This is a genomic window from Flavobacterium sp. (assembly GCF_965284515.1).
In the GTDB taxonomy this organism is placed as follows: domain Bacteria; phylum Bacteroidota; class Bacteroidia; order Flavobacteriales; family Flavobacteriaceae; genus Flavobacterium.
In genome coordinates this window covers 403,701-461,371 of the sequence record NZ_OZ260089.1, presented here as the reverse complement: position 1 = coordinate 461,371, position 57,671 = coordinate 403,701, and the positions used below count along the sequence as shown (strand labels likewise).

At 30.4% G+C, this 57,671-nt stretch carries 48 protein-coding genes and 1 tRNA gene (1 of these 49 only partly in view); 23 read left to right on the top strand and 26 right to left on the bottom strand.

The window, feature by feature from the left end:
• Positions 1-249: 249 nt before the first annotated feature.
• Together ACQ65T_RS02180 and ACQ65T_RS02175 are read left to right on the top strand one after the other, a co-directional pair.
• Positions 250-633 carry a DUF4234 domain-containing protein gene (locus ACQ65T_RS02180; RefSeq protein WP_430399469.1) on the top strand — a complete coding sequence of 128 codons (384 nt, stop codon included), beginning with the start codon at positions 250-252 and terminating at the stop codon, positions 631-633.
• A gap of 124 nt (positions 634-757) precedes the next feature.
• Positions 758-1,072: a DUF2752 domain-containing protein gene (locus ACQ65T_RS02175; protein WP_430399468.1), complete on the top strand. Its 315-nt coding sequence runs from the start codon at positions 758-760 to the stop codon at positions 1,070-1,072.
• Position 1,073: 1 nt separating this feature from the next.
• On the opposite strand, the gene ACQ65T_RS02170 is transcribed toward ACQ65T_RS02175, so the two are convergent.
• Positions 1,074-2,867: a GNAT family N-acyltransferase gene (locus ACQ65T_RS02170; protein WP_430399467.1), complete on the bottom strand. Its 1,794-nt coding sequence runs from the start codon at positions 2,865-2,867 to the stop codon at positions 1,074-1,076.
• A gap of 183 nt (positions 2,868-3,050) precedes the next feature.
• Between ACQ65T_RS02170 and ACQ65T_RS02165 the strand changes: the two genes are divergently transcribed.
• The 3 genes from ACQ65T_RS02165 to ACQ65T_RS02155 all read left to right on the top strand — a co-directional run bounded on the left by ACQ65T_RS02165 (position 3,051) and on the right by ACQ65T_RS02155 (position 5,938).
• The gene (locus ACQ65T_RS02165) at positions 3,051-3,812 is read left to right on the top strand and encodes an exodeoxyribonuclease III (RefSeq protein WP_430399466.1); all 762 of its coding nucleotides are present in this window, start codon (positions 3,051-3,053) and stop codon (positions 3,810-3,812) included.
• A gap of 22 nt (positions 3,813-3,834) precedes the next feature.
• The gene (locus ACQ65T_RS02160) at positions 3,835-4,800 is read left to right on the top strand and encodes an OmpA family protein (RefSeq protein WP_430399465.1); all 966 of its coding nucleotides are present in this window, start codon (positions 3,835-3,837) and stop codon (positions 4,798-4,800) included.
• A 103-nt stretch (positions 4,801-4,903) separates the two neighbouring features.
• Entirely contained in the window at positions 4,904-5,938 is a 1,035-nt protein-coding gene (locus ACQ65T_RS02155) for an aldo/keto reductase (protein ID WP_430399464.1), read from the top strand.
• On the opposite strand, the gene ACQ65T_RS02150 is transcribed toward ACQ65T_RS02155, so the two are convergent.
• The 8 genes from ACQ65T_RS02150 to panC form a co-directional block, all read right to left on the bottom strand.
• Positions 5,939-8,287 carry an endonuclease gene (locus tag ACQ65T_RS02150; RefSeq protein WP_430399463.1) on the bottom strand — a complete coding sequence of 783 codons (2,349 nt, stop codon included), beginning with the start codon at positions 8,285-8,287 and terminating at the stop codon, positions 5,939-5,941. It lies immediately after the preceding gene.
• A gap of 108 nt (positions 8,288-8,395) precedes the next feature.
• Positions 8,396-10,057, bottom strand: a complete 1,662-nt coding sequence (locus ACQ65T_RS02145) for a DUF4139 domain-containing protein (protein WP_430399462.1) — start codon at positions 10,055-10,057, stop codon at positions 8,396-8,398.
• A gap of 81 nt (positions 10,058-10,138) precedes the next feature.
• Entirely contained in the window at positions 10,139-10,609 is a 471-nt protein-coding gene (locus tag ACQ65T_RS02140) for a hypothetical protein (RefSeq protein ID WP_430399461.1), read from the bottom strand.
• Positions 10,610-10,682: 73 nt separating this feature from the next.
• Entirely contained in the window at positions 10,683-12,044 is a 1,362-nt protein-coding gene (gene radA, locus ACQ65T_RS02135) for a DNA repair protein RadA (protein WP_430399460.1), read from the bottom strand.
• A 6-nt stretch (positions 12,045-12,050) separates the two neighbouring features.
• Positions 12,051-13,262 carry an alpha/beta hydrolase gene (locus ACQ65T_RS02130; RefSeq protein WP_430399459.1) on the bottom strand — a complete coding sequence of 404 codons (1,212 nt, stop codon included), beginning with the start codon at positions 13,260-13,262 and terminating at the stop codon, positions 12,051-12,053.
• Between the two features lie 41 nt (positions 13,263-13,303).
• Entirely contained in the window at positions 13,304-14,266 is a 963-nt protein-coding gene (locus ACQ65T_RS02125) for a lysylphosphatidylglycerol synthase transmembrane domain-containing protein (protein WP_430399458.1), read from the bottom strand.
• A gap of 1 nt (position 14,267) precedes the next feature.
• Positions 14,268-14,618, bottom strand: a complete 351-nt coding sequence (gene panD / locus ACQ65T_RS02120) for an aspartate 1-decarboxylase (RefSeq protein ID WP_320815881.1) — start codon at positions 14,616-14,618, stop codon at positions 14,268-14,270.
• Between the two features lie 72 nt (positions 14,619-14,690).
• Complete coding sequence (gene panC / locus ACQ65T_RS02115) at positions 14,691-15,542, bottom strand: pantoate--beta-alanine ligase (protein ID WP_430401302.1); 852 nt, start codon at positions 15,540-15,542, stop codon at positions 14,691-14,693.
• Positions 15,543-15,650: 108 nt separating this feature from the next.
• On the opposite strand from panC, the gene ACQ65T_RS02110 reads away from it, so the two are divergent.
• From ACQ65T_RS02110 to ACQ65T_RS02070, 9 genes are all read left to right on the top strand, one after another.
• The gene (locus ACQ65T_RS02110) at positions 15,651-16,457 is read left to right on the top strand and encodes a glycogen/starch synthase (protein ID WP_430399457.1); all 807 of its coding nucleotides are present in this window, start codon (positions 15,651-15,653) and stop codon (positions 16,455-16,457) included.
• 14 nt (positions 16,458-16,471) lie between these two features.
• Positions 16,472-18,235, top strand: coding sequence for a DUF4270 domain-containing protein (locus tag ACQ65T_RS02105; protein ID WP_430399456.1), 1,764 nt, complete (start codon positions 16,472-16,474; stop codon positions 18,233-18,235).
• 6 nt (positions 18,236-18,241) lie between these two features.
• Complete coding sequence (gene glmS / locus ACQ65T_RS02100; protein WP_430399455.1) at positions 18,242-20,089, top strand: glutamine--fructose-6-phosphate transaminase (isomerizing); 1,848 nt, start codon at positions 18,242-18,244, stop codon at positions 20,087-20,089.
• A 151-nt stretch (positions 20,090-20,240) separates the two neighbouring features.
• Complete coding sequence (gene atpD, locus ACQ65T_RS02095; protein ID WP_430399454.1) at positions 20,241-21,752, top strand: F0F1 ATP synthase subunit beta; 1,512 nt, start codon at positions 20,241-20,243, stop codon at positions 21,750-21,752.
• Between the two features lie 47 nt (positions 21,753-21,799).
• The gene (locus ACQ65T_RS02090) at positions 21,800-22,081 is read left to right on the top strand and encodes a F0F1 ATP synthase subunit epsilon (protein ID WP_430399453.1); all 282 of its coding nucleotides are present in this window, start codon (positions 21,800-21,802) and stop codon (positions 22,079-22,081) included.
• A gap of 61 nt (positions 22,082-22,142) precedes the next feature.
• Complete coding sequence (locus ACQ65T_RS02085) at positions 22,143-23,276, top strand: aminotransferase class I/II-fold pyridoxal phosphate-dependent enzyme (protein ID WP_430399452.1); 1,134 nt, start codon at positions 22,143-22,145, stop codon at positions 23,274-23,276.
• A gap of 3 nt (positions 23,277-23,279) precedes the next feature.
• Positions 23,280-23,897, top strand: coding sequence for a dethiobiotin synthase (bioD, locus tag ACQ65T_RS02080; RefSeq protein ID WP_430399451.1), 618 nt, complete (start codon positions 23,280-23,282; stop codon positions 23,895-23,897).
• Positions 23,898-23,967: 70 nt separating this feature from the next.
• Positions 23,968-25,239, top strand: a complete 1,272-nt coding sequence (gene bioA / locus ACQ65T_RS02075; RefSeq protein ID WP_430399450.1) for an adenosylmethionine--8-amino-7-oxononanoate transaminase — start codon at positions 23,968-23,970, stop codon at positions 25,237-25,239.
• A gap of 43 nt (positions 25,240-25,282) precedes the next feature.
• Positions 25,283-26,443 (top strand): beta-ketoacyl synthase N-terminal-like domain-containing protein, encoded by a 1,161-nt coding sequence (locus ACQ65T_RS02070; protein WP_430399449.1) that lies wholly within the window; start codon positions 25,283-25,285, stop codon positions 26,441-26,443.
• Between the two features lie 46 nt (positions 26,444-26,489).
• Here the strand turns inward: ACQ65T_RS02070 and ACQ65T_RS02065 are convergent, their stop codons facing one another.
• The 7 genes from ACQ65T_RS02065 to ACQ65T_RS02035 form a co-directional block, all read right to left on the bottom strand.
• Complete coding sequence (locus ACQ65T_RS02065; protein WP_430399448.1) at positions 26,490-28,592, bottom strand: peptidylprolyl isomerase; 2,103 nt, start codon at positions 28,590-28,592, stop codon at positions 26,490-26,492.
• A 97-nt stretch (positions 28,593-28,689) separates the two neighbouring features.
• Entirely contained in the window at positions 28,690-29,958 is a 1,269-nt protein-coding gene (locus ACQ65T_RS02060) for a hemolysin family protein (RefSeq protein ID WP_430399447.1), read from the bottom strand.
• Entirely contained in the window at positions 29,958-30,146 is a 189-nt protein-coding gene (locus ACQ65T_RS02055; protein WP_430399446.1) for a hypothetical protein, read from the bottom strand. The genes ACQ65T_RS02060 and ACQ65T_RS02055 overlap by 1 nt, the downstream gene beginning before the upstream one ends.
• Positions 30,147-30,198: 52 nt before the next feature.
• Positions 30,199-30,756 (bottom strand): LPS export ABC transporter periplasmic protein LptC, encoded by a 558-nt coding sequence (gene lptC / locus ACQ65T_RS02050; RefSeq protein ID WP_430399445.1) that lies wholly within the window; start codon positions 30,754-30,756, stop codon positions 30,199-30,201.
• Positions 30,757-32,121 (bottom strand): tetratricopeptide repeat protein, encoded by a 1,365-nt coding sequence (locus ACQ65T_RS02045; RefSeq protein ID WP_430399444.1) that lies wholly within the window; start codon positions 32,119-32,121, stop codon positions 30,757-30,759. It lies immediately after the preceding gene.
• A gap of 21 nt (positions 32,122-32,142) precedes the next feature.
• A complete protein-coding gene (locus ACQ65T_RS02040; RefSeq protein ID WP_430399443.1) occupies positions 32,143-33,411 on the bottom strand; it encodes a hypothetical protein in 1,269 nt (422 codons plus the stop codon).
• Positions 33,404-34,141, bottom strand: coding sequence for a type III pantothenate kinase (locus ACQ65T_RS02035; RefSeq protein WP_430399442.1), 738 nt, complete (start codon positions 34,139-34,141; stop codon positions 33,404-33,406). The genes ACQ65T_RS02040 and ACQ65T_RS02035 overlap by 8 nt, the downstream gene beginning before the upstream one ends.
• A gap of 99 nt (positions 34,142-34,240) precedes the next feature.
• On the opposite strand from ACQ65T_RS02035, the gene ACQ65T_RS02030 reads away from it, so the two are divergent.
• The 3 genes from ACQ65T_RS02030 to ACQ65T_RS02020 all read left to right on the top strand — a co-directional run bounded on the left by ACQ65T_RS02030 (position 34,241) and on the right by ACQ65T_RS02020 (position 35,661).
• Positions 34,241-34,313, top strand: a tRNA-Phe gene (locus ACQ65T_RS02030).
• 119 nt (positions 34,314-34,432) lie between these two features.
• Entirely contained in the window at positions 34,433-34,831 is a 399-nt protein-coding gene (locus ACQ65T_RS02025; RefSeq protein ID WP_430399441.1) for a hypothetical protein, read from the top strand.
• A gap of 83 nt (positions 34,832-34,914) precedes the next feature.
• Positions 34,915-35,661: a hypothetical protein gene (locus ACQ65T_RS02020; protein WP_430399440.1), complete on the top strand. Its 747-nt coding sequence runs from the start codon at positions 34,915-34,917 to the stop codon at positions 35,659-35,661.
• A gap of 49 nt (positions 35,662-35,710) precedes the next feature.
• Here ACQ65T_RS02020 and ACQ65T_RS02015 read toward each other — a convergent pair whose 3' ends face one another.
• The 3 genes from ACQ65T_RS02015 to ACQ65T_RS02005 all read right to left on the bottom strand — a co-directional run bounded on the left by ACQ65T_RS02015 (position 35,711) and on the right by ACQ65T_RS02005 (position 42,470).
• Positions 35,711-36,625, bottom strand: a complete 915-nt coding sequence (locus tag ACQ65T_RS02015; protein ID WP_430399439.1) for a GYDIA family GHMP kinase — start codon at positions 36,623-36,625, stop codon at positions 35,711-35,713.
• Positions 36,626-36,739: 114 nt separating this feature from the next.
• Entirely contained in the window at positions 36,740-38,056 is a 1,317-nt protein-coding gene (locus ACQ65T_RS02010; RefSeq protein ID WP_430399438.1) for a hydroxymethylglutaryl-CoA reductase, degradative, read from the bottom strand.
• A 37-nt stretch (positions 38,057-38,093) separates the two neighbouring features.
• Positions 38,094-42,470 (bottom strand): PAS domain S-box protein, encoded by a 4,377-nt coding sequence (locus ACQ65T_RS02005; RefSeq protein WP_430399437.1) that lies wholly within the window; start codon positions 42,468-42,470, stop codon positions 38,094-38,096.
• Positions 42,471-42,593: 123 nt separating this feature from the next.
• Between ACQ65T_RS02005 and ACQ65T_RS02000 the strand changes: the two genes are divergently transcribed.
• From ACQ65T_RS02000 to ACQ65T_RS01985, 4 genes are read left to right on the top strand one after another with little or no spacing between them, the layout of a single operon-like run.
• Entirely contained in the window at positions 42,594-44,765 is a 2,172-nt protein-coding gene (locus ACQ65T_RS02000; RefSeq protein WP_430399436.1) for a S9 family peptidase, read from the top strand.
• 1 nt (position 44,766) lies between these two features.
• Positions 44,767-46,311 carry a peptide MFS transporter gene (locus tag ACQ65T_RS01995; protein WP_430399435.1) on the top strand — a complete coding sequence of 515 codons (1,545 nt, stop codon included), beginning with the start codon at positions 44,767-44,769 and terminating at the stop codon, positions 46,309-46,311.
• Positions 46,312-46,340: 29 nt separating this feature from the next.
• A complete protein-coding gene (locus ACQ65T_RS01990; protein ID WP_430399434.1) occupies positions 46,341-48,146 on the top strand; it encodes a peptide MFS transporter in 1,806 nt (601 codons plus the stop codon).
• A 54-nt stretch (positions 48,147-48,200) separates the two neighbouring features.
• Complete coding sequence (locus tag ACQ65T_RS01985; RefSeq protein ID WP_430399433.1) at positions 48,201-48,662, top strand: thioredoxin family protein; 462 nt, start codon at positions 48,201-48,203, stop codon at positions 48,660-48,662.
• 2 nt (positions 48,663-48,664) lie between these two features.
• Here ACQ65T_RS01985 and ACQ65T_RS01980 read toward each other — a convergent pair whose 3' ends face one another.
• From ACQ65T_RS01980 to surE, 5 genes are all read right to left on the bottom strand, one after another.
• Positions 48,665-50,680, bottom strand: coding sequence for a ComEC/Rec2 family competence protein (locus ACQ65T_RS01980; protein ID WP_430399432.1), 2,016 nt, complete (start codon positions 50,678-50,680; stop codon positions 48,665-48,667).
• Between the two features lie 17 nt (positions 50,681-50,697).
• Positions 50,698-51,342: a C40 family peptidase gene (locus ACQ65T_RS01975; RefSeq protein WP_430399431.1), complete on the bottom strand. Its 645-nt coding sequence runs from the start codon at positions 51,340-51,342 to the stop codon at positions 50,698-50,700.
• 18 nt (positions 51,343-51,360) lie between these two features.
• Positions 51,361-52,476: a lipid-A-disaccharide synthase gene (gene lpxB, locus ACQ65T_RS01970; RefSeq protein WP_430399430.1), complete on the bottom strand. Its 1,116-nt coding sequence runs from the start codon at positions 52,474-52,476 to the stop codon at positions 51,361-51,363.
• Complete coding sequence (locus ACQ65T_RS01965; RefSeq protein ID WP_430399429.1) at positions 52,476-52,751, bottom strand: hypothetical protein; 276 nt, start codon at positions 52,749-52,751, stop codon at positions 52,476-52,478. Before ACQ65T_RS01965 ends, lpxB begins: the two co-directional genes overlap by 1 nt.
• Positions 52,752-52,843: 92 nt before the next feature.
• Positions 52,844-53,611: a 5'/3'-nucleotidase SurE gene (gene surE, locus ACQ65T_RS01960; RefSeq protein WP_430399428.1), complete on the bottom strand. Its 768-nt coding sequence runs from the start codon at positions 53,609-53,611 to the stop codon at positions 52,844-52,846.
• A 148-nt stretch (positions 53,612-53,759) separates the two neighbouring features.
• Here surE and ACQ65T_RS01955 point away from each other — a divergent pair, with 148 nt between their 5' ends.
• Positions 53,760-55,928 (top strand): carboxy terminal-processing peptidase, encoded by a 2,169-nt coding sequence (locus tag ACQ65T_RS01955; RefSeq protein WP_430399427.1) that lies wholly within the window; start codon positions 53,760-53,762, stop codon positions 55,926-55,928.
• Positions 55,929-55,969: 41 nt separating this feature from the next.
• Here ACQ65T_RS01955 and ACQ65T_RS01950 read toward each other — a convergent pair whose 3' ends face one another.
• Positions 55,970-56,476, bottom strand: coding sequence for a hypothetical protein (locus tag ACQ65T_RS01950; RefSeq protein WP_430399426.1), 507 nt, complete (start codon positions 56,474-56,476; stop codon positions 55,970-55,972).
• Positions 56,477-56,526: 50 nt separating this feature from the next.
• Here ACQ65T_RS01950 and ACQ65T_RS01945 point away from each other — a divergent pair, with 50 nt between their 5' ends.
• A complete protein-coding gene (locus ACQ65T_RS01945; RefSeq protein WP_430399425.1) occupies positions 56,527-57,312 on the top strand; it encodes a DNA/RNA non-specific endonuclease in 786 nt (261 codons plus the stop codon).
• Here the strand turns inward: ACQ65T_RS01945 and rodA are convergent, their stop codons facing one another.
• Positions 57,313-57,671 carry the 3' end of a rod shape-determining protein RodA gene (gene rodA / locus ACQ65T_RS01940; RefSeq protein ID WP_430399424.1) on the bottom strand. The gene runs 898 nt beyond the window's last position, so 359 of the gene's 1,257 nt are visible here — the last part of the coding sequence; its start codon lies beyond the right edge, outside the window; it ends in the stop codon at positions 57,313-57,315.

The window sequence follows — 57,671 nt, the reverse complement described above, 5'->3', positions numbered from 1 at the left end:
ACAATGGAGTCCTTTTAGAGAAGATACAAATTACTTTGAGCCGTCAAAAAAAGAGTTCATGCAAAACTTTAGAGTTCATGATTTAGAAGGGCTTTTAAAAAAATTATCTGAAGAAAATGTAACAATCTTAGGTGAAATGGAGACTTATGAATATGGTAAGTTTGGTTGGGTTTTAGACCTGGAAGGAAATAAAATTGAACTTTGGGAGCCAATTGATAGTGCATTTAAATAATTTAAAAATAAGAACATATGGAAACTACAAAACCTAGTGAAGAATGGAATACGCCTCAAAATAACATACCTTATTTTAAGGTTGACCCTATTGTTGTATTGATTCTTGGAATAATAACTTGTGGTTTATACTTGATTTATTGGAATTTAAAAATGGCAGAAGTTTTAAATGCTGTTAATAATAAAGAAGTTATTTCGCCTACAATTGCAATTGTAACAGGTTGTTGTGGGCTTAACTTATTTTTCTATTGGTTAGTAGGTAGAGATGGACTTCCAAAAGTATACGAGTTAACAGGTCAGCCTAATAAAGACGACTCAACGTTGCTATTAGTTTTAGGTTTGTTTTTTCCAATGATTTCTGCAATGATTGTTCAGTCGGAAGTAAATAAATTGTACAATTAATACGTTTCAAAAAAATAGAATTATAGGAATAATTAGTGCAACTCTTGTACTGGTTATTCCTTTTTTAATTTATTATAATAACTCAGGTAATTTAGAAAACGAACAATCTTTTTGCCCGTTTAAAATGCTAACAGGTTTTCCGTGTCCGGGATGTGGAATAACAAAATCAATGGTTTTTTTCTACGAAGGCAATATTTATAAAAGTCTTTATTATCATTTATTTGGACCTTTTGTAGTTATAGTTTGTGTTTTTTTATTGGTGACATATTCAATCGAATTTTTCAAAAACAAAGAACTTTTTACTATTTCTTATCAAAACAAAAAAAACATGGCTTACATTATTGCAGCCATACTTATTTTGTATCATTTGTTAAGAGTGATTTATTTTATCTCTACAAATGGATATAGTGATATATTAAAAGAATCCATCTGGATGTAATTTAACCTTTTTCTTTTTTTTCTAATTCAGCCTGAAATTCTTCCATAACTGGCTTCATAGTGCTTTCAGGAATATCTGATATTTTTATATACATCAATCCGTCTACTGCATTGTTGAATAATGGATCTACATTAAAAGCAACAACTCTTGCATTTTGTTTAATGTACTTTTTAATCAAAACAGGAAGTCTAAGATTTCCTGGTTCAACTTCATCAATAATTTTGTCAAACTTATTTAAATCAGCTTCTGTTTCATTAAATACAAAATCTTTATCAGCATCTTTTAGTTGTACTTTGTATTCTTTTTTCGGGTGAACATATTGTGCTACGTATGGGTCGTAATAATGCGATTTCATAAATTCAATCATCAATGATTTTGAGAACTCTGAAAACTGATTGCTAATGCTTACACCGCCAATTAAGAATTTGTGTTCTGGAAAACGCAAAGTTGTATGAACAATACCTTTCCATAAAAGAAATAGAGGCATTGGTTTTTGTTGGTATTCACTAATAATGAAAGCTCTTCCCATTTCAATAGACTTACTCATCATGTCGAAAAGTTCAGGTTCAAATCTAAATAATTCTTGTAAATAGAAACCATTAATTCCATGTGAAGCATAAATATGAGAACCCAGTCCCATTCTATAAGCTCCGGCAATTTGTTGTGCCGTTTCATCCCATAAAAACATATGGTGATAGTATTTGTCGTACTCGTCTAAATCTAAAGATTCATTGGTTCCTTCTCCAACTTCTCTAAATGTAATTTCGCGTAAACGCCCTATTTCATGTAAAATATTAGGTATTTTATCTGCAGTAACTAAATATACTTCATAGTTTTTACTTTGTAATAAGCGACAATCTGTTTCTTTTAGTAATGCTACTTCTTCTAAGATATTATCGTGATTAGCAGATTTTGCAATTTGCTTAGGCGTTTTTGTTGTTTTTAATAATGAAAAAGTTCTAAATTTAGATTCTTCTTCATAGGCATTTGAAAGCATGTAGGTTTTCTTTCTTAGAAAATCCCCATATTCTGTAACGTTTTCAATTTCGTTTTGTTCTGCAACAGAAATAGGTTTGCCAATACGAACTTTAATTACTCTGTCTTTTTGGGTAAGTAATTCACTCGGTAATTTAGCAGTTCTTAAGGTTTCATTTAAGTTGGATAAAAAGTAAAAAAGTTTACTGTTTTTAGCGTGAAAATATATAGGTACAACAGGTACTTTTGCTTTTTTAATAATTTTTATGGCGCCTTCTTCCCAAGGTTTGTCAACAACTAATTTTCCGTCTTTATAGGTAGAAACTTCACCGGCAGGAAACATACCTAATGGTTTGCCGTCGCTTAAATGCCTCAGTGTTTCTTTAATACCTACAACGCTTGATTTAGCATCTTTATGGTTCTCAAAAGGGTTAACAGGCATTATGTAAGGTTTCATAGGCTCAATCCTATGTAATAAGAAATTGGCAATAATTTTAAATTCTGGCTCTTGTTCCAGCATTAATTTTAAAAGTAAAATACCATCAATTCCACCTAAAGGATGGTTTGAAATGGTTATGTAAGCACCATCTTTTGGAAGTCTCTTTAAATCTTCTTCAGGAATTTCAAATTTTATTTGAAATTCGTCAAGTATAGCATTTAAAAATTCAATGTCTTTTAAATGCTTATTTCTGTTGTATATTTTATTAAGAGTAGAAATTTTTAGAACTTTCATCAGTAGCCAGCCCGAAAAAGTTCCGAAAATCCCGTATTTGTCAGTATTTATAGCTTTTGCTACTTCTTTGGCATTAACTAATCCCATTTATTTTTTGTTTAATCTAAAAACAAAGATAACAATTCTCAGTTAAAATAAGTGAAGTATTACAAGAAAGCATTATCATCTTGTAATTATGAATTTTGTTCAGAAAATCCTTTAAAATCCTAATAAAGTAGTTTTGTTTTCAATTGTATTTTATTACATTTGAACGATAACGAAAATTAGATAATGAAGATAATTTCTTATAATGTAAACGGAATTAGAGCTGCAATTTCAAAAGATTTTATTACATGGTTACAACAAGCGAATCCTGATGTAATTTGCCTTCAAGAAATTAAAGCAATGGAAGAACAAGTTCCTAGACTTGAAATTGAAGCGGCAGGTTATCCGTATCAATATTATTTTTCAGCTCAAAAAAAAGGATACAGTGGTGTTGCTATTTTTTGTAAGACAGAACCTAAAAATATAGTTTTTGGGACAGGAATTGAACATATGGATTTTGAAGGTCGTAATTTACGTGTAGACTTTGATTCTGTTTCTGTGATGAGTTTGTACTTACCTTCTGGAACTAATTCAGATCGTTTAAGTTACAAGTTTCAATACATGGATGAATTTCAAGAATATATAAATGAGCTAAAGAAATCGGTTCCAAACCTTGTTATTTGTGGCGATTATAATATTTGTCATGAAGCAATAGATATTCATAATCCTGTAGGAAATAAAAATACTTCCGGTTTTTTACCAGAGGAAAGAGCTTGGTTAGATGCATTTATGAAAAGTGGATTTATAGATACATTTAGACATCTAAACAAAGAACCACACCATTACAGTTGGTGGAGCTATAGAGCAAACGCTAGAAATAATAATAAAGGATGGAGAATTGACTATTGTTTAGCGGATAAGTCATTAGAAAATAAAATTGAACGCGCTTATATTTTACCTGAAGCAAAACATTCTGATCATTGTCCAATTGTAGTAGAATTAAAATAACCAATAAATTAAATAACAAAATATGATAAAAAAAGTTGCCCTTGTTGTTGTAGTTTTAGGATTAACTACTTCTTGTGTTTCTAAAAAAATTTATAATGATTTAGAAAACAAATATGCCGATTTAAAAAAAGAACGAAATGCATTAGCTGATGAAAATGGTTCATTGTCTAAATCTAAAAATAAATTAGAATTAGAAAAAACAGCTTTACAAACTGAATTAGATAAAGCAAAAGCAGAAAGAGATAAATTATCTACAGATTACGCTGCTACTAAAAAGAGTTTGGATAACTTAAAAGCTTCTTATGCGGCTTTAGAAAAAAACAGTAATGATGCTTTAGACAGCAACATGAAGAAAAACAGAGAATTGTTAGCTGAGTTAGATGCTAAACAAAGCAAATTAACTGCAGAACAAGAACGTTTAAATAAATTAAAAGCCGATTTAGAATCGTCTACTAATCGTTTAGCTGAATTAGAAAAAATGATGGCTGAAAAAGAAGCTGGAATGAATAAGTTAAAAGAAACTTTATCGAAAGCTTTAAATGCATTTGAAGGAAAAGGATTAACTATCGAAAATAGAAACGGAAAAATTTATGTTTCTATGGAAAATAAATTGCTTTTCGAATCTGGAAGTTGGACAGTTGGTACTGAAGGGAAAAAAGCAGTAACTGCTGTTGGAAAAGTATTAGGAGATAATCCTGAAATTTCTGTTCTTATTGAAGGACATACAGATAATGATAAAATTACAGGAACTATTGGTGGTGGAGTAGAAAACAACTGGGATTTATCTACAAAACGTGCTACTGCCATTGTAAATATATTATCTGAAAATAAGAAAGTGGATAAAAAGAATTTAACTGCTGCGGGAAGAGGAGAATATGCGCCATTAATGGATAATGAAACAGCTGAAGGAAAAGCTAAAAATCGTAGGATTGAAATTATTTTAACGCCAAAATTAGACGAAATTTCTAAATTAATGAGTGAGTTGTAATATTAAGCATGAAAGATTCTAAAAAAGGTTCAAAGTTACATTTGAACCTTTTTCTTTTAAAGAATCTTACTACTTTGTATATTTGCACTTTCAAACTACAAAAATGAAATACACAACTTTACCCAATACGTCTTTAAAAATCAGTAAAATTTGTTTGGGAACCATGACATTTGGGAACCAAAATTCAGAATCAGAAGCGCATTCACAATTAGATTATGCCTTAGAAAGAGGTGTGAACTTTATTGATACTGCAGAAATGTACCCAATAGGAGGAAATGCTGAAATTTTTGGGAGTACCGAAAGACATATTGGTTCTTGGATTAAAAAATCGGGGAAGCGAGATGAAGTTGTTTTGGCAACTAAAATTGCAGGTCCAAATCGTGGAATGGAGTACATAAGAAATCCATTAGATTTTTCGAAAAAAAGTATTACTGAAGCGGTGGAATTGAGTTTGAAAAACCTACAAACCGATTATATTGATTTGTACCAAATGCATTGGCCAGAACGTGTAATGAATATGTTTCAAAAACGTGGTGTGCAAGAATTAGATCCTAATTGGCAAGATAATATTTTTGATGTTTTATCTGTTTATGACGGATTAATTAAAGAAGGGAAAATCAAACATATTGGTGTTTCTAATGAAAATCCATACGGAGTGATGAAGTTTTTGCAAGAAAGCGAAAAACATAATTTACCAAGAATTGCAACCATTCAAAATCCATATTCTTTATTGAATAGATTATTTGAAGTTGGGCTGAGCGAAATGTGTATGCGTGAAAATGTTGGTTTATTAGCTTATTCTCCTTTAGGTTTTGGTTTTTTATCAGGTAAATATTTAAATGGTTTTCCTGAAAATTCTAGAATGAAATTGTTTCCAAACTTTAAAAGATACATTAACGAAAATTGTTTTAAAGCAACTCAATTATATAAGGATTTGGCAGAAGCAAATAATCTTACGTTAACCCAAATGGCTTTAGCTTTTGTAAATCAGCAGCAATGTGTAACTTCAACCATAATTGGAGCTACAACTTTAAATCAACTAAAGGAAAATATTGACGCTTTTGACGTTGTTTTATCAAAAGAGGTTTTAGCCGAAATTGAAATTATTCAAGAATTAATTCCAAATCCGGCTCCTTAATTAAAAAATAATTTTCTTAGTGACTTCATTACCATTTTCAAGTTTTATTAGTAGTAATAAAGCTTGATTTTGTTTTATGAAAGAGTTTAACGTTATTAAAGAACTATTAAAGTCTCGTTCAGCTATTTTCTTTCCAGTAATATCGTATATAGTTACACGATCAATTTTGTTTTCAAAAGCATTAATCACTAATTGATTATTACTTGAATAGACTACAACATCATTGTTTAATGAGTAATCATTAGTATTAACCTTATATAACACTTCAAATCTACTGTTGTAAATTCCTTCTTCTGAATGAAATGAATAAGGGTTTTCTTTTATATCGGTAATGTTTCCGTTAAAATTATCTTTCAAATAAATAGTTTGAGTGTTGAAAACTCCTTCCGTATTTTCTAACGATATGCTATAGTTTCCACTTTGTAATGCTTTAAATCCTAATGCTACTTTTTGATTTTCATTAAATTCAGGCAAACCATTTATTGCATGTTCTACTTCGTCAATTACAGTATAAATCATTGATTTTGATGTGTCAAATATTTTTCCATCAATCCCAATATCAAAACCATTTGTCGCTTTAGTATCATGACCAATTAATATTTGGTTGTAACTGTTTTCAGAGTCTGTTAAATTTAATCTGTAGATGTCTTTTTCAACAATAGAATTAGAATCTCTAAAAAACTGTGAGTTTTTAACATCATAGCGAAGTGCATTGTGAAACAAAATAGTTTCATCTTCAATCGAATTGACATAAAAACCTTGTCCTGGTTTAATCGTTCCATCTGGAATTTGTCCGCCAGCTGCCGATGCAACTCCTCCTAGAGTAGTGTAAGAAGCAAAGTTGTTTTGTGGGTATAATCCGCCTGAAGCCGCAACAGTATGTGTCCAAAAATAAAGCGTTTCAATTGTTCTATTCGTAGCAATAAAATGACTTGCTTCAATTGTTGCAGGATATGGATTTCCTACCATATTGAATCCTGTTACCACAGGAATATAGTATTCTCCGTTATTTGGTGTACCGATAAATTGACCAGAATATGCTGAGGCAGTAGATGAAGACCAATTGTTTGGCGCTCTAATAATGTAAGCTTTCGTTGGTAAAAAGTCATTTACAGTTGGGTCAATACTAGCGTAAGCTGTTGTTGGTGTATTTCCCGAAGGAACATATTCGTAAAAACGATTGCTTTGCGTTAATGGTGAAAAAGCCAATAAATTTTGTCCACTTACTGGAGAAGACCATGATGTGTAATCTAATCTAATTATTGGAGCGCTTTCTTTTAATACGGTAATGTTACCTGTGTTTGCAATATTGTTTATTTGAACCAGATTGGCGTTGTTTTGCACCGTGAAATTAGCTGTAGGAGCAACATTTACATCTCTAACAACTGTAAAAGTATGATTGCTTTGTAATGTAACTTGTGCTGTTCCAGTAATTTCTAACGAACAAAATTCTAAATCGCCTGTTGAGGTATAATTGCCATTTATTGTACCTCTTGTCGTTTTATTAGGTGTTCCATTGTTCCAAGACAAACCGTTCCAAGTTGTTGTAGTTGGACATGATAATAAATTCCATGAGTCAGGAGCTTGTGGTCCACCCCAAATTTGGGTTGCTAAATAAGGGTTGTCAATAAAAGGATTTCTATTTCCTTGAATGGCGAAAATTTGATTGTTTCTGTTTATCTCAAAACCACTTACAGGGTCTTCCTCATTCCATTCAATAAATATGTCGGGCATATCCGCATTGTAAGTAGTGGGTCCGCTACCTACATTTGTTGCTAAACATTGTGTAGGATAACGTAAATACATATACATCATCATTCTTGCTACATCACCTTTCCACTCATCTCCCGGATACCAAAATGCACCAACGGTTCCAGCATCTCCTTCGCTGTCAGCATAGAGTCTATTTCCTCTTGAACCATTCCACTGCACGTCTGAAGCTCTTAAATGGTGCGCGTCTTCACCGGCATCACTTACTCCGCCATCATTTAGAGCAGGTGTTCCTAATGATTTTGCATAACAATGCTCTCTGTTCCAGTCTCCAACCGCTCCACCATTATTGTTTTTATCTCTATTTCTATCGTCTATAACCGATGCATTAAAATCATTATAACCATAGATTAAAAGTACATTGTTAGAATTATTAGGATTTAGATCGCTCACTTTTAAAGCGTTCCAAACACCCGGTGTATAACTTATTTTATTTGTATGAGTCGTTGTGATTAAACTAGATAATTGGTTTTTTAATAAATTACCCGTTTGAGTAAAATCTATAGAACTATAGTATGCTGGAATTTGTGCCTGTAAAAAACTGCATATAAGTAAAGTAAAAAGTAATTTTATTTTCATGTTTAAAATATTTGGGACTTCAATTTAATAATTTTTTTAAACTTAAAGAGTTCGAAAATTTAAAAAATTTTCGAACTCTTTAAGTTTAAACTTATTTTAACAGATGTTTTATAGGTTGTCGATCACTTTATCTTTTGGATAACGAACCTTATAACTGATTCTTATTTTTTTGGTTTCATTTGCACCAAGTTTTAAATCCCAAGTTAAAATTCCGGTTTCTTCATTTACTTTTGCTTTGTCTTTTTCTAAAAGCTCTACTGTAATTTCTTTATCGGTACTTATTGGATATTGATCTTTCAACAACAATTCAATACTTTCTTTTTTGTTGTTACGAATTGTAATATCATACGTAAACGTTTGTTCTTTATAAGCCGATAAGAATTTAGTTCCCGATTTATCTGCAATTTTTTCGCGTTTTATAGAAATCTTTTTATCTCTTCCCATGCTTAAATTCAACGTGTCTGCCGTTTGATTCGGGTTGATTACCGTTTTGCCAACATACATTCCTTCGAAAATAATATTCGCTTCTCCAGGTAATAAATTGAATTTAGAATAATCGCTAATTTCAGCCAATAAGAACGCTTCTTTTTCAATTCTTGGAGCTGCATAATATCGATACGAAGCGGGTAATTTTATTTCTTTTAAAGCAACACTATGCGCTTTTCCATTCGATAAAATATCATACGGAATGTCAATGTCAAAAGAAACATTTAATTGATTTTCATTAATGCTAGTATAATTTGAAATAGATGATTCATCCATGTTTTCACCTTTTCTTTTTATTCCCATAGCTCCGGTTACAACTACTTCATTCATTTTTGCATTTGAATTATCGTACTGTACAAATCCTCTATTGTAACCAAAACGTAAAAACCAAGCTTGTAAAATTGGAGCATTATTGTTTTGTGTTGGGTTTCCACTAGACAAAGTAAGTTTTACTTTTTTCCAATCAACACCAGTGTTTTGAGTTACTTGGCCTTTGTACATCATATTAATGGGTGTGCTGATGCTTTCTGCTCTTAAATCATAGAAAGGTTTCCAAGTTGCTCCTCCTGTTAGGTAATTGATATCCAAATTTACTATTCCAGCAGATTCATTCATCACTTGTAAAATTAGCTTTCCTTTTGAAGATTTTTCTTCATTTTTAGTATTGATTTCTAGTTTAGAATTTAGTTTTTTCAACTTCTCATTCAATTTGTTTTCTTTTTCTTGAAAAGCAGTAATTGCATTGCTAAGTTGAGTTCGTTTAGCATTATAATAATCAACTAACTTCATTAATTCGGCTACATTTAAACCGGTATTAGTTCCAGAAACTTGTTGGTTTTTGTCCAATAATTCTATGGTTTTAGCATGCGAATTTTTCTCCGTTTGCACTTTTACAATTTCTTTTTGAACCCAATTGATGCTGTCACGCACTTTTTTAATAGCAGGATTACTTTCGTCAATTTCATATTCTGAAATGTAATTTTGAGTAAACTGAACAGATAAGACAGTTAAGGAATTGGGCGCGCCAATTTGAACCGTATTTTCATTTAAATAATCGGCTACGTTTTTAATGACAATTTCACTTGTTCCTTTGGGTAAGTTTACCGAAGTGGTTTGAATAAGTTCAGCACTGTTGCTGTAAACGGTTGCTCCTTTTACAGTAGCGGTTGTAAATATTGGTTTTTGAGCAAACAAGTTTGCCGAAACCAATAACGTGAATAAGAAAAGTATTTTTTTACTCATCGTTAAATTGTTTTTTCGGTATTCGTGAATCTTTGATTTCATGTTTATGAATTTTATGTCTTTCTATTATAGAGTGATATTTTCATGAAAAGGTTGGGAAGGGAATTGTTTTAATACAAAAAATTATAGTTTATACACTTTTTTTAACTTTCGATATAATTTTTTATTGCATTTAATTCTAATTACCCCACAAATTCCTTGTGCGCCAAAGTAAATTACATTCTCAGGATTTTCAAGAATATTTATTGACAAAATATTCTTCATATTTATTGATTTTATGACTTTTAATAATTTCGGATTTTCGAGTAAATCAAAGTCAAAATATTTATTTTCATATTCAATTACAAACAGAACTTTACATATGTGTTTTTTGGGATCTCTAGGATTGTCTAATATTATTCTTTTCTTATAATTATAGTAAAGTGTGTCAGAATAAATTTTTTTCTTGATTTCACTAATTCTTACAGAATCAGATTGAATATTTCTGTATTCATTTAGCCATATTTCATTTTCAGCTTGGGTTGGATATGGTTTTTTATTTTGTTGAGCAAAAACTCCAAAAGAAATTAATAATAACAGAATATTTTTTTTCATCGATTTATACAGTGTTTCTATTATAGATAGGTGCTTTTATGAAAAGGTTGGAAATATGAGTTTTTTTTAATTCTTACCCAAACAATTCGCCTACGACATCTTCAATTTTAGAAACCAAAACCACTTTTATTTTAGCGTTTTTTAAGGAAATTTTATTGTGTTTAGAAACTAATATAGAAGTAAAACCTAATTTTTCAGCTTCTTGTATACGTTGGTCAATTCTGTTTACTGGGCGTATTTCTCCCGAAAGTCCAACTTCACCTGCAAAACAAAAACCGTCTTCAATGGCAATATCTTCATTAGAAGATAAAATAGCAGCTACAACGGCTAAATCTATAGCAGTGTCTTCCACGGAAATTCCTCCAGTAATGTTTAAAAAGACATCTTTTGTACCTAAACGAAAACCAGCTCTTTTTTCTAAAACAGCCAATATCATGTTTAATCGTTTGGCATTATAACCTGTTGTACTTCGTTGAGGTGTTCCATAAACTGCCGAGCTTACTAATGCTTGAATTTCTATCATTAACGGACGCATTCCTTCCAATGTGCAAGCAATTGCAGTTCCAGATAAGGCTTCGTCTTTGTGAGAAATTAATATTTCAGATGGGTTTTCCACTTCTCGTAAACCACTTCCTAACATTTCGTAAATTCCTAATTCGGCAGTTGAACCAAATCGGTTTTTTAACGAACGTAAAATTCTGTACACGTGATTTCTGTCGCCTTCAAATTGCAAAACAGTATCCACCATGTGTTCCAAAATTTTCGGACCCGCAATAGTTCCGTCTTTGGTAATATGACCAATTAATAGAACCGGAGTATTGGTTTCTTTTGCAAATTTTATCAACTCGGCCGTGCATTCTCTAATTTGAGAAATACTTCCGGCTGAAGATTCAATATAATCGGTATGGAGGGTTTGTATAGAGTCAATAATGACAATTTCAGGTTGCATTTCCTGAATTTGTTTAAATATATTTTGTGTTTTGGTTTCGGTAAGAATGTAGCAATTATCGCCATTTGGCGTAATTCTTTCAGCACGCATTTTTATTTGCTTCTGACTTTCTTCGCCCGAAACATATAAGGTTTTATAAGGTAATTTTAGAGAAATTTGAAGTAATAAAGTACTTTTTCCAATTCCAGGCTCTCCACCTAACAAGATTAGTGAGCCTGGAACAATTCCGCCACCAAGAACTCTGTTTAATTCATTGTCATTAGTGTTTAAACGAATTTCTTGAGACGAATCTATTTCTTTAACTAAAAGTGGTTTTGAAGCTCTTGAGGTTGATCCAGAATCACTTTTCCATGCTTTTTTTTCTTCTTTTTGAATAATTTCTTCTACAATAGTATTCCACTCTTTGCAGTTATGACATTGTCCTTGCCATTTTGAAAAAGGTGTGCCGCAATTTTGACAAAAAAACGAAGTTTTTACTTTAGCCATAGTTAATTATTCACCTTCTTTTTTCTCGCCTTCTTCAACAGGAGCTGGTTCTGCGTATTCTTCTACTTTAGATTTATCCTCTTTGTTTTTTAAATCTTCAGAACGAGAAATCATAAAGTCTTTTGTCAATTCGCGAATTTCCTCTTTTGTAAATGCTTTTTTGTACTCTTTAGTTGCTTTTTTAAATTCTCCCATTTTTTCGTAATACAACGCTTGGTGGTATATACTTAAAGTTGTTTTTGGATAATTTTTTTCAGCGTATTTAGATAATTCTTGTAACTCAGGATATGCTTTGTTTTTTAAAATTGCAGCTTCAATGGCTTTAAAGTCAGTTAATCTAGGTTTAATGTCAATTCCTAACTTTTCTTGTAGATTAGTGTATTTATCAATTAAGTATTGCGTATAGCCTTTGTCTAATTTTACAATTTTCGTTTGGAATTCAACCATAGAAATTGGTGCATAACCATCAAACATAAAATATAAAGCACTTGGAATTGCATTTGCTACTACTGAATAATGAGTTGTTCCAATGATTTCTTCAGATGCAAATTTGAATTTTGCATTAGGAATTGCCTTTGCGTTTTGTGTTAAAACTAAAGCCTTTTCTTTAAATTCATCTTTATCACCTTCGGCCATTGCTTGATAGTAAAAAATGGGTTTAGTAATTAAAGCAAGTCTTTCAGGAACTCTTTTTTCCATATCGTATGCAAATTCTGGAGACAAAGAAATGTAACCATTAAAAACAGGGTTGTCTTTGTATAAATATGAGTTCAAGAAGCCAGCTGTTGTGTCATGACCGGCAATAATTCTAAACGGCTGTGTTCTGTATTTTTTTTCAACATAAGGAAGTAATTCTATTCCTATGAATTCAAAAAAACTTGCTCCTGTTCCAGAAGGAAATCCTCCTTCATCAAATTCGCTGTCTAAATATCTTGTTTCACCATAATTTTGGGGTATAGAAACAATAATCATTTCTGGTAAATCATCCCAATAATTTCCGAATTTAAGAATTCCTTCAAAAGGGCTTAACAAATATTCTCCATCTAATACAACTAAAACTGGGTATTTTTTTTCAGGTGAACTTTCGTAATTTGAAGGTAATACAACAGTAAAATCTCTGGTTCCGTTTAATTTTTTAGAGTCAATTGATTCTGGAATACGTTGAGCAAAAGTAGCAATAGCACTTAAGAAAAGAATTAAAAACAATTTTGATTTCATAAAAAAGATATATTGATTTATTAGAAGACCAATATACTAATTTATTTCTTTTTTGTAAGTGATGGAAGAATTAAAAAGGCAATACCTCCTAAAAGAATTGTAATAATTAATTGTGAAGTCCATACAATCCAACCGAAAGCATTCCCAGCCTCAATGGGAATATTGTATAAAAATAATATTTTAGCAATTAAAACCGGAAAGAACCCAAATCCACCATTTGTAAAAGCTATTGTTAGACTCCCTATAACAAAGGCAACAAGTACAGCGCCAAAAGAGATTACTTGTGTCTCTTCTAAAGCAAATATTATAGAATAAAACATTAAAACATATGTTAGCCAAATCAATAAAGTAAGAATGATAAATGGCCATTTATTTGGCATTTTAAATACGCTTAATGCGCCATCTGTAAGTCCAGATACTTTGTTTTTTATCCATAAAACCCATTTCGTTTTAGAATAAATCATCAAGTATATTCCTATAAAAGTCGCAATAAAACCAACAGTTGTTAGTATGATTAATTTTTTTAATGGAATATATTCTAAAAGAAAGTTTTTAAGTGTGTCAAATTCTAAAACCACTGCGGTCAGGATAAAGAAAAGCAAAACTATAAAGTCTACAATTCGCTCAGAAATAATAGTTCCAAATCCTTTGTCAAAAGGTACTCCGTCATATTTTGTTAGTAAAGCAGCTCTTGAAATTTCACCAGATCTTGGTATAGTTAAGTTTAAAAAATAACCAATACTAACTGCTATTAAGTTAAGTTTAAAGTTGGATTTATAACCTACGTATTCAAGAGTATATTTCCATCTGTAAGCTCTTAAAATGTAGCCAGAAAATGCTAAAAATCCAGAAATTACTACATAAGTATAGTTTGCACCTAAAATTGAGTTTTTAAGTTTATCTATCTGTTCATTAGTAAATGAATTATAAGTATATATAACCAAAAAAACTCCCAATAGTAATGGGAGTGTTATACTTAAAATATTGTTTATTTTTTTTTTCAAACTAAGTCAATGAATTGTCTTTTTCGTTTGGAAAAACTAAGCAAGGTTTAAATTTCTTTGCTTCTTCAAAGTCTAAAGTTGCATATGATATAATAATTATAATATCTCCTCTGTGAACTTTTCTTGCGGCTGGTCCATTTAAGGTTATTTCACCTGTGTTGCGAGGTCCCTTTATTGCGTAAGTTTCCAGTCGTTCACCATTGTTGATGTTTACGATTTGAACTTTTTCTCCTTCGATAATGTTGGATGCTTCCATTAACGCTTCGTCAATTGTAATGCTTCCGATGTAATTCAAATCTGCACCAGTAACGGTTACTCTATGAATTTTTGATTTTACTACTTGAATATGCATGGTGCAAAGTTAATTATTTCAAATAAATTAATTATTTTTTTTAAACAAATTATGATTTTTTTTATAGACTACCTATTCAGAAATAGAGATGTTGTCAATTAGTCTTACTCCGTCTGCATAAACAGCAATAAATGCTCTGTATTTTTTTAATTTGTTTTTTCTTAAACAGGGCAATAGTTTTTCTTCGTCGCAGATTTCAAAATACTCTAATTCAAAATTATTAGTATTCTTAAAAGTTTTTGCAGCTATTTTAGATATTTCCTGTGCAGATTTGTTTTGAAACAAAACTTTAGTTCTTTTTAAAAATTTAAAAATAATAGCTGATTTTTCTCTTGTTTCTTTTGAAAGTCTTTCATTTCTTGAACTCATTGCTAGTCCGTTTGATTCTCTTAAGATTTCGCAACCTATAATATTTACTATCAAATTTTCTTTAGCAACCATTTTTTTTATAATTTGTAGCTGCTGAAAATCTTTTTCTCCAAAATAGGCGTTATTTGGTTTTACGATTTCGAATAATTTTTTTACAATTGTGCCAACACCATCAAAATGACCGGGTCTGTGTTTTCCTTCCATTTGATTTTCAATTCCATCAAAATCAAAAGAAACCGATTTTACGGATTTATCATAAATATCTTCCACAGAAGGAGCGAAAACAATTACTTTATCACTAATTTTTTTTATTTTTTCAATGTCTTTCTCAAGAGTTCTTGGGTATTTTTTCAAATCGTCACTGTTGTTGAATTGGGTTGGATTTACGAAAATACTTACAACTGTTATGTTGTTGTTTTTTAATGCGTTTTTAATCAAAGAAATGTGTCCAGAGTGTAAAGCTCCCATGGTGGGAACGAATCCAATTGTCTTGTGCTCCGATGTTTGAGAGGCTAAATATGTTGTTAATTTTGATTTTTGACTAAAAACGAGCATGTAGATTTGAGTTAATTTGTAGTGCAAACTTACTATTTTAGTGGATAAATCCATAAATTTTTGTAATTTTGCGTGTTTTTTGAACTTAATACTCAATTCAATATAATTATGGAAGATAAGAGGATATTGTATGTATCATCTGAGGTGGTGCCCTATTTAGCGGAAAATGAAGTGTCTCTACAGTCGTATGAGTTTCCAAAAATGATAAATAATTTGGGGGGACAAATAAGAATTTTTATGCCTAGATATGGGAATATTAATGAGAGAAGACATCAATTGCACGAAGTAATTCGCTTATCTGGTATGAATCTTGTCGTAAATGATATGGATATGCCTTTAATTATCAAAGTGGCTTCAATTCCTAAAGAGAGAATTCAAGTTTACTTTATTGATAACGATGAATATTTTAAGAGGAAAGCAACTTTTACAGATGAAGAAGGAAATTTATTTCCAGACAATGATGAGCGTGCAATATTTTTTGCAAAAGGAGTTGTTGAAACGGTAAAAAAATTAAATTGGGTGCCTGATGTAATTCATGTACATGGATGGATGGCTTCTTTATTACCATTATATCTTAAACATTTTTATAAAAATGAAGGTATTTTTGCGGAAACTAAAATTGTTACCTCGGTTTATGGTTCGGGTTTTGAAGGTGAGCTTGATGGAAATTTAATAGATAAAGTTTGTTTTGATAATGTATCTAAAGATGATGCAAAGCTTTTAGAAAAGCCCTCATACGAAAATATTATGAAGCTTACTATTGATCATTCAGATGCAGTAATTGTGGGCTCTGAAGAACTGCCTTCAGATTTAACAAAATATATAGAAAGTTCAGGTAAACCTTTTTTACCTTTCGCAAATAAAGAAGAAGTACAAGAAAAATATACAAGCTTTTTAAAAAATCAAGTACTATAATTACTAGTTACAATATGAAAAAGATTATTTTAGGTATAACTGGATTCCTGTCGGTTATTTTAATTACATCATGCGATAAAGACTTTAATACAATTGGCTCTGAAATTGTTGGAGGAGATCATTTTGATTTTGAAAGAAAGGATGATTTTACTGTAACAGCATATTCTAAAGCAACCGGATCAGTTCAAACAAATAATTTACCAATAAATGCTCTTGGTGTATATAATAATCCTGCATTTGGATTAACAAAAGCAAGTTTTGTTTCTCAGGTAGAATTATCTACGTCTAGTTTTAATATTGGTGATTCGCCAGTAATAGACTCTGTTTATCTTTATGTTCCATATTTCAGTACATTAGAGTCGACAGATACGAATGGCGACAGGGTTTTTTCATTAGATTCTGTTTATGGATATGATGAGGATGCTAAGTTTGATTTAAAAGTATTAGAAAATGGATATAGATTAAGAGATTTTGATCCTTTAAATGATTTTCAAACGGCTCAAAAATATTATTCAAATGAGAAGGTTTCTAAAATCGATCCATTTAAGGGGGTTGAGTTGTTAAATAATAGTTCAAATACTGCACAAAATACTGAGTTTGTAATTAGTGATCAGGAGATTAAAATATATAAAACTGACGGAAATGGAATTTATATTGATGCTGATAATATAGCAATTTCAGATCAAAATGACGTATCTTTAAGAATTGTGAAAGAAAGAAAAGCTCCAGGAATGTGGTTGGATTTAAAAAATAGCTTTTTTCAACAAAAGATATTAGATCAGGCCAATACGGGTGTTCTGTATAACAACAGTACTTTTAAAGATTTTTTTAGAGGTCTGTTATTTGAGGTTAGCGAAACTACTACGGGACAAGGTTCTATGGCGATGTTAGATTTTTCTAGAGCTGAATTTAAAATATTATATAAATCTAGTTTTAGTGGAGGGACTCCTGCAAGACGTGTTTATAGCTTGCAAATGGGATATAATACAAGTTCTTTTAAAACATGTAATTCTATAAGTTTAATTGATCATACAAAGCATCCAGATTATGCGGCTGGATTATCTGCTTCAAATGAAGCTACTGGTGATGATAGAATATATTTAAAAGGGAATGACGGTTCGGTTGCTTTCATTGATTTGTTTGGTGCGACTGATGTTTTAGAAATTGATGAAGACGGATTATTGGTTAGTGGTTCAAACGGTGTGCCTGATGAGCTAGATCAATTAAGAGTTGATAATTGGTTAATAAATGAGGCCAACCTTGTTTTTTATATTGATACAAATGAAACAAATGGCATGGGTAAGGATGGACAAGTTGAGCCTGAAAGGATTTATGTTTACGACGCAACAAATAACGCTCCATTAATTGATTATTTTGCAGACGGGTCTACTTCGTCAGATCCGAAAAAAAATAAAAGAGGGTTTGGTGGTATTTTAGAAAAAGATGCTATTACAGACAAGGGAATAAGATATAAAGTTAAGTTAACGGAATACATTAATAGATTGATAAATAGTGAAGTTGAAAGTTTCAGGGAAAATGTAAGAATTGGTGTTTGTGTTACTGAAAATATAAATTCTGTACAAAATGCTTATATTAATCCTGGGAATTTAATAACTATTGGAGGTGAGTCGGTTGAATTTTTACCTGTTTCTTCTGCAATGAGTCCATTGGGTACTGTCTTGCATGGTGCTTCAAGTACTTCAACTTATGTTGATTCTTCAGGAAATGTAATTCCTATGAAATTAAAACTTGAAATTTATTATACGGAACCAAATTAATAAAATATGTGTGGAATTGTTGGATATATTGGTCATAGAGATGCTTACCCAGTAATTATTAAGGGGTTAAAAAGGCTTGAGTATAGGGGTTATGATAGTGCAGGACTTGTTTTGTTTGATGGAGAGCAATTAAAAATGTCAAAAACAAAAGGTAAGGTTTCTGATCTTGAATTAATATGTGAAAAGGAGAATACCAAGACAGGTAAGGTAGGGATGGGGCATACACGTTGGGCAACACACGGGGTGCCTAATGATGTTAATTCACATCCGCATTTTTCCAATTCAGGAAAACTAGTAATTATTCATAATGGAATTATTGAAAATTACGAGCCTATAAAAAAAGAATTGATTAAAAGAGGTTATACTTTTAAATCTGACACGGATACTGAGGTTTTAATTAATCTTATAGAAGATGTAAAAAAGAATGAAAAAGTTAAACTAGGTAAAGCTGTTCAAATTGCTTTAAATCAAGTTGTCGGTGCATATGCAATTGCTGTACTGGACATTGAAAAACCGAATGAAATTATTGCAGCTAGATTAGGTAGTCCTTTGGCTATAGGTGTAGGGGAAGATGAGTTTTTTATAGCATCAGATGCTTCGCCTTTTATAGAATATACTTCAAACGCTATCTATTTAGAAGATGAAGAAATGGCTATTGTTAGGTTGCACAAGCCAATGAAAGTTCGTAAAATTAAGGATGATACATTGGTTGATCCTTATATTCAAGAATTGCAAATGAATCTTGAGCAAATTGAAAAAGGAGGTTATGATCATTTTATGATGAAAGAGATTTATGAGCAACCAAGTGTTATTAAAGATACTTATCGAGGAAGGTTGATTGCAAACAAAGGGATTATTCAAATGGCAGGTGTCGAAGATAATCTTGAAAAATTTCTAAATGCAGATAGAATTATTATTATTGCCTGCGGTACTTCTTGGCATGCAGGTTTAGTTGCTGAATATATTATAGAGGAATTTGCAAGAATACCTGTTGAAGTAGAATATGCTTCTGAATTTAGATATAGAAATCCTATTATAAACAAAAATGATGTTGTTATTGCAATTTCTCAATCTGGTGAAACTGCAGATACTCTTGCTGCTATTAAGTTAGCCAAACAAAATGGAGCTTTTGTTTTTGGTGTTTGTAATGTTGTAGGGTCTTCAATTTCTAGAGAAACTCATGCAGGGGCTTATACGCATGCCGGTCCTGAAATTGGTGTTGCCTCTACAAAAGCATTTACAACTCAAATAACAGTTTTAACTTTGATTGCTTTAAGATTAGCAAAAGCAAATGGTAAAATGTCAAATTCTGATTATCAAAGATACTTATTAGAATTAGAAATGATTCCTGAGAAAGTTAAAGAAGCATTAACATCTAATGATGTGGCTAAAGAAATTGCTGCTATATATAAAGATTCAACTAATTGCTTGTATTTGGGAAGAGGTTATAATTTTCCAGTAGCATTAGAAGGTGCTTTGAAGCTGAAAGAAATATCATATATTCATGCAGAAGGTTATCCGGCTGCTGAAATGAAGCACGGACCAATCGCTTTGATTGATGAGTCTATGCCTGTTATTGTAATAGCTCCAAATCAAGGACATTATGATAAAGTAGTGAGTAATATTCAAGAAATAAAATCAAGAAGTGGGAAAATTATAGCTGTAGTAACTAAAGGCGATACACAAGTAAGAGCACTAGCAGATCATGTAATTGAAATACCAGAAGCAACTGAGGCTTTAACACCTTTACTAACAACAATTCCTTTACAGTTGTTGTCGTATCATATAGCGGTTATGCGTGAATGTAATGTTGACCAACCTAGAAATTTGGCGAAATCAGTTACAGTAGAATAAGAATTAAAAGCGAAATTTAAACATTTCGCTTTTTTATTAGAAAAAATTCAAAGAAATAATTGCAAAATTGTTTTATAAAAAACTATCTTTGCACTCGGAAAAATACATGTTTTTTCAAACATTAAATAGCTATTAAATAAATACATAAGCAATGTCTAAAGTTACAGGAAAAGTTGCAAAAATTATTGGACCAGTTGTAGATGTGGTTTTTAACTCAGAAAACGCTGAACTTCCAAAAATTTATGACTCATTAGAAATTACTAAAGCTGACGGTTCAAAGTTAGTGCTAGAAGTGCAATCTCATATTGGTGAGGATACAGTTCGTACCATATCAATGGATTCTACAGATGGTTTATCAAGAGGTACAGAAGTTCTATCAACTGGAGCTCCTATTCAAATGCCAATTGGTGCTGAAGTATTCGGTCGTTTATTTAATGTAATCGGAGACGCAATTGACGGATTAGGTGATTTGCCAAAAGATGGTGATAATGGTTTGTCTATTCATAGACCAGCACCAAAGTTCGAAGATTTATCAACTGCAACGGAGGTTTTATTTACAGGTATTAAAGTAATCGATTTAATTGAGCCTTATGCAAAAGGAGGTAAAATTGGATTATTCGGAGGTGCTGGAGTAGGTAAAACAGTATTAATTCAGGAATTAATTAACAATATAGCAAAAGGTCACGGTGGACTTTCTGTATTCGCAGGAGTAGGTGAAAGAACACGTGAAGGTAATGACCTTTTAAGAGAGATGCTAGAGTCTGGTATTATTAAATACGGAGATGATTTCATGCACTCTATGGAAGATGGAGGATGGGATTTGTCTAAAGTAGATAAAAACATCATGAAAGATTCTAAAGCAACTTTCGTATTCGGACAAATGAATGAACCACCTGGAGCTCGTGCGCGAGTTGCATTATCTGGTTTAACAATTGCTGAGTATTTTCGTGATGGAGCTGGAGATGGACAAGGAAAAGATGTACTTTTCTTCGTTGATAACATCTTCCGTTTTACACAAGCTGGTTCTGAAGTATCTGCACTTTTAGGCCGTATGCCTTCTGCTGTAGGTTACCAACCAACATTAGCTACTGAAATGGGGGTTATGCAAGAGCGTATTACTTCTACAAAAACAGGATCTATTACATCTGTACAGGCGGTTTACGTTCCTGCGGATGATTTAACGGACCCTGCGCCAGCAACAACATTTGCTCACTTAGATGCAACAACAGTATTGTCTCGTAAAATTGCTGAGTTAGGTATTTACCCTGCTGTAGATCCATTAGATTCTACTTCAAGAATTTTAACTCCACTTATTTTAGGTAATGAGCATTATAATTGTGCACAAAGAGTAAAAGAAATATTACAACGTTATAAAGAATTACAAGATATTATCGCAATTTTAGGTATGGAAGAATTATCTGAAGATGATAAATTAGTTGTTTCTAGAGCACGTCGTGTACAACGTTTCTTATCTCAGCCATTCCACGTAGCAGAACAATTTACTGGTATTCCTGGAGTATTAGTAGACATCAAAGAAACTATTAAAGGATTTAATATGATTATGGATGGTGAATTAGATCACTTACCTGAAGCAGCATTTAACCTTAAAGGTTCTATTGAGGAAGCTATCGAAGCTGGAGAGAAAATGTTAGCAGAAGCATAAATTTTAATTGCTTAAAGCTATATGCTTAAAGCTTAAAGCTAAAAAATATGATTTTAGAAATAGTATCACCAGAAGCTACATTATTTAAAGGAGAAGTTACTTCAGTAGCAGTTCCAGGAGTAAATGGTGAATTCCAAATGTTAAACAATCACGCATCAATAGTATCGTTATTGGTTAAAGGGAATGTTAAAATAAGCGCTCAGAACATTAAAATTCAAAAAGAATTTGTTTCTAAATTCACGAAAGTTAACGAGCAAACATTTTGGTTACCTATAAATTCAGGTACTATTGAAATGAATGAAAATAAAGTAATTGTTTTAGCTGACTAACACAATTGCATTATATTAAAAAAAAGTCCTGCGTTTGCAGGACTTTTTTTATTTTTGAAACATGAAATTCCCAAAATCATTAACTAAGAAACTTGATACACGTAAAGAAAACAATTCTTTACGTACTCTAACTGTCTCTCAAAATTTAATAGATTTTGCATCAAATGATTATTTAGGTTTTTCAAAAAATGAATGTATCTTTGATAAAGTACACCAGTTTTTGCTTGAAAATAAAATTAAGCAAAACGGAGCTACTGGTTCTCGATTGCTTACAGGTAATCATCTGTTATTTCATGAAACAGAAAGTTTTATTTCAAAATTTCATGAGTCTGAATCTGCTTTACTATTTAATTCAGGTTATGACGCTAATGTTGGATTTTTCAACGCTGTTCCACAAAGAAATGATATTATTTTATATGACGAACTTTGTCATGCTTCTATTCGTGACGGTATTCAATTAAGTTTAGCTAAGTCTTTTAAATTTCAGCATAACAATCTAGCTGATTTAGAAACATTGCTTCTTAAATTTAAATTTACAGACAATCAAGTTTATATAGTTACTGAAAGTGTATTTTCTATGGATGGTGATTCACCTGATTTAGTTAGCTTGTCTCAATTAGCTGAAAAATACAATGCATTATTGGTTGTAGATGAAGCCCATGCGTTAGGTGTTTTAGGTGAAAAAGGAGAAGGGTTAGTTCAAAAACTAAAACTTCAAGACAAAGTATTTGCTAGAATTATGACTTTCGGAAAAGGCTTAGGGTGTCATGGTTCGGTTATTTTAGCAAGCAGTCAATTAAGAGAATATTTAATTAATTTTTGTAGAAGTTTTATTTATACTACTGCACTTTCACCTCATTCAGTGGCCACAATTTTAGTTTCTTATCAAGAATTGAAATTGTCTTATGATACAATTCAAAAATTAAAAGAGAATTCGAATTATTTTGATGAATATTGTTCTGATATAATTGATTATCAATCAAATGATTCAAGTATAAAGTCAATTGTTATTTCAGGAAATAACAGTGTTAAAGCCGCAGCTCATACTCTTCAAAATCATGGTTTTGATGTTAAGCCTATATTGTCACCAACGGTTCAAGAAGGACATGAAAGATTGCGTTTTTGTTTGCATTCATATAATTCAAAAAAAGAAATTAAAGAGGTTTTGGAACTCTTGAAAAATTTTAATAAATAAATAATGAAATATTTTATAACAGGAATTGGAACAGATGTTGGTAAAACCATTGCTTCAGCCATTGTTACAGAAGCTTTAGAGGCAGATTATTGGAAACCTATTCAAGCTGGTGATCTTGATAATTCAGATAGTCATAAGGTTAAAAGATATATTTCAAATACTAAGTCTGTTTTTCATGAAAATAGCTACGCTTTAAATACACCAGCCAGTCCACATTTTGCAGCTAATATTGATAATGTTGTAATTGATTTAAATAAAATAATTGTTCCTAAAACAAAAAATAAACTTGTTATTGAGGGAGCTGGAGGATTATTTGTTCCTTTAAATAATGAAGATACTATCGCTGATTTAATTAAATCCGATTATAAAGTTATTGTTGTTTCTCGTCATTATTTAGGGAGTATTAATCATACTTTATTAACCATTAATGCTCTTAGAAGTTTAAATATTAAAATTGCAGGTGTCATTTTTAATGGAGATGAAAATAAAGCAACAGAAGAGATTATTTTATCTAAAACGAAATGTAAGTTTATAGGAAGAATTGAGAATGAGCCTTATTTTGATCGTAATGTTGTAAAGTGCTATGCTAATTTATTTAGAGAAAATTTAGAAACACTATAAGTTAATTCTTCATTAACACTTCTTTTTTTTCAATTCATGTATCTTTGTGTCTCATCAATAGTTTTTTAAAATGACCCTTTCAGAAAAAGACAAGCTTTATAATTGGCATCCATATACACAACACAAAACTGCATTTGAACATCCAGTAATTGTAAAGGGAAGTGGACCTTTGCTTTGGGATGATTCCGGGAAAGAGTATGTTGATGCAATAGCAAGTTGGTGGGTAAACCCTTTTGGGCATAGTAATGTTTTTATAGCTCAGGCTATTTATAAACAACTAACTCAATTAGAACATGTTCTTTTTGGGGGTTTTACTCATGAACCAGCAATTTTACTTTCTGAAAAATTATCACAAATATTACCAGATAATCAAAAACGTTTTTTTTATACAGATAATGGTTCTTCTGCTGTTGAAGTAGCTTTAAAAGTTGCATTACAATATTTTTACAATAAAGGAGAAAAACGTACCAAAATTATCGCTTTTGAAGACGCTTTCCATGGAGATACATTTGGAGCTATGGCAACTAGTGGTATCTCTTTTTTTACCGAAGCTTTCAAAGGTTCAATGTTAGAAGTAGTTCGTATTCCGGTTCCTACCAAAGGGAATGAAGTAAAAAGTGCAAATGCCTTAAAAAAATTAGTTGAAACTAATGAATTTGCTGCTTTTATTTTTGAACCATTAGTTCAAGGAGCTGCAGGAATGGTTATGTATTCTCCTCTTGCCTTGGATGATTTAATTAAAATTGCTAAAATTGCAAATGTTTTTACTATTGCTGATGAAGTAATGACTGGTTTTGGTAAAACAGGTAAGAACTTTGCTTGCGATTATTTAACTGAAAAACCCGACATGATGTGCCTTTCAAAAGCACTTACTGGAGGCACAATTCCTATGGCAGTTACAAGCTTTACACAAGAAATTTTTGACGGTTTTTATGATGATGATGTAAATAAAGCTTTATTTCATGGTCATACTTTTACAGCTAATCCAACAGGTTGTGCTGCTGCCTTGGCGAGTATTGAGTTACTGGAAACTGAAGAAATTAAAAATAATATTCATCAAGTTAATCAAAGACATTTAGCTTTTGAACAACATATTAAAAATCATCCTAAAGTTCAATCTACAAGAGTTTTAGGTGTTATTTTTGCTTTAGAAATTAAGGTAAAAGGAAAACAAGATTATTACGGTGAAATGAGAAATAAGCTTTATTCTTTCTTTATCGAAAAAGGAATAATCCTTAGACCGGTTGGGAATATAATTTACGTTTTACCTCCCTATATCATTTCGGATGTTCATTTAGAAAAAATATACCAAACTATAGAAGAAGCATTGGAAATAGTTTAATTTTGCAGAATTAAATAATTCACACCTGTACAAACTTTCTTTTTTGAAAACATCTATTTCCATAATTGCACAATCAAGCATTTCAGCTTTAGGCTCATTTCCAGATGAAATATGGACTTTGTATTTAGATAATTCAAGTTGCATTAATAGAGAATTGATTAATGACGATGTTGTTAATGTAGCAAAGTTACCTAAGTACATTAAAGATGAAATTGAAGTTTTAAGGGCTTCTGATTCAAAATATAAAACTTTAGACAATTCTGTTCTATATGCAATATTTGTTGCTAGAAATGCTGTTAAACAAGCTGGCTGGGGTGAAAAAGATATCTTTGGAATTAATCTTGGTTCTTCACGGGGTGCAACTGCTTTATTTGAATCATATCATGAAGAGTTTTTAAAAACAAAAAAAGTTTCATTATTAGCGTCTCCTACAACAACACTTGGGAATATTTCAAGTTGGGTTGCAAATGATTTAAAAAATCAAGGTCCAGATATTTCTCACTCAATTACATGTTCAACTGCTTTTCATGCAATTTTAAATGGGATAGCATGGATAAATGCTGGTTTTGTAGATAGGTTTTTGGTTGGAGCTAGTGAAGCTCCTATAACGCCTTTCACTATTGCTCAAATGAATGCTCTTAAAATTTATTCCCGCATAATGGATTCAAGTTATCCTTGCTTGGCTTTAGATTTAGAGAAAAGAGAGAATACAATGGTTATTGGTGAAGCAGCTAGTGTTGTTTGTTTAGAAAATGGATTCAAGGAAAATGCGATAGCTGTTATTGAAGGTATAGGTTATGCAACAGAAATTTTAGAGCATAATATTTCAATATCTACAGAAGCAGATTGTTTCCAGAAATCTATGCGAATGGCTTTGGAAGACGTTTCACTAAATGATGTTGATGTAATTGTAATGCATGCTCCAGGAACTATAAAAGGTGATTTATCTGAATATAATGCTATTCAAAAAGTTTTCGGTTCTGAAATTCCTCTTTTAACTTCTAACAAGTGGAAGGTTGGGCACACATTTGCAACATCAGGTATGTTAAGTTTAGAGTTGGCAATTCTTATGTTAAAGAAACAAGAATTTATTGGTGTTCCATATACTGAGATTAAATCTAAAACTTTAAAAATCAATAAAATTTTAGTCAATGCAGTCGGTTTTGGAGGAAATGCAGTGAGTATCCTAATTACTAAAAAATAAAAAAGCCTTACTATAAGTAAGGCTTTTTTATTAGATTAAAGTTATATTAAAACTTTGCTCTATTATCTTTTATATCTGCTTTATCTTTTAAAGCTTGGTAAGCCCTTGTTTGTGCAGACGATGTTTGTTGTGTTCTCTCTTGAGAGATGTAAGAATTATAGTTAGGCATTTCTGGAGCTTTAGTAACATTCTTAGTTCTAATCATATACACTCCGTTGTTACCATCTATTAGTTTAGAAGTGGTATTTGATTTTAAACTAAACGCTTTACCTACAACTTTTGGTTCGCTTCCAATGTTTGGTATAACTGGGCTGCTAACTGAAGTCCCTGATGCATTTAAAATAGAAGCTTTAGATGATTGAGAAACAGCTTCAAGAGTGTTTCCAGTCATTTTCTTTCTAATTAATTCAGCTTTCTTTTCATTTCTTAAAATTGGTCCAACTACTTCTTTAGCCATTTCAACAGAAATCAAACCAGTTTCATTTTTAGATTTTAATGTTGCAATAACATATCCTTGAGGAATATCAAATCTTTTGATAGAACTAATTGAATTTTCTTCACTAAATGCCCATCTAATTATTTCTCTTTGCGTACCAATACCTTGAATGTACTCATCATAAGCTCTAATGTTAGTAGAAGGAACAATTGTAGATTTATTACTATTAGCAGTAGCTTCAAATCCTTTTTCATTTGCATCTGCTTCAAATTTACTCGCTTGAGTGTAAACTTGATCAATTGTGGTTTCAGAAGGTTCAATTTTTTGAGCTATAGTTCCTAATAAAACAGCGTCATATTTTTCTGAAATTTTAATTATATGAAAACCAAAATCAGTTTCAACAAGTCCAATAGATCCTACAGAATTATTAAAAACAAAATCGTTGAATGTTGGAACCATTTGACCTGGAGTAATATTGTCATATTCACCACCGTTGTCCTTAGAACCTGGATCTTCTGAATTAGCTTTAGCTAATGCAGCAAAATTTGAAGGGTTGGCTTTCGCTTGTGCTAACAAATCGTTTGCAAATGCCTGAGCTTCTTCTTTAGTTTTAGTAGAAGTAGATTGAGGTGCACCTGAATAAGCAATTAAAATATGGCTTGCTCTTGCACTAGCATTTGATTTACGCTCAATTAATCTCGATAAACATTGACTTCCGTTAAATACATATGGTCCAAAAACCTCTCCTTTATTTAAGTTAAATAATTGTTCTTGATAATCAAGAGGTAAGTCTTTTTTTGCTAAGTAAGTAGAGTCAAATTTTATGTCTGAATTTGCATTTACAAATTCTCCAACATTTACTGTATTTTTTAAACCTGGTAAAGTATCGTTTTTTCCAGTAGTTTCATTGTATGCAATTTTTCCATAAAGTGCATTGTTTATAGAAACTTCCATAGAGCTCTCATCTTCTTTAGAAGGTTTGTTCTCAAATAATACATAATCAATATTAACAGTATTGTCTGATTTGTACTTTTTAGGATATTTCTTAATGTAAGCCATTATTTCATCATCTGAAATTTTAACTTCATCATCATTTATGTTTGTATATGGAAGAGTTACAAAATCAAAATCAACTTTATTGTTTTCAATTTCGTATTTAAATTTACCTTCAGCCTTAGTCATGTACATGCCTCCTTTTATCATGTTGTTGTACATTAGCTCTTTGGCATATTTTTCTACATTTTTTTCATAGTTTTGCCATTGGTTCCAAGTCTCAGGATTTGGATCATTTCTTTTTGACTTTACAAATTCTTTAAATTTATTTTCGTCAAACTGTCCTGCTTCATTTAAGAATTGTGGGTTTTGAGCAATATTTGGATCAGTCTTAATGATATTTATAAGTTGTTCGTTACCAATTCTAAATCCAAGTTTCTCAAACTCTTCATTAAGCAATAAACTTCTTACCTCTTGTTCCCAAACGCTATTTATAGCTTGAGTATTGCTAGTTCCTTGTCCTTGTTTTTCGGCTACAGAAACTTTTTGCATAAAACCTTGCGCTGCAATTTCTTGACCATTTACAGATCCAACATCATTTGATCCACCGCCAAATCCACCGCTTTTTATAACATCTGTTAATACAAATGAAAACAATGCTAATGCAATGATTACAATTAGAAAGAATGAACGTTGTCTAATTTTAGATAATACTGCCATTTTTTATTTAATTTATTTTATATAGAGGGCGAAAATACAATTATCTATTCAATTATAAAATAGTAATATTATATTTTAAGTTATTTTTTTAAGTTTTTTATTGATTCTCCTCTAAGATTGAAAGTCTAACTAATTCAATCTTTTTATTAGATGCTGAATGTATAGTTATTTCAAAGTTGTCAATTATGATTTTTTCCTTGTTTTGAGGGATTTCTTTAGTGTTGTTTACAATAAAACCACCTAATGTTATGTATGAATCTGATTCAGGAATATTTAAGTTGTATTTCTGATTAATGTATTCTACATCTAATCTTCCAGAAAATAAAAATACATTATCTTCAATAATTTCATCAATTAGTTCTTCTTCTAAATCATGTTCGTCTTCAATTTCTCCAAAAAGTTCTTCAATAATGTCTTCAACGGTTATGATTCCAGAAGTCCCACCGTATTCGTCTAAAATAACAGCGACACTTTTCCTTTTTTTAGTTAAAATGTCTAGTAAGTCTTTTATTAAAATAGTTTCTGGTACAAATTCAATAGGAATCATTACTGATTTAATTGTTTTAGGTTTTTTAAACAATTCAAATGAGTGAACATAACCTAAAATGTCATCAATAGAATTTTGATACACCAATATTTTAGAATAGCCTGTCTTTATGAACAATTCTCTTAATTCGTTTACTGGATCAAGAACATCTACTGCCGAAATCTCTGTTCTAGGCGTCATGATGTCTCTTGCTTTAGATTCTGAAAACTCAAGAGCATTTTGAAACATTTGTATTTCTGAGTCAATTTCTTCGTCGTCAGATACACTATTCATTTGTTCGTTTATGTAATTTCCTAGCTCTACTTTACTAAAATAATCTTGTATTTGATCTCCTTCTGTTTTAAAAAATTTTTTTAAAATAAAGTCAGATATCCATAAAACAAATTTAGTTACCCAAAAAAATAAGATATAAAACAAATATGCAGGAGCTGCAAAAAGCTTAATAAATGAGTTAGCGTAAATCTGGAAAAACACCTTTGGTAAAAATTCTGCAGTCATTAATATAATGATTGTAGAAAGTATGGTTTGAATTAATAAATTTGCAAAAGGCGAAAAAGAAAAATCAAATGATTCTATCCAGGTCATTAATAAATCACCTGAATAAATACCATAAATTACCAAAACCACATTGTTACCAATTAACATTGATGTAATGAATTGAGATGGTTTTTCGGTAAGTTTTAAAAGGATTTTTGAATTAAAGTTATTTTGCTTTTTTTCAATTGACAAATACACTTTGTTTGAAGAAACATAGGCAATTTCCATTCCTGAAAAAAATGCAGAGAGTAATAAACAAATAACGATAATAGCTATTTCCATTATTTGTTTTTCCTGTTGATTTGTTTATTGTGAAAGTGTCTTCTAAAGAAAAACATTGCAATTGCAACTATTCCTATAGCTAAAAACATATAAGGGTTTCTCTCGCTGCTGTATTCTTCGTATGCTTTATAAAGAAAAATAAGGCCAAAAGCCAAATACACGTATTGAATGATTTTAAGATATGTCATATTTATTGTTTTAGCAAAAGTAATGAAAATATAAATATAAGGAATTAGACAATTAATTTAAGTTGTTAACTTCTCCACTGCTTTTTTGCATGTTGAATACCTTAAAGTCTTTACTGAAGTCTACACCAGGTCCTTGAAGAAACCCTCCTGCTTCATCAGTGTATTTGAATGTTTTTTCTGTGAAAAACCACTCGTTTTTTTGATCAAAATAGAGTTGATTGGTTTCTAATTTTTTTCCATCATGAGAATTGATAACTACATCTCCTTGTAGGTCAATAATGTCTGTTTTTTTATAGGATATCGCGTAATTTGCTTTGATAATTGTTGTGTTTCCATTTTCATCAAACATAGTTACGGTTAATCCATTTGGAAATTCTGTAAAAGCATTTTTAATGTTACTATAATCTAACATTTTAGCGCTTTTTAAAATAGATTTTATTTTACCAGAATCAGTGTATTTTAAATTTATAGAGTCTGCTTCGCCTGATGGGACAAATGATGACTGGTTGAATTTTTGTACGTCCTTTAAACTGGTTTCGCAAGAAAATAACATAGTCACGATAAAAATCGTGACTATGAAATTAATTGTATTTTTAAATGTTCTTTTCATTTATAGATTTGGAACAGTTATACTTTCTCCAACCCAGCAGTTAAAAGCAATTCTTTGTCCTGCTTTTCCAGATTCGAATATTTCTGTTCTTGAAGGTGCTGCAGCTCTATAGCTTCCTGCCATTCTAGATGCAGCTCCTTTTAATGAAGTGTCAACATTTCCTGCTTTGTCTGCATATTGAGCAGCTAACCAGTACATAGCTCTTTTGTCAAAAGGGTTGTTTCCACAATCGTTAATACTGCTTCCGTATAATTGGGCAATTAATAAATATGCTTTTCCATACGAAGGCTTAACAGCAAGTGCTTTTCTTGCATAAGCTCTAGATTGAGATTTATTACTTTTACTATACATTGTTGCAATACGGTAATAAACAAAAGCTTTTTTAGAGTTATCAGTAAACATGTTTGCAGCTTGGTTGAAATATTCAAGAGCTTTCGTAGTGTTTTTTCTTTGTAACTCAACAACTCCAAGTTTGTATGCAGCATCTGCACTTGGGTTTAATTTGTAAAGCGCTTCAGAAATTTTTGAGAATAATGGATCTCCATCACATTCTTTAGCTTCTAATCTATCAGCTGCTCTTTTTAACCAAACCTCATTGCTTTTGTTTTCTTCAAATCCTTTTTGGTAAAAAGGAATAAGTTTGTCACAAGTCGATAATTCAACAATTTTTGAATCCATACTTCCAATAACAGTTGAGAAAGCTTCTAAGTTTATTTCATATCTGTTTTTAGCTCTTTGCTCTCTGCTGTCTAATGTTTCTCCAGCTTCTTCTTTTGCAATCAATACATCTTTAGCTTCTGACAGTTCTTTTTCTTCTTCAGCTAATTTTTCAGAAATATCATCATACTTGTCAAATACTTGTTGTAATGTAATTCCTTTGTTAGAAGCTTCATAGTCATTTACGAACAACTCAAAATAGGTATATAAAGCTTTGGCAGAATCAAAATTTGCTTTGTCATTTTTGAAAGCGCTGTCTAAAGTTTTGTAAATTTCTTCTTTAGATCCAATATTATTTTCAAATAAAGCCATTGCTTTTTTCATTTCATTTCCTGCGCCATTGTTTGGAAAATATTGATCGTGTTCAGTATATAATTTGATTAAATCACGAACATATTTTTCTTTGTCGGCAGGAGTAGTTGCTTTGTCAATTGCTTGATTAATAACAAATTCACCATAAGTATAAATACCATTATGAAATGAAGGACAATCCTTTCTTAAAGTTGTTAGGTAACCGTAAGCAGAAGGGTCTTTAGCCTTAGCTGAAGAAGCCATTAAACTTAATGTTTCCGTACAAACTTCCGGGTTTTGTGCTTGGGCAAAAAGGCCAGTTGCGATTGCAAATAATAATGTTAATTTCGTTTTCATCTTAATCTATTCAAAAAATTATTAATCTATTTTTCTTTTTCTAAACCATTTATCACTCAATGAAAGGCCTATACTTAAGTTAAAGTAATTTTCTTCTATTAATCCGTTTGAAGTTGTTCCTCTTTTACCAAATTCAACTCCTATGTTTATTTTAGAATACGTTACTGGTAATCCTATTCCAAAATTCATGCCATAATCATTTATACTTTGATCGTTTATTACTAATCCGGTTTTTTCATATCTAAAACCTGCTCGATATACTATTTTGTTTAAGTAATTTGAAAATGAATCATACTTTGGTATGTAATAACCTCCTATAGCATATTTTTGAGAGTTTTCAAATGTAGCATTTGTGTTGTCGTTGAATCTGTTGTTTTGATTACTACTGTTAAGAAATGTAATTTCTGTACCTATTAACCATTTGTTTGTTTCGCCAATTCCAGCTCCAAAAGAAAGTTTAGAAGGTAGAACTAATTTCGTGTCATCAACATCTATGTCTCTTGGGTCGTTTACAAATTCAGTACCGGTTATTGGGTTATATGTTGCGGTAGCAATATTTCTATCGTTAATAGATTTTAATTTTGATTCTGGGCTATAAGTTAAACTCGAATAAAAATTCATTTTTTCATTAAAGTTTTTTTGATATAAGAAACCAATATTTGCTGAAAGACCAGTAATGTTTGAAGTGTTTCTTTCTCTAGTACCTAACTGAACGTCATCTTGGAAAATTGCATCTGAAACAAATTCTTTTGCTTCATTTTCAACGGTTCCAAAATTATATTGAATATCAGCACCGAAGCTAAAATTTGGACTTAAGGAATATCCTGCACCAATAAATACTCTGTTAATGTTACCAATTCCTGTATATCTTTTGTTTCTTGTAAGGTCGTTTTCAGTAATTGTATTTTCTATTTTATACCCAACAGCGCTGTATGGCATAAGACCAAATGCAGCTCCAAATTTTCCAGCAGGAATACCTACTGCTAAATAATCAAGAGTTGTTCTTTTTGCTTTTTCAGATGTTTCAGAGTTACTTATGTTGTTGAAGTTTGATGTGCTTCCAATTCCGAAACTCGTTAATTTAAGACTAGCGTATGATGCAGGATTTAAAAGATTTAGACTTATACTGTCTCCTGCAAAACTTAATCCACCCATTGCTCTAGCATCTTCAGTTCCTCTAAACTTTACATCTCCAAGTCCATAAAAAGAATAAGGTGATGATGTGTTTTCTTGCGAAAAGCCTATAAACGTTGTTAATAAGCCGATAATAACGATTAATTTTTTAGTCATTTTTATTTTTACAATAGGTGTATAAATTGTTCAAACTCTCTAATAAGAAATTTGAATTCGCAAATATGGTGTTTTTTATACTTTTAGCCAAAAATTCTGCGTCTCCACCTGTTAAAATTATTGTTAAATCTTTATCTAGTTCTTTATATTGGGTTATGAAACCGTCTATTTCGTTAATTACTCCATTAATTACTCCTGAATAAATGGACTCAGATGTACTTTTTCCAATTAGATAATTAATTTCTTTATTTTCTAATAACGGTAATTTTGCTGTATAATTATTCAAGCTCTTATATCTTAGAGATAAGCCAGGTGAAATTGCACCGCCTTGGTAAACGTTTTTTGAATCTACATAGTCATATGTAATACATGTCCCGGCATCAATTACAAGACGGTTTTGATTCTTAAAAATTAAAACAGCACCAGCACTTAAAACTAATCTATCAATGCCTAATGTTTCTTTTGTTTTATAATTGTTTGAAAAAGGAAAAGAAGTTTTATTTGAAATTTCAAGTAAGTCAATATTCTCTTTTAGATAATAAAAAGTGTCTTCATTTAGGTTTGCAACCGAAGAAATAATGCCTAAAGCTATTTTTGGGTGTTTTTTTAAAATGATTTTAAAATTTATTTGGGCTTGGTCTTGTTTGAAAACAAACTTTTGTAAAAGTGTATTTTGTTCAAATACAGCACATTTAATATATGAATTTCCAATATCGATTGCTAACAGCATATTTTGGTATTTTGAAAAGCAAATATACAAATTGATTTTTTTTAAAAATTGTTTTGGATAATATAAAAATGGTTCTATATTTGCACTCGCAATAAGGAAGGTACCTTAGCTCAGATGGTAGAGCAACGGACTGAAAATCCGTGTGTCCCTGGTTCGATCCCTGGAGGTACCACTTTATAAACCCGAATAGAAATATTCGGGTTTTTTGTTTTTAAAATGTTTAATGTTTAAATAAAAACCAAACGATAGGATTAGTTTGGTAGCCATGGTGAGAAATTAAAACAGAACTTTATGATTAAAAATAGTGTAAAATATTATTTAGAAATTAATTTTTTTGCACAAAAAAGTCTTGGTTGGAAAAATACCAATGAAGGTTTAAAAAATGTAATTATTACCCATTTGTTTTTTATAAGTGAAGGCTTTGTAATGTTTCTATTTAGTTTTTTGGGTAAAATAGGATTTTACTTTGTTGTGGCATATTTGATTATTTTTATGTTCTATTTAAGATATAGGATTGAAAAAAAACTAGATAATAATATTGATTTTATTAAGATTGAAAATGAATATAATAGAATAAGTTTGAATAAAAAGATTGTTTCAAGTATTTTATCTATACTTATGCTTTGTTTAAGTATTGCGTCTATGATTTATATTTTTGTTTTATTAATTAAAATAAAAAATTATTTTTAACCCTCGCAACCACATGAAAGGATTCGTATGGTAGCGGTGCGATTTTTCAAATACAAACATATATTCATCTAAAAATGAAAATAATGAAATTAACTTATATATCTATTTTATGTGTTTTATTGTTTTCTTGTAAAAAAGAAACTAATGATGTTAAACTTGAAATATTGAACAAGGAGCTATATTTCAATAATAAATATGTGAATAATCATTCTTCTAATCAGTCCTATAAAAGCAATGACGACAAGGAGAAAGCGACAAACATTTTGACATGGAAATTAACGAATTCATCGTCTGAAAATTATTTATTTATTATTGATGAAGATGATTTTTTTGAAGATCCTTTTTTCGGTTACGATTATAAGCATATTGAAATAACAGATAAAAATAATAAAAAAAGAAATGGAGGGGTTTCTTATATTCTATGGTCGGAGGGCAATTCTAATGTTGGAAGTATGTTTGATTGTTTATATTATAATGATAGTATTAGAAAATTAAATTATAAATTGAAAGGTGGAGAGTTAAAGAATTATAGTATTCAATCAGATTATATAAAGAATTCATTTGTTTTACATCCAGGCGAATCTAAAACATTTAAATCAGTTATTCGTCTACCTATTTTAAAGGAAATTGAACCAATAACTGCTTCTGGTCAAATAAATGTTAGTTCAATTTCAGAAGGGGATAAGTTTAATATTGTTTATAAATGGAATTCAATTAAGATAGAAAAATCATTACAAGATTATCAAATTGAAGAATTGAAAAAAAATAAGGTTATAATTTATAATGGGATATTGAGGTCCAATAAAGTTAAGTTAATAGGAAGAAATTAGCTTTCAATGAAGTGATTAGTATAAATAAATTATTTTATAGTTTACTGTTTTACAACACCATTTCATCATAAGTTAAAATCGTAGTGTAGCCTTTTGCTCTAAAATAATCAGTAGGATCGTTTTTAGAAAGTACCATTACAAAATCGCCACCCCACGCGCCAAGACTTTTTACCACTCCTTTAAAATCGTGAAAAAGCATTTCTTTTACGGTTTGTGTTTCAAGAACATCGCTCATTATGGCTTGGTGTTTTTCCATTAATAGCGCAAAATCTCTTCCTTCATTTACAAGTAAAGCTTCTTCGGTTATAGCGTTTATTTTAGTAATTATTTTGTCAACTTTGTGTTGTTTGCTAATGTAATTACTAATAGCGTTGCTGCTGCTTTGTTTTTTATTAAGATAAACGAAATGTATGTTTTCTTTGAAAGTAGGATTGAATGAAACAATCTCAAAATGGGGTTTGCCGTTTTCTAAAGTATAAATTATGGGTTCGTTAGTTTGTGCGCAGGCAATATCGTAACCGCTTCCGCCAAAACTTTTTTGCAATAATTCAAAAGCATCAATGTTTAACCATTGTGCAATATTGTTTAATAGCGTAGAAGAGGTTCCTAAGCCCCAAAGACGAGGAAAGGTAAGTATGGTTTCAATTATATAACCTTTAGACTCTGAAATGAATGTAGGATTTTGAATATAAGCTTGATGTAAAATAGCAATAAGTTTTGTTTTTACATCGGAAAAATTTTCACATTCCGCTTTAGAAATAATTTCGTCAAAACGAATACTGTCTTCAAACCATACTGTATTATCGGAATCAAAGCTTTTCCATTGGATAAGATTGTCAGTTCCAGATGCTACAATAAGACTTTGGCCGAATTTTGTAGGAACTGCCAATGCTTTTGCACCATTAAGGACAACATATTCGCCAGTGAGTAATAATTTCCCGTTACTGTAATAGGTTTGTTTCAATTTTTATGTTTTTTAGCCCCGATTGTAGCGGCATCCTTTTTTTAGATTGTACTTCGACAAGCTCAGTATGACAATCTAAAAAAAGATATAGCGAAAAGCGGGAATAGCTTCTTATTATTTTCTTAAACCTGCTAAATAATCAACCACTAAGCTATGAGAAATGGTGTTATCTTTAAAATAATCTAATACTTTTATTTTTTCTTCTTTTGTAGCTTGGTGCTGATTTAAGATATTCATGATGTGCATTTTCATGTGACCTTGTTGAATTCCTGTTGTAGTTAAAGAACGAACAGCAGCGAAGTTTTGTGCTAAACCTGTAACGGCAACAATTTTCATCAACTCTTCTGCGCTTGGTTTGCCTAACATTTCTAATGAAAATTTAACTAATGGATGCAAAGTGGTTAATCCGCCTATGGTTCCTATTGCTAATGGAACGTCTATCCAAAAAGTAAAAATATCGTTTTCTATTTTAGCATGCGATAAACTTGAATAGCTTCCGTTTCTACTTGCATATGCATGAACTCCGGCTGCAACAGCTCTAAAGTCATTTCCGGTTGCCACAATAACGGCGTCGATTCCGTTCATGATTCCTTTGTTGTGCGTTACTGCTCTGTAAGGTTCTATTTCGGCAATTTTAATAGCGTTAACGAATTTTTCGGCAAACTCTTTTGAGTCAATCGCGGCATCATCGCTTAATTGATCAACTGGGCAAGAAACTTCTGCTCTTACAATACAATTAGGTACATAATTGCTCAAAATACTCATTACAACCTGAATGTTTTTTTCGTCTTCGCTAAAATCAACATACGAATTGGCTTCGTTTTCTAATGTTTTAGCAAATTGCTCTAAACAAGTATTGATGAAGTTAGCTCCCATGCTATCTTTTGTGTTAAAAGTAGCGTGAAGTTGGAAGTAATTGTCAAGTTCTGAAGTTTTATCTTTTAATTCAATATCTAAAATTCCACCGCCACGTTTTTGCATGTTTTTGGTAAAACTTTCTGTATCAGAAAAGAATTTCGGTTTTATTTGGGTAAAGAATTTTTGAAGTTTTTCAAATGATCCTTTGAATATGAAATGTACTTGACCAATTTTTTCTGTTCCAATTACAGTTGCTTTGAATCCGCCACGCTCACCCCAAAACTTAGCGGCTTTTGATGCTGCAGCTACAACCGAACTTTCTTCGATTGCCATAGGAATAGTGTAATTATTTCCATTAATGACAAAATTTGGCGCAACACCGTAAGGTAAATAGAAGTTGGTTAATGTGTTTTCAATAAATTCGTCATGAAGTTTTTGTAAGTTTTCATTTGAATTCCAATATTGTTTAACAGTTTCTGATGCTTCTACAGGATTACTGAAATAAGCATTAGAAATCCATTCAATTTTTTCTTCTTTGGAAAGCTTTGAGAAGCCTTTTATGTTTTGGGTCATGTTATTTTGAAAAATTTATACAAATATACTAAATGGATTATTTTTTAAGTGTATTAATCCATTTTAATAAAGTATTTTCAAATTGAGTTTTGTCTATTGGTTTTATGATGAAATCATTCATGCCTATATCCATGCATTTTTCTTTTTCACCTGTTATTACCCCTGCAGTTAGAGCAATTATAAATGTAGAAGGGTTGTTTTTCTTGATTTTTTTAGTTGCTTCGTATCCATTCATTACAGGCATTTGAATATCCATTAATATAATTTCTGGATTTAATTCATTTGATATTTCAACAGCTTCAAGGCCATTATTAGCTTCGTGTATTTTAATATTTGGAAAGTTTTTGCTTACCAGTGTTTTAGTTAACAGCATATTTATTTTGTTATCTTCAGCAATAAGCAAGTTGATAGTTGATTTGTTTGTGATTTGTTGTTCTATAGATTCAGTTTCTAGATTTTCGTTTGGATTATTGATTTTATTTAAGATGTTTTGTAATACATTTACTTTAACAGGCTTTATTAACGATATGATGTTTTTTGATGTGTTTACGTATTTGAAATCTGAAGTTGAATTTTGCATAATGATATATGTTGTTTTTGTATTCGACTTTGCGCTATTTACTGCCTCTATGAACTCTTCTTTAGATAAGAATTCATAGTCTATTAGTATCAAATCGAATGTTTCGTTCATTAAGTTTTTTTGATATTCTAGACTGTGTGTAGAATTTATTTTAAAACCTTCTAACATTCCCATGATAATTTTTCCAACAAGCTCATTGTTTTCAATTACTAATGCTTTTTTAAAATTATTATTATATAATTCATAATGTTTAGTACAAGGTTCGCTATTCAAAACCACATCAAAGCTAAAGGTACTTCCTTTGTTTAGTTCACTTACTACGTATAGTTTGCTTTTCATCATTTTTAGTAAACTATTCGTTATTGATAATCCTAATCCTGTTCCGCCAAAATTTCTTGTAGTAGATGTATCTTCTTGTGAGAATGCTTCTAGAATTAACTCTTGGCTTTCTTTTTTTATTCCTATACCTGTATCTCTTACACTAAAGGAATATTTAGAACTTGTGTCGGAAATTTTATCAGCGCTTACTTTTATTTCTATTTCACCATTTAAAGTAAATTTAATAGCATTACTAATTAAGTTTTGAAGAATTTGCTTCAATCTTATTTCATCTGTCCAAATGGCGCAATCTACAGCTTTATCTATGTTGACTATTAATTCTAAATTCTTTTGATGAGCTGCAAATTTCATCATGTCAATGGAATCGTTAACTATAAAATTTAGGTTCGTTTTGGCGTTTTCAAGTGTTAACTTTCCTGCCTCAATTTTCGAAATATCTAATATGTCGTTTACAACACTAAGGAGCGTCTCTGCAGATTGATTTACAGTGGCTAAATATTGTTTCTGAACATCGTCTATATTTGTGTTTAAAAGTAGTTTACTAAATCCTATAATTCCATTTAATGGAGTTCTTATTTCATGACTCATATTGGCTAGGAATTCAGTTTTTGCTCTATTTGAAGTTTCGGCCAATTCTTTTTCTAAAATTACTTTTTCAGCTTGTTTACGTTCAGTAATATCTAATAATACTCCTTCTATATATTCAATATTACCATCAATTAAAATGGCTTCGCCATGTTCTTCAACCCAAACAATGGAATTGTCTTTTTTAATGAGTCTACAAGTTATAATAAATGGTTCTTTATCTTTTACGGCATTAGAAATTTCAAGTAATGCTTTTTGTTTGTCTTCAGGATGGTACAAATCAAATAATTTGATTTTGTTTTCAAAAAAGTCTGATTTTGAATATCCTGTTAGTTTTTCTATTTCGTCATTTAAATAAACTTTTGATCTGGCTTCGTCGAATTTTACTAAATAAACAGCAGCTGGAATATTATTAGCAAGTAATTTAAATTTTTCTTCACTCTCTTCCATTGCTTTTTCATTTTTCAAACGGATTAAAGTTGTAGAAATATTGTTAGCTAAAGTTTTTAATATATTAATCTCTTCATCTCCCCAAACCCTTTGTTTTTCACAATCATCAAAACCAATAAATCCAAGAAAAAAGTCTTGATAAAATAGAGGAATAATCAATATTGACTTGATTCCTTGACCTTCAAGTATTTCTCTTAAATTAAGTTCGGAAATTTCAGCTACAATATTTTTATATACTTTTTTGTTTAACAATCTATCCATAAACTCAGGATATGCATCATGAGGTATGTCTTGTAGTTCAGGGTTGTTTAATTCTATCAAGTCTTTGTTAGATGTCCATTCAAATTTTTGACTTATTAAGTTAGTGGAAATGTTGTTTTCAAAAAAGTAAAACCTATTTGCTTTAACTGTTCTTGCGATTAAGCTTAGAGATTTGTCGAAAATTTGATTGGGGTCTTTTTTACTGATTAAATTACTTGTGATTTTTGCAATTGCAGTTAAGATTTTGTTTTTATAAATGATTTGGTCTTCTGCTTCTTTTCTTTTAATAGTTTCAATAGCAAGCGTAATAATTTCAGTTACTGTTTTGGCAAAATTAATATCTTCGTTAGTCCATTCTTTTATTGTCTCGGTTGCCTCATAACAACAAACACCTAAAAGCTTTCCTGAACTATGAATTGGAACATCTATAATGGATTTTATATTATATTTTTTAAAATAGTTTTCTTTTAGGTCGCTAAAAACATTACTATTCAGTGCATCTGTGGCAATAATGATAGGTTCTTTTTCAATATTTTTAATATAATTTGGATAATGCTCTTTATTTAGAATTAAGCCTGAATAATTCTTATCTTCATTATGAACATATCCGTTAAATAATTTAATATATTCTTTTTTGTTTTTCCATAAGCTAACTCTATTTATCTTTAAGCCAATTGCTGCTTCTTTTGTGATATGTTGAATAAGTGTCTCTAAGCTATCAAAAGTTAAAAAATTAAGTGTTGATAATCTGTTAGAAATTGAGTTTAAATAGCTGGCACGTTCTATTTTTTCATGTTCTTCATTTTCAATTTTTTTGGTTTGTGTTATGTCCCTTACAATAGAAGAGAAGCCAGTAATCTTGTTTTTTTCATCTCTTTTAATAGAAACCTTTTGTGAAACCCATATTTCTTCCCTGTTTTTTTTCAAAATTGGAAACTCTAAAATGTCAAAATCTTTAGAGTCTGGATTTATCTCTTTATAAAATTCTAATACTGTAGGAATGTAATCTTCTTTTACTAAAAAAGTAAAATGATTACCTAATATTTCTTCAAAATTATATCCTAAATGCTCAACTGTAAAGTTGTTTGCATATGTTATGTATCCTTTATTGTCAATTTCATATATAATATCGCGTGCACTTTGAACTAATGAGCTGTATTTTTTTTCTAAACTTATCAAGTGAGTTATGTCTTGTCCGTTTGAAACAAATAAATTATTAGTGTATTTAAAATCAGACCATTGAATGGTCTTGTAGTCGCCTTTTTTAGTTTTTAATACCCTAGTGTAAACAGAATTTGGCTTAAAAATTTTATTATAATCTATTTCTTTAAATTCTTTATCTTGTGTAAGTTTCCAAAATTCCATACCTAAGACTTCTTTAGGCGTGTAGCCCAGAATTTTCTCTATCGAATCATTGCAATAAAGCAGTTTTCCAGTTTTGTCAGCAGCAATAATTAATGAATTAGTATTGTTAATTATTTCATTGGTAAACAATAATTTTTCATTCGACTTAACGATGTTAATTCTTCGAGCAAAATTAATTATTAAAATTATGAAGGTTGAGTTAATTAATGCTATAATAAGCTCATTGTCCGAAGGTTTGTATAATAATAAATAGAAAAGAATTGAAAAAGTGATAAATACAAATGAAAGATAAACAGAAAAGCGTTTAAAAATATTAAAAGAAAAAAACACTAGTAAAAGAAATTCCGAAAAAACAATAAAAGTAATTTCTGAAGAAAACATATCAAATAAAGTGCAACAAAAATAAGTGCAATAACTTAAGATGAATATCGTAGATGTATAGTCTTTTATTTTTTTTAATGATGTTAGTAGGTATGCAAATAGGCAATATAAGCCTAGTAAAACGCTGTTTTTAATTTCAGATAATTCATGAGAATCTATAATTAAATAGAATATTTCAGAAACAGGAAAAATAATTCCTAAGTATAAAAAATAGTATCTATGTTCACTTTCGTTTTGATATTCAAATAAGTTTTTAAGTGTATTGACATTGAATTTAGAGGATTTCTTTTGAAACAAATAATACAATAAAAAAAGTGTTGCTATTAATCCAATACATATTAGAATATAGCTGTTTAAAAAGCTATTTTCGGTCAAGTTGTTAACTCTTTGATTTAAATGGCTTTGTAAAAAGATAAATGCTGAATTTTGACAATGTAGATTCGTTACATTCATGTAAGAGTTTAAGATATTCGAACTTTAAAGTTAATTAAAAAAAGGACTAGTTTGATATTTTAAGAATAAAAATTGTGCTTAAGTCATAAATTTTCACTAAAATTGGGGGTTAAAAACTATAAAATGAATAAACTTAGTATTGTAGCAATTGTTATTTTTTTAAATGTATTTACAATAACTGCTCAGCAAAAAATTTCATTAGAAGAAATTTGGTCAGGAAAATTTAGAACTGAAGGTATGGATGAACTTCATTCTATGAAAAATACAAACCAATATACTGTTTTAAATTATGATAGAGCATCAAGATCAATGCAAATAGATTTGTATGATTTTGCAACTTTAAATAAAGTGTCAACTTTAATAGATACAAAGAATCATTCTGAACTTAACAGTATAGATTCTTATACTTTCAATAAAAACGAAGACAAGTTGTTAATTGCTTCAAATTCGTCTCCAATTTTCAGACGTTCTTTTACAGCAACATATCATATTTATGATGTTAACGCTAAAAAACTTCGTTTAGTTAACGATAAAGCAATTCAAGAACCTTCATTTTCTGCCGACGGAACTAAAATTGCTTATGCCTTTGAAAATAATTTATATGTGTTAGATTTAATTTCAAACGTTACTGTTCAAATTACTACAGATGGTAAAAAGAATGAAATTATCAATGGTGTTACTGACTGGGTTTACGAAGAAGAATTTGCTTTTGTAAAAGCTTATGAGTGGAACGCATCTGGAGATAAAATTGCTTTTATTCGTTTCGACGAAAAAGAAGTGCCTCAGTTTTCAATGGATATGTATAACCTGGGTTTATATCCAACGCAAGAAGTGTTTAAATATCCAAAAGCAGGAGAAAAAAACGCTTTGGTTTCATTGCATATTTATGACTTAAAAACAAATAAAAAATCAGATATTAACTTAGGCAACTATACAGATTTTTATATCCCAAGAATTAAATGGACTAACGATAATAATACTTTAAGTGCTCAAATTCTTAACAGACATCAAAATTTATTAAATTTACATTTTATAAATGCTACAAATGGTGTTTCAAATATTGTTTTAAAAGAACAAGATGCAGCTTATGTTGATGTTACGGACAATCTTACTTTTTTAGCTGACAATAGTTTTATTTGGACATCTGAAATAGACGGCTTCAATCATATTTATCACTACGATAAAAACGGTAAGTTGAAAAACCAAATTACAAAAGGAAGTTGGGAAGTAACTGCTTATTATGGCTTTGATGCAAAATCAAATAAAGTTTTTTACCAATCAGTTGAAAACGGTTCGGTTAATAGAGATGTCTATTCAATTGATTTAAAAGGTAAAAATAAAAAAAGATTAACCAAACAAACGGGTACTAACAACGCTACATTTAGTCCAAATTTCAATTTCTTTATTAACTCCTTTTCAAGTGCCACTAAGGCTCCAGTTTATACGTTAAACGAATCTAATTCTGGTAATGAAGTTAAAAAAATTGTTTCAAACGAAAGTTTAGAAGACAAACTAGCAGCATATAACATTACGCCAAAAGAATTTTTCCCTATAATTACAGAAAAAGGGAACAAGTTAAATGCTTGGATCATTAAGCCAACCGGTTTTGATGCAACCAAAAAATATCCAGTTTTAATGTATCAATATTCTGGTCCAGGTTCACAATCGGTTGCAAACCAATGGAACAGCTACAATGATTATTGGTATTATATGTTGGCTCAAAAAGGATATATAGTTGTTTGTGTAGACGGAAGAGGAACTGGTTTTAAAGGTGCCGATTTTAAAAAATGCACGTATAAAGAATTAGGGAAATATGAAGTAGAAGATCAAATTGATGCTGCAAAAGTTATTGCAGGTTATGAATTTGTAGATGCTTCTAGAATTGGTATTTGGGGTTGGTCTTACGGAGGTTTCATGTCAAGTAACTGTATTTTAAAAGGTAACGATGTGTTTAAAACAGCAATTGCAGTTGCGCCAGTAACAAGCTGGAGATATTATGACAGTATTTATACCGAAAGATACATGCGTACGCCACAAGAGAATGCAAGTGGTTATGATGAAAATTCACCAATTAACCATGTAGATAAATTAAAAGGGAATTATCTTTTAATTCATGGAACTGCAGATGATAATGTGCACGTTCAAAATACAATGAAAATGGTTGAAGCTTTAGTGCAAGCAAACAAACAATTTGATTGGGCTATTTATCCGGATAAAAATCACGGTATTTACGGTGGTAAAACACGCCTTCAATTATACACAAAAATGACTAATTTCATCTTAGAAAAATTATAATATGAGCAATATGAATATTGAAGAGAAAACGTTTTTCGGACATCCAAGAGCATTATTTATATTGTTCTTTACAGAAATGTGGGAGCGATTTTCATTCTACGGAATGAAAGCTTTATTAGTATTTTATTTAGTAAAGTACCATTTGTTTTCAGATGATGCAGGTAATTTATTAGTAGGAAGTTATGCTGCTCTAGTTTATGCAGTGCCTGTTATTGGAGGTTTTATTGCCGATAAATATTTAGGTTTTAGAAAAGCAATTGTTTTTGGAGGTATTATGCTTGTTTTAGGGCATTTAGGAATGGCGTTCGAGGGAAATGCTGCAACGCAATCTATGACTGGTGAAATAACACGAGATAATTTTGCTCTACAAGTGTTTTATTTTTCTCTCGCACTTATAATTTTGGGAGTTGGATTTTTAAAAGCAAATATATCATCATTAGTAGGAGAATTATATGAAGTAGGTGACAAACGTAGAGATTCTGGGTTTACTTTATTTTATATGGGAATTAACCTTGGATCGTTCTTAGCAACAATCATTTGTGTTTGGTTGGGTGAAACGTACGGTTGGAGTTATGGATTTGGAGCAGCAGGAATAGGAATGTTCTTTGGTCTAATGACGTTTATTTCAGGAAGAAAATTACTTCAAGGTAAAGGTGAGTCAAATGCACCTGAGTATTTAGAGAAAACTTCTTTTGGAATTAAAAACGAATGGATTATTTATGGATTGAGCGTATTGTCAACTTTGATTTTTTGGCAAGTAGTTCAACGTCATGAAGTGGTTTCGTATTCACTACAATTAGCAGGTGCGGTTTCATTTATTTATATTGTTTATTATGCAATTACTCAATTAAATGGAAAAGCAAGAGAGCAATTATTTGCTTTGACTATTTTAATTGTTTTTACAATTGTTTTTTGGGCTTTATTTGAGCAAGCATATACATCGATGAACCTTTTCGCAGATAGAGCGCTTGATAGAACTGTTTTTGGAACAGAAATTCCAGCAGGAACTTTCTTAAGCTTCAATGCATTATTTATTATTTTACTAGCACCAGTTTTTGCTTGGTTATGGGTAAAAATGGGTAAATATAATCCAAATACAGCAGTTAAGTTCTCATTGGCATTAATGTTAGTTGGGCTTGGTTTTGGAGCATTAGTAATGGGAATTAATGTTTCTGGTTTAGGTAAAGTGGCTGCAATTTGGTTAATCTTAACCTATTTTTTACACACTTGTGGAGAATTGTGTTTATCACCAGTAGGGCTTTCAGCAGTAACTAAATTATCTCCAGTTAAAATTGTCGGGTTCATGATGGGAGTTTGGTTCTTAGCAACTGCAAGTTCTGAATTTATTGCTTCTGTATTGGCTAATATTGCCTCTGTAGATACTTCAAACGGTTTAGCGCCAGATTTAAACATTGCTAAACAGAGTTATTTAAAATTATTCGAATACTTATTCTATACTGGATTAGGTTTTGGAGCATTACTTTTAGTACTTTCGCCTGTCATTAAAAAATTAATGCACGGAGTAGATAAAGAATTAAATAACTAAAATTAACATAAAACTATATAAGTCAAATTATGAGTCAAAATTCAACGGATCAATTTTTTAAAAATCCAGTTTTAGGTCACCCAGCTGGTTTATTTGTACTATTTTTCACAGAAATGTGGGAGCGTTTTTCATTCTACGGAATGCGTTCATTATTGATATTATTTTTAACCTCTTCTTTTGTAGATGGTGGTTGGGAATGGACTAGAGAAAATGCATCTGCACTTTTTGGTTCATATGTTGGTTTAGTATATTTATCTACTATGTTAGGTGGATATTTTGCCGATAAAATTATTGGTTTTAGATGGGCAGTTGTTGTTGGTGCTGTTTTAATGACTTTAGGTCACGCTTCTATGGCGGTTGAAACTGAATTTTCAATTTACTTAGGACTAATTTTATTGGTTTTTGGAAACGGATTTTTCAAGCCAAATATGACTTCTATCATTTCTGAAATGTATAAAGACAGACCAGAGAAAAAAGATGGAGCTTATACATTATTCTACATGGGTGTAAATGCTGGAGCTTTCTTCGGAATTTTACTTTGTGGATATTTAGGTGAAAAAGTAGGTTGGAGTTACGGATTTGGATTAGCTGGAATTTTTATGTTCTTTGGGATGTTACAATTTTGGTTGTCTCAAAACATTTTTGGAGATATTGGTCTTAAACCAACAGCTGAAAGTAAAGCAAAATCAGAAGCAGCAGATACAGATACTAGAAATCCTTTTACAAAATTAGAACTAGGTATTATTGCTGTTTGTTCGACTTTAGGGTTGTTATGGATTATTAATGATCCAGCTTCTAAAATTTCAGGTGGTGAAGTTAATATTTTTGGTTTCCTAGGTGAAAACGGAAACAGTATTGCTATTGTTACGGCTTTACTTTTATTTATTTATTTACTAGTAACTCGTTTAATGAAGTATTCTCAAATTACAAGAGAAAAGCTAATTGCAGTAACATTTTTCGCATTTTTAACTATTTTCTTTTGGGCAATTTTCGAACAATCACCTAATTCACTAACAATATTTGCAAGTGATTATACAGATAGAGTTTTGGAAGGTAATTGGAGTACTTTTTTCTTAATTGTAAACTCATTGATTACAATTGTTCCATTAGCAATTATTACTTGGGTATTATACTTATTATTTAAACAAACATTTAAAGATTATGCTGTCGCAAATATTATATTAGCAACTAGTTTTGTAATTATTTGGGGTATTGCTATTTGGATGCTTATGAAAGATTTTTATACTGCAGGATATTTATCTTTATCTGACGGAACATTAGAAATGCTTAAAATTGAAAAAGTAACTACTGCAATTACCGAAGTTCCTGCAACATGGTTTTCTACATTAAACTCATTATTTATTATATCATTAGCGCCATTGTTTTCTAAATGGTGGGAAAGTAAATTCAATCCTTCTGCAAACATGAAATATGGTATTGGAATGGGATTATTAGCTTTAGGAATGGCTTGTGTAGCAATTGGAGCAACAGGTATTGAGCCAGGTGCAAAGACAGCGTCTGTTAGTATGATTTGGTTAATTTTAGTTTACTTATTTCATACTATGGGAGAATTATGTATTTCGCCAGTTGGACTTTCCTATGTAAGTAAATTAGTACCTGCTCGTATGATTGCATTTATGTTTGGTGTTTGGTACTTAGCAGTTGCAATTGGTATGAAAGGGGCAGGTATGTTTGGTGAAAAAATTGATGCAATTGCAAACGAATCAGGTTTAAGTTCGTTCTTCTGGATGCTAACAATTGTTTCTTTAGTAATGGCTGCATTCTCAATATTAATGACGCCAGTTATCAAAAAATTAATGCACGGTGTTAGATAACAAACAAAGTTTGGCATCTTTGTTGCTTAAATTTGTTTTATAAAAAAGTAAATTATGAAAAAAATATTAGTTACCCTTTTATTAGTAGTTAGTTCTCTAGCTGTAAATGCTCAAGAAAATCTAACTTGGCATACCGATATGGCTAAAGCTTCAGAATTGTCAATAAAAGAGAAAAAACCATTATTATTGTTCTTTACCGGTTCAGATTGGTGTGGATGGTGTATCCGATTACAAAAAGAAGTTTTAAAAACTGATGATTTTGCAAAATGGGCTAAGGATAATGTAATTTTAGTTGAATTGGATTTCCCAAGAAGAACACCTCAAGATGAGGCTGTGAAAAAGCAAAATTATGAATTACAAAACATGTTTCAGGTAAGAGGTTATCCAACAATTTGGTTGGTTAATCCTGAGAAAAAAGAAGGTAAGACAAATCTTGTGGGATTAGGAAGTACTGGTTATGTAGCTGGCGGCCCTTCTAAATGGTTGGCCGAAGCAAATAAAATATTAAAGAAATAATTTTATTTTCTAATAATATAAAGTCCCTTTTCATACGTGCTATGAAAAGGGATTTTTTGTTTAATACAGGTAGCTTTCCAACGTTCAATTTTGTATTTCGAATTGCTATTGTCTGCAATAATGACTTTTGGCTGGTTTAATTCTATAAGCCTTTCAAGGTTAACTCTTGTGCCTTGTGTAAGAATAATTACATCTGGTTTTTGCGAAATTTTATACGTTGCTAAACTATCTACGATTAATACTTTAATATTCTTAAATAACAGAACATTTTCTAGAGGAAGAATAGATACGTTTTCTGTGAATGTTCCTCTTTTGTATTGCGATATATTTTCTGAGTTTTCTTCAGGATTATTTGTAAATGCTATAATTTTATTTTTTTGTTTAATTGTAATTAAACTGTTTTTACTTCCAAACACAGTTAACTCTTCACTACTGTTTTCTTCGTATTTAGTTGAAATATAACATATTTGTAATGAAATTACTGCGAATAAAACGTATTTAAAATTTTTAGAGCTTGGATGATACGTCCAATAAATTAATGTAGAAATCAATATGTAAGATGTAAAACAAAGAAGTAACGAAAAAGAAATATTCTTAATTACAAATGAATCAAACTGAGCTATCCAATTAATGTATTGGTTCATAAGTTCAATTACTTTTGAGAGCGCTATTCCAAAAAATAAAGCTATTGTATTTGAAATAAAATTAAAAAACAAAGTAATCATTCCTAAAAACAAGATTATTGTAGTTAATGGAATTACAATAATATTTGCTGCTAAAAAAAGCACCGGAAATTGATTGAAATAATATATGCTAAGTGGTAAAACCCCAATTTGTGCAGCTAAAGAAACTAAAATAATATCAGTTGAATAATTTATGATTTTGTTTTTAGAAAAGCGAAAATATTTAAAATAAGGATTCAGTAAAACAATAGAAATCACCGCCGCATAGCTCAATTGAAAACCAACGTCAAAAACATAATTCGGATTATAGCAAAGTAATAGTAATGCAGAAACTGCAATTGTATTGATTGTTTTTGTCTGTTGGTTAAAATGTTTTCCTATGGCTAAAATTGAGAACATTAGAACCGCTCTTGTAACCGAAGGTGATAATCCAGATAAGAAAGCAAAAAACCAAAGTATTCCTATTACTAAAGTTAAATTTATAATTTTTCCGTTTTTAATGCGATTAAGCGGTTTAAATAATAAACTTATAATAAGATATATAATTCCCACATGAAGCCCAGAAATAGCTAAAATATGTATTACGCCAGCGTTTGAATAAGACTGAATGGTTTCAGGGTCTAAAAGTATACGTTGTCCAAATAATAATGCATTTATTACACCTTTTGTTTTTTGGACAAAAGAATGTTGATTAAAACTGTTTAATAACTTCTCTCTAATCTCAAATAGGTAATAATCAAAGTTTTTTTCTTGACTGCTTATCTTTAAATTTTTCTCAGAAGCATATATTTGATGGAATATGTTTTGCTTTTCAATGTACCTCGCGTAATTAAATTGATACGGATTAAAGTTGTCTTTTATTGGATATAATTCTGTAATAACTGAAAAATGTAATCCAGGTTTTAATTTAAGATTACTTTCTTTCGGAATATAAATTAGTGTTTTTCCGCTTACAGTAGAGTTGTTTATTTTAGATATTTCAACAATATATTTGTCTTTGGTTTTAGAAGGCTTGGCAATGCTTTTAATGATTCCTTTTAAGAAAACTTTTTCTTTATTTGGAACTAAGTGAGTATAATGTGTTTCTTGGTTCTTTTCGTAATGAAAATATTGAAGAATAATCCCTAATTGAAATGCTATTATATATGTAATTAGCCCAAAAAGGAAAATACTGTTAGTCTCTTTTTTTAAAAAATGTAAAAAGGTAAAAAATGAAAGTGTAATTAAAGTTGAAATAACATAAACTGAAAAATCGAACTTAAAATAAGAACCAAATACGATTCCAATCACTAAAAATAGTGTAATAGGAATTATTGGAAATTTTAACGCCTTCAAAATTAATTTTTAAAAATTTATTCGATTATCCTTTTGATTTTTGCAAATGCTTTTTGGTAATAAGATTCTAATAATGATGAAATTACAACACCGCTGCTTGTTGAAGCGTGAATAAATTTAATTTCTCCATCATTGTTTTCGGTAACTATGCCAACATGATTAATTACATTTTTCCTACTGGTTTTAAAAAATATTAAATCGCCAGGTTTAGCTTTTGCTTTTTTGACTTTTCTTCCTTCTTCAGATTGAGCAATTGAAGTTCTAGGCAATTCAATTTCTGCTTCTTTATAAGATGTGCAAGTCAATCCAGAACAATCTAATCCATTTGAACTAGTTCCTCCATATCTATAAGGAGTTCCTAAAAAACCTTTCGCACTTTCAACAACATTTATAGCTTGTTTATTTAATTCGGATTTTTTTACAACAACTTCCTTTTTCTTTTTTTCAGATTTAGCAATAATTGCATCTTGTTTCTCTTTTTCTTTTTGTTCTTTTTTTGCTTTCTTTTCTGCGGTCTTTTTAGCAATTAGAATGCTTTTGTCTTTGTTGTATTCGTAAATTCCTTTTTCAATAGCTACCTCTTTAGAAGTAACAATGTTAGATTTTGATTTACAACTTATAAAAGTGATTGTGAATAGTATGAAATAGATGATTTTTTTCAAAATGTAATTTTTAATGAATTATTTTTTTAATGAATCAACAATTAAATGAGCTGTTTTTGCACTTGCGCCAGAACCACCAAGTTTAGATTCTAATAATTGATAATTTTCAAGCATCAAATCTCTATCTTTTCCTTCAGTGATTTTTTTTAATTCTATTTTTAAATTCTTAGTGTTCAATTCGTCTTGAATTAACTCTTTAACTACTTCTTTGTCCATAATTAGATTTACTAAAGAAATGTATTTTAATGTAATAATGCGTTTTGCAATTTGATATGAAACCCAACTTCCTTTATAGCAAACTACTTCGGGAACTTTAAACAAAGCAGTTTCTAAAGTCGCCGTTCCTGATGTTACAAGTGCTGCATGCGAAACACTTAATAAGTCGTAGGTTTTGTTCGATATAAATTTAATGTTTTTTTTGTTTAAAAATGGTTTGTAAAATTCAAAATCCTGGCTTGGCGCTCCAGCAATTACAAATTGATAATCTGGAAAATCTGAAACTACAGACAACATAATAGACAGCATTTTTGCAATTTCTTGTTTTCTACTTCCTGGCAACAATGCTACAATTGGTTTTTCGCTTAAGTTATGTTCTTTTCTGAATGCTTCAATAGATATGTCTTTTCTGTCTTCAATGGCATCGATTAACGGATGACCAACAAATGTTGCAGGGAAATTGTGTTTGTTTTCATAGAATTCTTTTTCAAACGGTAGAATAACATACATGAAATCGACATCGCGTTTTATAGCTTTAATTCTATTTTCTTTCCAGGCCCAAATTTGGGGTGAAATATAATAATGTGTAGGAATTTTTCTTTCTTTTGCCCAAGTAGCAATTCGCATATTAAAACCAGGATAATCAATAAAAATAATACAATCAGGATTGAATTGTTCAATGTCTTTTTTGCAAATTTTTATATTGTTTAAAATGGTTTTTAAATTTAAAATTACTTCAAGGAACCCCATAAAAGCAAGTTCGCGATAATGTTTTACCAAAGTACCGCCAACATTTTGCATTAAATCACCGCCCCAAAAGCGTATTTCAGCATTTGGATCTTCTTTATACAAGTTTTTCATTAAGTTGGCACCATGTAAATCTCCTGATGCTTCTCCTGCTATGATGTAGTATTTCATTACATTATCAAAGTTATAAGAGTAATAATAAACATAGCCAAGACAACCCCTTTTGCCATAACATCTTTGTTTTTTTGCAATAAAATAAAAAAGATAATAAGGTTTAAAATGGCACCAAGTGTTATTACTTTGTTTAAAATTCCTCTTTTGTTCATTGCGGTTACTCCTTCGATAAATCCAAAATCTGTAAAGAATTGAAGGAAAATGAAGCAACCTACAACTGCGCCAATAATTCCTAATAAAACCCCAATTATTAAATCTTTCTTATTTTTCATATGTAGCTTTTTATTGTTTTTTATTGGTCATATGTAATTCGCATTTCTTCATTAGTGTTTGAGACCAGTTTATGGTCGTGCTCATTTCATAATTATAAATCCCAATTATTAATTGTTTGTATGGCATGATGTGCAGTTAAATCAAACTGAACAGGCACAATTGAAACATAGCCATTTTCTAATGCCCATTCATCAGTATCTTGTCCTTTATCTTTGTTTACAAATTCACCACTAAGCCAATAATATTCTTTACCTTGCGGATTGGTTCTTTTGTCAAATTTCTCTTCCCAGTTGGCTTTTGCTTGACGGCAAATTTTAACGCCATTTATTTTTCCTGTTTTTTCTTTCGGAAAATTAACATTTAAAACAACACCTTCGGGCAAACCTTTTTCAAGAACTTCAAGCGTAATTTTTTTTACCCATTTTTTAATAGGTTCTAAATTAGTTTCCCAACTGTAATCTAAATGAGAAAATCCTATTGCAGGAATCCCTTCAATTCCGGCTTCCACTGCAGCACTCATTGTCCCTGAATAAATTACATTTATTGAAGAATTAGAGCCATGATTAATTCCAGAAACACATAAGTCAGGTTTTCTTTTTAATATCTCATTTACAGCAATTTTCACACAATCAACTGGAGTGCCAGAACAACTGTATTCATGTTCTAATTCGGTATCTAATTTTATTTTATCAATATGTAATGTGTTGTTAGTTGTAATTGCGTGTCCCATGGCGCTTTGAGGACTGTCGGGAGCAACAACAACAACATCTCCAATGGTTTTCATGACTTCGATTAAAGTTCTTATTCCAGGAGAAACTATACTATCGTCATTGGTAACTAAAATAAGAGGCTTATTCATTACTAATATATTTTTGGCTAATTTAATTAATTTAAACGTAAAAAATAAGATTAAGTGTTAATCTCATTAGTAATCTTTAACAAAAAATTATCGTATATTACGTTTTTATGGCATGGTTTTTTATGTACCTTAGTTGAAAATTTTATTAATGAAACGAATTGTTGATTTTATGAAAAGAAATTATAAAATAATTTTACTTATAACTGCACTTTCTGCAGTGTTATGGAGTTTTGTTCCTACTACAAAAAATGAAGATCCTGAGAAAGATAAAGTATTACTTGAGCTTTTAACTCTTGTGCTGGAAAAAGGGCATTATAGTCCAATTGCTATGGATGACGAGTTTTCTAAAAATGTATACGCTAAATATTTAACAGCAATTGATCCGTCAAAGCGTTTTTTCTTGCAATCTGACATGGATGAGTTTTCAAAATATGAAACGTCTATTGATGATATGATTAAAAACAAAGACCTTACTTTTTTTGATTTAACAAATGCTAGATTGCTTAAGCGAGTACATGAATCAAGAGATATTTATAAAGAAATTTTAAGTAAGCCCTTGGATTTTTCAACTAATGAAATGATTAATGTTGAATATGAAAAACAAGCTAACGCTAAAACAAAATCGGGTATTAGTGAAAGATGGGAAAAACAATTAAAACTTTCTATTTTACCAAGTATTATTGATAAACAAAAAATTGAAACTACTAAAAAAGAAAAAGACTCAACATACGTAATTAAAACTTTTAAAGAAATTGAAGTAGAAGCTAGAGAAAATTCTTTAAAATCATTAAATGAATATTTTGATTTTATTGAAAAAGAACTAGACAGAAATGATTGGTTTTCAATTTTTATTAATTCTATAGTGGAGCGTTTTGATCCTCATACATTTTATTTTTCACCAGATGATAAAGATAAATTTGACATCAGTATGAGTGGTAAGTTTGAAGGAATTGGAGCACGATTACAAAAGAAAAATGATGCTGTTGAAGTTTCTGAATTAATTTCCGGAGGTCCGGCATGGAGAGGAAAAAAGCTCGAAGCTGGAGATTTAATTCTTAAAGTTGCCCAAGGAGATGAAGAACCATTAGATATTGCTGGAATGCGATTAGATGATGTTGTGAAAAAAATTAAAGGACCAAAAGGTACTGAGGTTCGTTTGACAGTTAAAAAAGTAGACGGAACTTTAGAAGTAATTTCAATTATTCGTGATGAGGTTGAAACGGAAGAAACTTTTGCTAAGTCATCAATCATTGATAAGCAAGGGGAGAAGTATGGTATTATTTATTTGCCTAAATTCTACATAAGTTTTGATAATAAAGACGAAAGAGATGCATTTAAAGATGTAGCAATTGAAATTGAAAAGTTAAAAAAACAGAACATAAAAGGTTTAATAATTGACTTAAGAGGAAATGGAGGAGGTTCTTTAGAGACTGTAGTTAATATGACGGGATTGTTTATTGAACAAGGACCAATAGTTCAGGTTAAATCTCCAAACAGAAGACCTGAAATTCTTTCAGATAAAGATTCTAGAGTGCAATGGACTGGTCCATTAGTAGTAATGGTTGATAATTTTTCAGCTTCAGCTTCTGAGATATTTGCTGCAGCTATTCAAGATTACAAAAGAGGTGTAGTTATTGGAAGTAAGCATACCTATGGAAAGGGAACTGTTCAAAATGTAATTGATTTAAATCAATTTATTAGAGGTAGTTCTTATGGGGATATGGGAGCTTTAAAAACGACTACTCAAAAGTTTTATAGAATTAATGGGGGTTCAACACAACGTGAGGGTGTTTTAAGTGATGTAGTTTTACCAGATAGATTTGCTTTTTTAGATATGGGTGAGCGTGATGAAAAAGAGGCATTACCTTGGGATAAGATTGAACAAGCAAGCTATAAGCCGGTTTTTTCTGGGTTTGAACCAATAATAGCAAAAAGTAAAGCAAGAATTGATGTAAACGAACAGTTTAAGTTAATAACTGAAAATGCAAAGTGGATTTTTGAAAGAAAAGATATTAATGATTACAGTTTAAACATAGATGTGTTTAAAAAGGAAATTGATGATTCTGATGCCCAATTAAAAAAGTTTAAAGCAATTTCAAATTTTCATAATAAATTAATATTTACATCTCTACCTGAAGAAGCTGTTGTTTTAGAAAAAGATGAGCTTTTAAAGGAGAAAAGACAGCGTTGGTATGACGATATGGAAAAAGATGTTTATATAGATGAGGGTGTTAATATTCTTTCTGATTTAAAAGTATATAATGATGTTAAGCCTATTGCTCAAAATAAGAAGAAAAAACTTGTAAGAGTTGACTAAAAACAATTTAAAAAGCCTCTAAAATATTTAGAGGCTTTTTTTTAATCTAATTTATCTAATTTTCGTTCTGATTTTTTTAAATCATTCTCTAAGTCTTTAAGTTTTTCTTGTTTCTTTTTTAATTTATCAAGCCATTTAATTTCATCATTTGGAGAAAGCTTTCCTTTTCTTTTAAGTTTTTCAAATTTTTCAGTTTCCTTTACTATATCCTTACTTTGCGATGAAATTCTTTTTTTATCTTTAGCAACGTTTGCTCTTGCTTTGTCAAGTTTTTTACGTTCTTTTTCAAGCTTTTTTACCTCCTGTTCAGCTTTTTTTCTATCCTTTTCAGCTTTCTCTCTTTCTTTTTCAGCTTTTTCAAACTCTTTTATACGCTCTTTTTCAGCTTTTTCTAAAGCCATTTGCTTCTCTAAGCTAATTCTTTCATGTTCTGCTTTCTCAATTTTCAATGTTGCTGTTTTTAAAGCAAGACTATCGGAAGTAGGTACTTGTGAAAAACAAAATTGAAGTCCAAGAATCATTATGATTAAAAAATGTTTTGTTTTCATATCTATTTAATTAAAATTATATTTACAAAGTTAACAAAAACAACACCTTAATGATTAATTATAATTCTTTTATTTCATTCTTATTAATTATCAGTTTTACATCTTGTAAACATATTGAAATAGAAAACTTAAACACTGAAGAAATTTCAGATGGAATTTCAGGTGAGTTTAATTTTTTACCAACTTCAACTTCTGGAAAAATATATTCTCATGATGCATATAGCTTTTCATATGTTGAGAAACACGAACAAGCAGAATGGGTAGCTTATGAGTTAAATGATTCTGATTTTTCAAACACTAATAATTACAACAGGCCTTATTTTAATCAAGATCCATTAGTAGGAACAAAATCTGCTGATTGGAGAAATTATAAGAAATCAGGTTATAATAAAGGACATCTTTGCCCAGCTGGAGATAGAAAAAAATCATATGAATTATATAAAGAGACTTTTTTTACTTCAAATGCTTCTCCACAATTATATAAATTTAATGCAGGAATATGGAATAGACTTGAGCAAAAAACAAGATATTGGGCCAGTAAATATGATGGGGTTTATGTTATAACTGGAGGTGTTTTAGTGCCAAATTTGAAAACAATAGGTGAAGAAAAAGTTTCTGTCCCAAATTATTTTTACAAGATACTATTAACTAAGGATAAAAAAAGAATGATTGGTTTTTTACTACCACATAGAGAATCAGAAAAATCCCTATATGAGTTTGCAGTATCGGTAGATGAAATAGAAAAAGTAACAGGGATTGATTTTTTTCCAGAACTTGAAGATTTTATCGAAGATGAACTTGAAAGAAACTCAAATTATAAGAAATGGAGTTTTTAATTACCACTCATTTACCTTATTGGCATCTAGCTTAATAAAAATAAACAGCATTATTGTAAACGCCCATAAACTTGAACCTCCATACGAGAAAAATGGTAATGGTACACCAATTGTTGGAAACAACTTAATCAACATGGCTATATTTACAAAAAAGTGAGTAAATAAATATGTAGCAACACAATAACCATAAACTCTACTGAATTTGGTTTTTTGTCTTTCTGCTAAATACAAAATACGCAAAAAGAGTGATGCAAATAACAAAATAACAAATACGCTACCTAAAAAGCCCCACTCTTCACCAACAGTTGTAAATATATAATCTGTATGCTGCTCTGGAACGAATCCGCCCTTAGTTTGAG

Coding starts and splice junctions, on each gene's coding strand:
- ACQ65T_RS02180 (WP_430399469.1), top strand. CDS start 250: ATGGAAACTACAAAACCTAGTGAAGAATGGAATACGCCTCAAAATAAC.
- ACQ65T_RS02175 (WP_430399468.1), top strand. CDS start 758: ATGCTAACAGGTTTTCCGTGTCCGGGATGTGGAATAACAAAATCAATG.
- ACQ65T_RS02170 (WP_430399467.1), bottom strand. CDS start 2,867: ATGGGATTAGTTAATGCCAAAGAAGTAGCAAAAGCTATAAATACTGAC.
- ACQ65T_RS02165 (WP_430399466.1), top strand. CDS start 3,051: ATGAAGATAATTTCTTATAATGTAAACGGAATTAGAGCTGCAATTTCA.
- ACQ65T_RS02160 (WP_430399465.1), top strand. CDS start 3,835: ATGATAAAAAAAGTTGCCCTTGTTGTTGTAGTTTTAGGATTAACTACT.
- ACQ65T_RS02155 (WP_430399464.1), top strand. CDS start 4,904: ATGAAATACACAACTTTACCCAATACGTCTTTAAAAATCAGTAAAATT.
- ACQ65T_RS02150 (WP_430399463.1), bottom strand. CDS start 8,287: ATGAAAATAAAATTACTTTTTACTTTACTTATATGCAGTTTTTTACAG.
- ACQ65T_RS02145 (WP_430399462.1), bottom strand. CDS start 10,057: ATGAAATCAAAGATTCACGAATACCGAAAAAACAATTTAACGATGAGT.
- ACQ65T_RS02140 (WP_430399461.1), bottom strand. CDS start 10,609: ATGAAAAAAAATATTCTGTTATTATTAATTTCTTTTGGAGTTTTTGCT.
- radA (WP_430399460.1), bottom strand. CDS start 12,044: ATGGCTAAAGTAAAAACTTCGTTTTTTTGTCAAAATTGCGGCACACCT.
- ACQ65T_RS02130 (WP_430399459.1), bottom strand. CDS start 13,262: ATGAAATCAAAATTGTTTTTAATTCTTTTCTTAAGTGCTATTGCTACT.
- panD (WP_320815881.1), bottom strand. CDS start 14,618: ATGCATATTCAAGTAGTAAAATCAAAAATTCATAGAGTAACCGTTACT.
- panC (WP_430401302.1), bottom strand. CDS start 15,542: ATGCTCGTTTTTAGTCAAAAATCAAAATTAACAACATATTTAGCCTCT.
- ACQ65T_RS02110 (WP_430399457.1), top strand. CDS start 15,651: ATGGAAGATAAGAGGATATTGTATGTATCATCTGAGGTGGTGCCCTAT.
- ACQ65T_RS02105 (WP_430399456.1), top strand. CDS start 16,472: ATGAAAAAGATTATTTTAGGTATAACTGGATTCCTGTCGGTTATTTTA.
- glmS (WP_430399455.1), top strand. CDS start 18,242: ATGTGTGGAATTGTTGGATATATTGGTCATAGAGATGCTTACCCAGTA.
- atpD (WP_430399454.1), top strand. CDS start 20,241: ATGTCTAAAGTTACAGGAAAAGTTGCAAAAATTATTGGACCAGTTGTA.
- ACQ65T_RS02090 (WP_430399453.1), top strand. CDS start 21,800: ATGATTTTAGAAATAGTATCACCAGAAGCTACATTATTTAAAGGAGAA.
- ACQ65T_RS02085 (WP_430399452.1), top strand. CDS start 22,143: ATGAAATTCCCAAAATCATTAACTAAGAAACTTGATACACGTAAAGAA.
- bioD (WP_430399451.1), top strand. CDS start 23,280: ATGAAATATTTTATAACAGGAATTGGAACAGATGTTGGTAAAACCATT.
- bioA (WP_430399450.1), top strand. CDS start 23,968: ATGACCCTTTCAGAAAAAGACAAGCTTTATAATTGGCATCCATATACA.
- ACQ65T_RS02065 (WP_430399448.1), bottom strand. CDS start 28,592: ATGGCAGTATTATCTAAAATTAGACAACGTTCATTCTTTCTAATTGTA.
- ACQ65T_RS02060 (WP_430399447.1), bottom strand. CDS start 29,958: ATGGAAATAGCTATTATCGTTATTTGTTTATTACTCTCTGCATTTTTT.
- ACQ65T_RS02055 (WP_430399446.1), bottom strand. CDS start 30,146: ATGACATATCTTAAAATCATTCAATACGTGTATTTGGCTTTTGGCCTT.
- lptC (WP_430399445.1), bottom strand. CDS start 30,756: ATGAAAAGAACATTTAAAAATACAATTAATTTCATAGTCACGATTTTT.
- ACQ65T_RS02045 (WP_430399444.1), bottom strand. CDS start 32,121: ATGAAAACGAAATTAACATTATTATTTGCAATCGCAACTGGCCTTTTT.
- ACQ65T_RS02040 (WP_430399443.1), bottom strand. CDS start 33,411: ATGACTAAAAAATTAATCGTTATTATCGGCTTATTAACAACGTTTATA.
- ACQ65T_RS02035 (WP_430399442.1), bottom strand. CDS start 34,141: ATGCTGTTAGCAATCGATATTGGAAATTCATATATTAAATGTGCTGTA.
- ACQ65T_RS02025 (WP_430399441.1), top strand. CDS start 34,433: ATGATTAAAAATAGTGTAAAATATTATTTAGAAATTAATTTTTTTGCA.
- ACQ65T_RS02020 (WP_430399440.1), top strand. CDS start 34,915: ATGAAATTAACTTATATATCTATTTTATGTGTTTTATTGTTTTCTTGT.
- ACQ65T_RS02010 (WP_430399438.1), bottom strand. CDS start 38,056: ATGACCCAAAACATAAAAGGCTTCTCAAAGCTTTCCAAAGAAGAAAAA.
- ACQ65T_RS02005 (WP_430399437.1), bottom strand. CDS start 42,470: ATGAATGTAACGAATCTACATTGTCAAAATTCAGCATTTATCTTTTTA.
- ACQ65T_RS02000 (WP_430399436.1), top strand. CDS start 42,594: ATGAATAAACTTAGTATTGTAGCAATTGTTATTTTTTTAAATGTATTT.
- ACQ65T_RS01995 (WP_430399435.1), top strand. CDS start 44,767: ATGAGCAATATGAATATTGAAGAGAAAACGTTTTTCGGACATCCAAGA.
- ACQ65T_RS01990 (WP_430399434.1), top strand. CDS start 46,341: ATGAGTCAAAATTCAACGGATCAATTTTTTAAAAATCCAGTTTTAGGT.
- ACQ65T_RS01985 (WP_430399433.1), top strand. CDS start 48,201: ATGAAAAAAATATTAGTTACCCTTTTATTAGTAGTTAGTTCTCTAGCT.
- lpxB (WP_430399430.1), bottom strand. CDS start 52,476: ATGAAATACTACATCATAGCAGGAGAAGCATCAGGAGATTTACATGGT.
- ACQ65T_RS01965 (WP_430399429.1), bottom strand. CDS start 52,751: ATGAAAAATAAGAAAGATTTAATAATTGGGGTTTTATTAGGAATTATT.
- surE (WP_430399428.1), bottom strand. CDS start 53,611: ATGAATAAGCCTCTTATTTTAGTTACCAATGACGATAGTATAGTTTCT.
- ACQ65T_RS01955 (WP_430399427.1), top strand. CDS start 53,760: ATGAAACGAATTGTTGATTTTATGAAAAGAAATTATAAAATAATTTTA.
- ACQ65T_RS01950 (WP_430399426.1), bottom strand. CDS start 56,476: ATGAAAACAAAACATTTTTTAATCATAATGATTCTTGGACTTCAATTT.
- ACQ65T_RS01945 (WP_430399425.1), top strand. CDS start 56,527: ATGATTAATTATAATTCTTTTATTTCATTCTTATTAATTATCAGTTTT.